We start from the raw sequence: 55,748 nt of genomic DNA on the forward strand, positions 1-55,748 counted from the left end.
CGAAGGCGCCATCGGTGCGTTGTGCGCGACCGCCACGAAAGGATTGCCGACGCTGGCCGACAAGGCCTACCAGGGCGCTGGGATCGGGATCCGCACTCCGTTCAAGAACCCGGCCGATGGCAACATCCTCGATGTCGACAACCGCTGCCACAACATGCTCCTCACCCGACTACGCTGCCTCGGCGAACGCGGCGCCGCCATACTCACCACCCGCTGGAAGACCCTGAACAAGATCACCCTCTGCCCCAGACGCATCGGCGCCATCACCAAAGCCGCACTCGTCCTCACACAGTTCGAACACGACGGACGCTACTGAGAAAACCTCAGAGTAGCGGTCCGCTGTCCGTGTGGGCACAACGGAGGCGCGTTGCGGATTCTTGTACGGATCGTGATTTCGGACATCGCGAGGATTGCAGATTGCACCGCAGAAGAATGTCGTGACGGCGCCGGCCGGCCTGGTGTATCGCGTGGCGAATCCTGTGCCGGAGGTTTCGTGACCAGCGACGACGCTCGATCGGACATCGGTCGCAGAAATGGAGAGGCCCCCGCGCCAGGGGGAGGAACGCGGGGGCCGGAGGGGATCTCCACAGGCGCTGACCGGGGGTGTGTCAGCACGTCGATTGTTACACGATCCGGCCGCGAGTGGCGAGGTTTGTGGATGAAAAAAGCTCACGGGTCGTCATTCGTAGCTTGTGGCCGGTTGCTGTTCCGCGTGGCGGTGCACGAATGATGTCGACATTTTTCCTGCCGCAGGACGGCGTCCCCGCGAGATCTTGCGTGGACGGGTCGAACGTGCGGAGATCGCGCGACGGACGTCGTTTCGGCACGTCCGTACCAGGCGCGGGTGCACTCGTTGCGTGATCGCGAGTTCACTCTGCGGGGGGCTGGGGTTGTGATCGCGGCGTGGCTAGCCTCGGCGCCGAGGTCGGTGTTCTCGATCACCCCTCGATCCGGCGGAGACCCGTGCGCGGGTGGCCGTCCGCGATCCGGCGCAGCCCCTTTGGAGGAGCAATGAGCGGATCTGTGGAAGTGCGGGAGTTTCTCCTTCGGCAGGAAGGAGGACAGTTTGCCGGTGCCGGCGGGTTGCCGGGCCAGCGCTCGGGGCATGCGGACGCGCCACGGGTTTCCGACGATCAGGTGCGCAGGGCGAGAATCGCCGTCGCCTCCGGTGCGCTCGATGCCCAGGACTGCGCCGAGTTGCTCGACATGCTCGGGTTGACCCCCGACGACGACGGCACCACGCCGGTCCAGCGTTAGCGGCCCCGGCGGGTCCGGTGGCTGGTTGTGTGTCCAGGTGCACACCCCCTGGTCGTGCACCTGGACAACACTTGGTCACGCTAATTGCAGGTGGTGGCGGGGGCAAACGGTTGCGACCGGGGCGACGGGCGCCGTTACCGGGTTGGCAGATCCTCGTAGAGCGCTGTTAACCCGACTGCGCCTGACGACCCACGAATGTCGCGGTCCGTGACGGTGTTGTTGCCCGAGGTGAGCGAACCGATCTCGTTGAAACTCACCCGACCGGGTGCCGGCGTCGCGAACTCGCGGAGCGTGGCGGCGTCGCTCCGGTCTTCCCTTCGAGGTCGCAGTGCCAGGCCGCGGTGACAGGCCGCGATGGCAGGCCGCAGTGACAGGTCTCGGCGCGGCTCGGCGGTGGCCTCCGCGGTGGACGTGGTCGTCGACATGGGCCCGTGTGAGACGAGGGCCCGGTGGCGCCGCCCGAGTGTCGGTGCCTCCGGCGGGGCGGCGAGTCGCAGGCCGAACGCCACCCGCGGATCTCACGGCGTTTCCGCAGGTCAGAACCAAAACGCCCCCCGGTGTTTCGGCGGTTCCCCGTGTGCCGTAAAGTAGTCATCGCTCCCGGGGAGACGACCTGGAGAGCGTGGTCGGGTCGGTTATCCGAAACCGGCCGGGCTCCCATCGTCCAGCGGCCTAGGACTCCGCCCTTTCAAGGCGGCAACGCGGGTTCGAATCCCGTTGGGAGTACGCAGTACACTGCAAGTGACGACAACAGAATACCGGCTCGGGTGGCCGACATCGGACTCGAAGCCGGAACACAGCAAGGCCCTGTGGCGCAGTTGGTCAGCGCGCCGCCCTGTCACGGCGGAGGTCGCGGGTTCAAGTCCCGTCAGGGTCGCTCCGAGGAAGCGGGTTCGTCGCACGACGAGCCCGCTTCTTTCGTCTCGGTGGAAGCGCTGCGTATCGACGGAGTGTGCCGGCGTGTCTTCGCGGCGGGGTGGTGGCTACTCGGCGGTGTCACCGGAGTGTCCTTCGTGGCTGCCCGCCCTCGCTGCACGCCGCGCCACGGTCCCTCGGTTCGGTCCCGCGCAACCGGACCCGCCGCGCGGCCCGTTGCGCGCATGCGCTAATGTGTACAGCCGACGGCCAGGTAGCTCAGTTGGTACGAGCGTCCGCCTGAAAAGCGGAAGGTCGCCGGTTCGACCCCGGCCCTGGCCACAACATTGATCAGCGAGAACGGCCCTTGCGAGACTCCTTGCGAGGGCCGTTCTCGCGTGGGGTGGACAGTTCGGACCCTGTGGCAGCCGGCTGAATCATCACGCACGGCGCGTGTGGCCATGGCTGATGCCGAACGGAGCGGTTTGGTGGGCCCGGACGGCGGTCGGCCGGTGGGCTCTGATCGCGCTCACGCACAGCAGCGCTGTATTTCTCTGCTCGGGTGGATGCCGAGCGTCCATGCGGCGCGTGACGCGAGTTGTCAACGGCAGTGATAAAGGTCTACGCGCGTTCTCTACGAAGAAACTCGGTTGCACCTAGCGCAACGGCCTCGATTGCATCGAGGTCATGCCGCGCCGACGAAGGAAGCCGATATTGTCGTGGACATCCTGAGCGTGTGCGGATAATGCACCTATTGCGCCGATCGCAGCGGCAGTCACTGCGCGCTCGGCAGTTGACAGTGCAGCGCAGTCTCGCCTACGTTCACACAACTGATTTGCATAAGGAGCAACACGGCTGCGCGTCACTGTCTTTGATTTCGACTGTGCCCGCCCCGAAGACGGCGCGGTGTCCCGAGACGGACGAGGAGAGGCTCATGATTTTCGGCCGCACCACACGTGGTGAACGGCAGCAGGATCCCGACTATCCGCTCGAAGTGATTCCGCAGTCAGCGCGGCGGTCGCCTGCAGGCTTGTTCGTGCTGCTCGTGAGCTTCTTCTTCTTTACGCCCACGATGCTCGCCGGTGGTCAGACGTCCGTGGGCTTCCGGTTCTCGGACTATCTCGGTCTCGCGCTGATCGCCGCCGCAGTCCTGGCGGTCTACGCGGCGCTGATGGGTGTGATCAGTTCTCGGTCGGGCTTGAGCACGGTACTGATCACGAAGGTCTGCTTGGGGCGCGCCGGTGGCAAGTGGTCGGCCCTGCTGCTCGGGGGGACGCAGGTGGGCTGGTTCGCCGTCACCCTCGCGACCCTCTCCGACCTGATCGGGCGCGCGCTGTCGCTGGAGTACACCTGGCCGTTGGTGCTCGTCTTCGGCGCCGTGACAGCGATGGCCGCTTACCGGGGGGCAAAAGGACTCGAGATGCTCGGGTGGGTAGCCATTCCACTCCTGCTCGCACTGTGCATCTGGGTGACCCAACGTGCCGTCGGTGACATCGGCGGCTGGGGAGAACTGATGGCGACCGAACCGATCACCGAGATCAGCGTCGGCTCGGCTCTCACCGTCCTCATCGGCACCTTCGTGAGCGGGTCCACACAGGTCGGTAACTGGTCACGGTTCTCCCGGACAGACAGGGGCGCCCTCGTCTCGATCTTCGTCGCGGTGATCGTCGCCCAGTACGCGATGTACTTCTTCGGAGGGCTCGGGTCGGCCGCCTACGGCGAGCCGGACTTCGTGCTCGCTCTCTACGAAATGGGTCTCGTCGTGGCAGGCGCGGGATTGTTGCTCGTGGCGCTGTGGACGACCAACGAGAACACCGCTTACGCCTTCGGTGTCGCCGGTTCCGAACTCTTCTCGGTGAACGACAAGCGACCGTTCGTCGCGGGCGGCGCGGCGTTGGGTGTGGTGTTTGCGCTCACCGGCATCTACGAATCGCTGTCGACGTTCCTGGTCCTGCTCGGCACCCTCGTTCCGCCGTTGGGCGGAGCGATCATGGGGCAGTTCTACCTTGTCTGGCGTGGACGGCTGCCGCGCCGGCATCTGACCCGCACCGGCGGCCTTACCGGCCTGCCTGCGGTGCGGGTCAGCTGTTTCGTCGCCTACTTGCTCGGTACCGCGACGGCGAGCGCGGGCTCGGTGTTCGACTTCGGCATACCTGCTGTGCAAGGCATCGTCGTCGCAGCTGTCTCCGCCCCACTGTGCCACTTGTTGTTGGCCCGGCGGTCCGGCCGGACTCCCGACGACGATGCCTCCGGGTCGTTCGCGGACGGCCCGACACCACGTACGACCGAGCAGAAGGCAGGAGATTGATATGCCCGGCGAGTTTACCTGGCCCACCGGAATGCGGGCGGCTGCGGCGTTCACCTTCGATCTGGACGCGGAGTCGTGCGCGCTGGCGGCCGACCGGTCGAACCACGATCGCATGTCGCTGATGTCTCACCAGTCCTACGGCCCGCAGGTCGCGGTGCCGCGCCTGTTGGAGATCCTGGCACGCCAAGACGTCACGGCGACATTCTTCGTGCCCGGGCTCAGCGCCGAGATGTACCCGGACACCGTGCGCCGGATCGTCGATGCCGGACACGAGGTCGCGCACCACGGCTATACCCACGAGCCCATGGGTTCGCTGACTCGCAGCCAAGAGGCGCGGGTGCTCGACCGTGGCCTCGAGGCGCTTGACGCGGTCGCCGGTGTGCGGCCGGTCGGCTATCGCGCACCGTGGTGGGAGTTGAACTGGCACACTCCCGAGCTGTTGCTGGAACGTGGTTTCCGCTACGACTCGAGCCTGCTCGACGGCGACCGTCCGTACGCCATGGGATGTCCCGATTCCGATGCGACGGGCTCCCTTGTGGAGATTCCGGTCGACTGGGCGCTGGACGACTGGGAACAGTACGCATTCTATCCGGGCTGGACGGGCAGTGGGGTCATCGAGTCGCCCGTCAAGGCGAAGGAGATGTGGTTTCTCGAAGCCCAGGCCATGCATCGCGAGAACGGCTGCTTCGTACTGACGAACCACCCGTTCCTCAGTGGCCGGCCGGGCCGTGCACAGCAGCTCGAAGAACTGATCGAACGGACGAAGGCGCTGCCCGGAATGTGGGTCACCACCCTGGAGAGGATCGCGGAACACACCGCGTCCCTCGGCCTCCCGACTTATCGGCATCGCCGGATGTCGGCGGAGCAGGTTCGCGATGTCTTCTCCCACGTCGACGAATGACCGCGCCCGCGCCCGAGTCGAGCAATCACCCGGTGGACCACGAGTATATCACGAAAGGAAATATCGATGAGCGCCGACCTCGAACGTCTCAAGATCATCCACAATGGATCGAAGGAGAAGCGGACTTTCTCCGATGCCGAGATGGAGCACAGGGTCGCGACACTGCGCAAGATCATGGCCGAGGACGGCGTCGACGTCGCGCTGCTGACGTCGTACCACAATGTCAAGTACTACTCCGACTTTCTCTACACCTCGTTCGGCCGCAACTACGCCTATGTCGTCACGGCCGACGACGCCTTCACGGTGTCGGCCAACATCGACGCGGGTATGCCGTGGCGCAGGACCTACGGTGACAACCTCGTCTACACCGACTGGCATCGCGACAACTATGTCCACGTGATCAGGGAGACGCTGCGCTCGCGGGGTGTCGCGGTCAAGCGGATCGGTGTCGAGGACGACACACTCCCGCTGCAGCTGCGTGACAAGTTCCAGGCCGCGTTCTCGGACGCCACTCTCACGGATATCTCACAGGCGACGATGAAACAGCGGATGGTGAAGTCGCCCGAGGAGATCGAGGTCATCAAGCACGGTGCACGCATCGCCGACCTCGGGGGTGAGGCAGTGAGGGGTGCCGTCGCCGCCGGGGTGACCGAGTACGAAGTCGCGCTGGCCGGGACCGAAGCCATGGTGCACGAGATCGCTCGCACGTTCCCGCACAGCGAGATCCGGGACACCTGGGTGTGGTTCCAGTCGGGCATCAACACCGACGGCGCCCACAACTGGCCGACCACGCGAACTCTCCGTGACGGGGACATCCTCAGCCTCAACTGCTTCCCGATGACCTCCGGCTACTACACGGCGTTGGAACGGACGCTTTTCCTGGGCGAACCCGACGCTCGATCCCTGGAGCTGTGGAACGTCAATGTGGAGGCCCACCGCCGTGGACTTGAGCTGATTCGCCCCGGCGTCAGCTGCGGCGAGATCGCGCGCACGCTGAACGAGCTCTACGTTTCCCACGACCTGCTCGCGAACCGCACGTTCGGCTACGGGCACTCGTTCGGCGTGCTCAGCCACTACTACGGCCGCGAGGCCGGTTTGGAGTTGCGCGAGGACATCGAAACGGTGCTGGAGCCGGGAATGGTCGTGTCGATGGAGCCGATGATCATGGTGCCGGAAGGGCAACCGGGCGCGGGTGGCTACCGTGAGCACGACATCCTGGTCGTGACCGAGAACGGTGCGGAGAACATCACGGGGTTCCCATTCGGACCCGAACACAACATCATCCGCGGATGACCGTAGCGCCTGCCCCGGGCTCTCTCGACCTGTGGCGCGGGGCAGGCCGGGTCCCTCCACGGCCCGTTCGAGTGGAAGAGATCATGGCACTATGAACGATTTCGCGGACGCGGGCGAGCGGGCCGGTTCCGACGGCCGGGGTATGTCGGTGCTGCTCAACGGCATCGCCGTGTTGGGAGCCTTCAGCAGCGAAGAGCCACAACTGGGTGTCACCGGGATCGCCACCAAGGTGGGGCTTCACAAGAGTACGGTGTCGCGAATCCTGGCGACCTTGGAACAAGCAGGTCTCGTCGAACGAGACGAGCTGTCCCGGCGATTCCGGCTCGGACTTGGTGTGCTCGCGCTTGCTGGGCCGCTGCTCGGCGATCTCGACGTCCGGCGCGCCGCCTACCCCGTGCTGGCGGACCTCAGCCTTCGCACCGGCGAGACAGCGGCGTTGATGGTGTGGAACGAGCCCGAAGCCGTTTGTGTGGAGGAGGTTTCCAGTCCACGACAGGTCAAGCACACCACTCCCCTCGGCACGCGGTACAACACGGCTGCCAGTTCGTCCGTCCAGGTCTTCTGTGCGGCCGTGGACGAGAACCGGGTGCGCGGCCTGCTGGCACAGGGCTCGCTGCGTTCCGCGGGTGCCGACGATTGGACCGTGGACCGCTATCTCACTCGACTGAGTGAAGTGCGTGAGCTCGGCTACGCCGTCAACTACGGCGAGACGTCCATGGAGGAAGTCGGGGTCTCGGCAGCGGTCCATGACCATCGTGGCAACCAGGCCGCAGCCGTGTTGCTCTCGGCGCCTCGGTTCCGTGTGTCCCGGGACCAGCTCGATGCCTATGGCGACACGGTGCGGGAGGCCGCTGCCACGATTACGGCTCGCTTGGGCGGCGCATGACGGGGATTCGGTCGGTGATCGATTCGACCCGGGCCGCTGTGTTTCCGGTCACCACTGTTGCGCGCGGGTGTCAGTACGCTCACCGGGGAGGACGAGCAGAGAGGGAGCCCGCCTGGTGAGCACCGACCACGCGCCCAGCACGCACGAGCGCAGCTACTACCAGCGCATCGACGACCGGCGGTACAAGCCGACCCCGCACACCGGCGGCGCGTGGAACCCGGACGAACAACACTTCAGTCCCCTCGGCGGCCTCATCACCCACGCCATCGAGCGTGACCGCGACGAACGCGGCAGCGCGCTCGCCATCTCCCGGCTCAGTTTCGACATCCTCGGCAAGCTGGCGCTCGACGAATGCGACATCCGCGTCGACGTGATCCGCCCCGGCCGGACGATCGAACTGGTCGAAGCCGTCGCCGACATCGGTGGCCGCACCGCGGTCCGCGCGCGGGCCTGGCTGCTGGCACCCGGAGACACGACGTCCGTCGCAGGCGGGGACGGCGCGCCGCTCACCCCGCCGGGCGAGCTGGAACCCTGGCGGATGTCCGAGCTGTGGTCCGGCGGCTACATCTCCTCGCTCGACGCTCGGCCGGTGTCGTCGCCGCAACCGGGCCGCGCCGCCGTCTGGATCTCGTCCGATTCGGACCTCGTCGCGGGTGAAGCGGCCGAACCGTGCGCCTCGTTCGTGACGCACGTCGACGCGGCCAACGGAATCGCCGTCCGCAGGCCGCCGAACGAGTGGATGTTCCCGAACGTCGACTTGACCATCCACCTCCACCGGACACCCGCGCCCGGGTGGACGGGCCTCGACACCACCGTCACCTTCGGCCCCGACGGCCGCGGCATCACGAGCACCGCGCTGCACGACACCCACGGTCATGTCGGCCACGCGCAGCAGATCCTCACCGTCCGGCCCCTGTGACACCGCGGCTCGCATCGCACGTGCAACCTCCGGACGCGTCCGGCCCGTCCTGACAGGGAGTCCGCGCACAACGGCGCGGGTCGACATCGCGAGGGGGCTGCGATGAGAACTGTCGGGAACGTTTCGAGAACCGTCGGCATGGCGACGGCCGTACTGCTCGGCGGCGCGCTGGTCACTCCGGCCGTGGCGATGGCAGGCCACGACCGCGACACTCCTGAACCGGCGGCTGCGGGCACGTCGGCGGCCGCGGATTCGGCGTCGGTACAGGCCGACATCGACGGCGACGGCGGTCCGGAGTTGATCACCGTGCGCGAACGGGGCGACCACCGGGTGGTGTCGGCCCGATTCGCCGACCATTCCTATGTGGAGTCCGCATTTCCCTCGGACACGGCGGGTCGGCTGCACCTCGACCCACGGGTGGCCGACCTCGGCAGGGACGGCACCCAGGAGCTCGTCGTCACGACCGCCACGGGTGCCAACACGCTGACCTTCGCCGCGTTCACGTACGTTCCCGGACAGGGCCTCGTACGCGTGACCGATGCCGGCGGCGAACCGTTCACCTTCCACGACGGCGGCGGCGCGACGGCCCTGGCCTCGTACGCCTGCCACGAACCCGGTGCAGGCGACGCGACCTTCACCACGGTCCGCGCGCAGCGCACCGACGAGGGACTCGACGGGGTGCGCACGCGCTACGCCGTCCACGGCGACACGGTCGTCCCGCGTGGACAGACCGTGTTCCACGACGTCGCCGACGACGCACCGGTCGTACAGGCCGACCCGGACAGCTGCTCCCCGACGTGACCGCGGCGTCCGGTCACGCCGGGTCAGCGCTCGCGCCTGCGCGAGAAGAACGTGGCGGCCAGCGGACCCGGTTCGTCGTCCGTGGTCGTCGCGACCGGTGGTGCCACCTGCTGCACGGTTGTCGTCTCCGGTGACGACGTGGTGGGCTGCTGCGTCGTCGGCGGTGGCGCGTCGGTGCTCGTGGGGCCGGGGGTGGTCGTCGGGCCGGGCGTGGGCTGGGGCGTGGTCGTCGGTTCCGGCTCAGGCGGTTCGACTTCGACGGTGATCCCGGCGCCGCCGACCTCGTTGCCGTCGGCGTCGAACACCGTGTACGTGGCGTGCGCCGCGCCGCTGAACGTATCCGAGGGCGTGAACGTCACCGTGCCGTCGTCGCCGACGGCCCACTCGCCGCCTGCCGGGTCTCCCGGCGTCACCTCGACGCGGCCGCCCTCGGGCACGTTGCCGTCGTTGTCGAGCACGGCGATGTCGATCGGGGTGCCGGAGGAGGTGATCGCCGCGTCGTCCACGGCCTTGAACTCCGGCGGAGGAGGCGTGTCGGCGACGACGTTCCAGTTCCAGCGCACCTGGCCGCTGGTGCCCTGCGCTTCGTTGCCGGTCTCGCACGGCATCTCGACGGTGAAAGTGAAGATCCCGGTCGCTTCGCCCGGCTGGAGGACGACATCCTCCCAGTCCTCGAGTCCCAGCACGAGGAACGGCGCGATCGTCCCCGTGGCCTCGGCGCCGGTGTAGGTGACGGCTGTGGGCACATCGGTGTCGTTGATGATCTGTCCCGTCAACGTGGCCCGGGCACAGGGCACCATGCCGCCGATGCCGAACGACGTCGTCCAGCCCGGCCCGCCCACGGCGCTGAGCGCCGGAGACAATGGCGCCGGAGACAAAGGGGCCGGTGACCAATGGGGCCGGCGACCGGTGGAGGCGGAATGAGCAATCTCGAGGCAGCGCCCGAGGAGCTGACGTGCACGTCGGCGCCGAACGACCGTGGGCGCGTGCTCGAACCGCGCAGCGTGCCGCTCGGCGGTCCGCGCGCGATGCCGGTACGTCGCACGCTGCCGCAGCGTGCGCAGTCGCTCATCGGCGCCTGGTGCTTCGTCGACCACTACGGTCCCGACGACGTGTCGGCCACCGGCGGCATGCGCGTCGCGGGCCACCCCCATACCGGGCTCCAGACGGTGTCCTGGCTGTTCCGCGGTGAGATCGAACATCGCGACACGACCGGCGTCCACGCCTGCGTCCGGCCCGGCGAGGTCAACCTGATGACCGCGGGAACCGGCATCGCGCACTCGGAGTTCTCCACCCCCGACACGAGTGTGCTGCACGGCGTGCAGCTGTGGCTGGCGCTGCCCGAGACGGCCCGGTCCACCGCGCCGGGTTTCGAGCACTACGCGCCGCCCACGGTCGACGTCGACGGCGCGCGCATCCTCGTCTTCCTCGGCTCGCTCGCCGGGCAGACCTCACCGGTGCACACGTTCACCCCGCTGCTCGGAGCCGAGATCACGCTGCCGGCAGGCCGGGAGCTGCGGCTGGACGTCGACCCGGCGTTCGAACACGGCGTGCTGGTCGACCACGGAACGGTCGGCACGGCCGGGGTGACCGCCGACGCGGGCAGGCTCGTCCACCAGCCCGTCGGTGCGGACACGGTGGTACTGCGCGCCGAGGCGGACGCACGCGTGCTGTTGCTCGGCGGCGAACCGCTGGGCGAGCAGATCGTCATGTGGTGGAACTTCGTCGGCCGTTCCCACGACGAGATCGCCGAGTACCGCCGCGAATGGGAACGGGAGCGCACGTCGCGCACGCCGGGCCGGTTCGGCGCCATGCCCGCCGAGTGGGCGGAGACCATTCCCGCACCCGAGCTGCCGAACGTGCGCCTGCGCCCGAGGGAGTAGTGCCGACCAGCCGGTCAGGGCCTGAGAGGCGGAGTGGTGAGAGGCCGAGTGGTCAGAGGCCGAACCGCGTGCGCTGCGCCTCCGGTACGAGGTCGAGGTAGTCCTCGTGCTTGGCGATGAAGTCCCGCACGAACGGACAGTGCGGCAGGACGTCCAGTCCCTGCCCGCGCGCGTCGTCCAGCGCGTACCGGATCAGCTCGCTCGCGAGGCCGCGGCCCCCGTACGCCTCGCCGATCTCGGTGTGCAGGAACGCGACGGTGTCGTCGCGTCGCCGGTACTCCGCCATCCCCGCACGTTCGCCGTCGACGTGGATCTCGTATCGCCGGTCGTCCGGGTTGTCGGTGACCTTCGTGCTCATCGCCGTCCTTCCGCCGCGTACCCCGAGCCGATGCCCGGGTTCCCGCCCCAGCCTGACACGACTCGGCCCGTACCCCGCGCGTGTTGCGGTTTCCGGGGGCCGTGTTGCGGCTTCGGGGGCGCGTGTTGCAGTTCCCAGGGGCCGTGGTGCGGACTCGGGGGACCTGGCCGCTGGACGTGGTCAGCCTTCGACGAACCGGGCCAGGACGGTCGCCTCGTAGCGCACGGCGTCGGCAGCCTCCCGTTGTCCGAGCTCGTCGTACTGTGCCGCGTTGGCCCGCCGTTCCGCGACGGCCTCCCGCACGATGGCCGCGACGTCGTCGGCCGTCAGCTCCCGCCGGGCGACGTCGGCTGCGCCGACCCCGGACACGGCCCCCGCGACGTTCTCCGATCCCGCATCAGGAGCGGCATGGGCCGGGACTGCCTCGGCGTTGTCGATCGCGCCGAGTGCGGAGCGCAACGCCGCCGTCGCGCCCTTGTCCTTGGCCTTCATGGCATCTTTCAGCGCCGTTCGCATGGCGGTCCGAAGTGCCGTCGTCTGTTCCGTCACCGGCGCAACGTAACAACGCCGCGCCCCGGCCCGCTTCCCGTTTTCGGTGCAACACGGCACCCCGAATCCGCAACACGAGCCCCGGGATCCGCAACACGGGGCCCCGGAACCGCAACACGGGGTCGTCGGGTCAGTCGCGCAGTTGGCGTCGCAGGAGTTTGCCGGTGACGGTCTTGGGCAGTTCGTCGCGGATCTCCACCCGCCGCGGGTATTTGTACGCCGCCATGCGCTCCTTGCAGAAGGCGACGAGCTCGTCGGGTTCGACGGAACGGCCGGGCCGCAGGCTGACGAACGCCTTCACCGTCTCGCCGCGGTACTCGTCCGGCACGCCCACGACCGCGGCCTCGCGCACGGCGTCGTGCTCGTACAGCACGTCCTCGACCTCGCGGGGCCACACCTTGTAGCCCCCGGCGTTGATCTGGTCCTTCTTCCTGTCGACGAGGTAGAACCAGCCGTCGGCGTCCATGTAGCCGACGTCGCCGGTGTGCAGCTCGCCGCCGGGGAGGGCGTTCGCCGTCTCCTCGGGTTTGTTCCAGTAGCCGGGCACGACCTGCGGGCCGGACGTCACGAGCTCGCCGACCTCGCCCGGAGGCAGGTCGCGCCCGTCGTCGCCGACGACGCGCACCACGGTGTCGAACACCGGCACGCCCACGGACAGCGCGCCCGACGTCGGGTCGACCGGCGCGTCGGCACCCCTGGGCACGCCGTGTGACGGCGACGTGGTCTCGGTGAGGCCGTAGACGTTGTTGATGTAGTGGCCGAACGTCTCCTGGAACGCCTTCACGGTGCTCGGCGGGATCGGGGCGCCGCCGGAGTAGACGTTCGTCAGGCCGGCCAGCGCGTCCTTCTCGGCGTTCGGCGCGTTCATCAACGCGATGAACACCGTGATCGAACCGGCGGCGAACGTGACCCGCTCGTCCCGGATCGTCTCGATCGTCACCTCCGGGTCGAACCGGTACAGCAGCACCAGCGGAGCCCCGGTGAGCAGGGACAACGCGACATGACCGATCAGGCCCGTGATGTGGAACAGCGGTGCGACACCCAGAACGACGTCGCCCGAGTCGATGCCGATCCAGGCGCGGAAGGTCTGCGCGTTGAACACCACGTTCCGGTGGGTGTTCATCGCGCCCTTGGGCGGCCCGGTCGTGCCGGAGGTGTAGGTCAGGAGGGCCACGTCGTCGGGCTGCAGTCGCACCGCAGGAGGCGCGCTACCCCGGAACCGCTCGAGCATCGTCGACATGTCGATGGTGCCGTCGCAGTCGACGCGTTCGATCCCGCCGAGCACGCGCTGGTCGCCGCGTGTCTGGTACTCGAGCTCCGACGTCGTGATCACGGTGCGCACCTCGGTGCGTGGCAGCACGGAGCTCGCCACGTCGCGGTACAGCCCTTCCAGGCACATCAGCACGCTCGCACCCGAGTCGGACAGGATGAGTTCGAGCTCCCGCTCGCGGTTCATCGGGTTGACCGACACCGCGATACCGCCCGCCTTCCATGTGCCGAGCTGGGCGATGACGAACTGCGGCACGTTCTGCGCGTAGATCGCGACCCGCTCGCCCGCCGTGAACCCCGTGTCGGCGAGGCCCGCGGCGAACGCGTCGGACAGCTCGTCCAGTTCCTGCGCGCTGATGCGGCCGTCGAAGTAGCGGATCGCGTCGCCGTCGGGATCGCGGGCGACCGTGGCCGCGAACATGTCCACCGTGTTGTCGAACTCGACCGTGAGCCCGCTCGGCAACCCCTCGGGGTAGAGCGCGAGCCACGGTTTCTCGTCGTAGACGCCCATGAGCTCAGCGGATGGCGATGGGGTTGACGGGCGAGCCGGTGCCCTGCACGACCTCGAGTGGGGCGGCGGCGTACAGGAAGCTCCACCGGCCGTCGCGGGCGCAGGCCTCACCGAGGACGTCGCGCATCGCAGGTGCTTCGGTCATCGGTCAGCTCCTTTGCCGCCGTCTGCCAATGCCGGCCGATGGTGCGGCCGCCCGTGATCAGGTGTCAAGGTTGGACAGTCGGCGCGGGCATCACCGCGTGACAGCGGTTTTCCGCCGTGTGAGGGAGAATCGGCGTACGCCCCGGATCCCACGGTGACCGCTCGTGCAGCGATTCGCAGGCGCGGTGGTGGCGATGCCGACCGTGCGTACCTGTCGACGCTGCGATCGGGTCGCGTTGCGCGAGGTGGTCGAGTTCGCGGGCCGCGTCAGCTCGTCAGTCGGGCCTCGAGTGCGGTGAGGTCGGCCTTCGACAGGCCGCCGTCGAGCAGGAAGTCGGGCATCCGCAGGTGCGAGACCGTGGCGGCTATCGACTCCTCGATCGTGGTGCCGTGGTCGGTGAGGAGTGCAGTGACGGCGGTGAGCTGGTCCCTCGCGCCCATCGCGTCGAAGCGGGGTTGCAGGCGCACGTAGCTCAGCAGGTGGTCGTCGCAGATCTCGTCGGTCGTGGCACCGGCGAACGTGAGCAGTACGAGCGCCACGAGCCCGGTCCTGTCCTTGCCGCCCGCGCAGTGGATCGCCACGCCACCGGGAGGGGCCGTCGCCACGGCACGGACCGCGGCGACGACGGCGTGGGCGTGCTCGTCGAGCATCGCGGTGTAGTGCAGCGGGGAGGCGAGTCCGTCGATGCGCTGCCAGCGGTCGTGGAACGGGGTGCCGACAGGTTCCACCGGCACGCGGACCGTCGTCATGCCGCCGGGTCGGGGCGTCGCGTCGGGTGTGCGCTCGCAGGGGTCGCGAAGATCCACGATCGTGCGAACGCCGTGTTTCCACGCGGCCGTCCACCCCGCACCGGTGAGCGTCGACGGTTCGTCCATGCGGACGACGGCACCCGGTGAGATACGGCCGAGCCCGCCCAGGTCGCGCACGTTGACACAGCCGTCCCAGGTGAGGTTCCTGTCGTAGGCAACGCCGTTGGTCATATGCGGGGGACGCGCGGCACCGGGTGGGGGTTGAGTGCGTGCGGGTCGAGTGGACGGCTCACGGCGTGGCCTGCAGCAACCGCGGTGACACGGCGAAGCTCCGGCGCTCGTACGCGGTGACGGCACGTTCGCTCGAATGCACCGTCACCCATTCGAGGTCCAGCTCCCGCGCGCGGGCCAGCACCGCCTCGATGAGCCGGTCGCCGTGGCCCGCCGACCGGTGCTCCGGCTCGACGTAGACACATTGCAGATCGCCCACCATCCGGTCGGTCGACCGCGGTGACGGGACCCGCGGTTGCAGCGCCAGCCACGCCATACCGATGACCTCGTCGGCCAGGACCACGACCAGCGGGTGATGCGTATCGGTGTGCGCTCGCGCCCACGAGACGAACGCGGCCGCGAACTCGTCCCTCGTCGTGGTCGGTTCGTCCCCGCGGTCGATCACCCAGCGCCAGCGCATACCTGCCAGGAGGGGCAGTTCGTCGTCCCGGGCGGTGCGGATGGTCGATTCGTTCATGGGCCGCATTCTGTCGGAAACCGGAATTGTCGGCCGCCGCACGTAGCGTCGCGGGAACAGCGACGGGTGGAGCCGAGGAGGGGCGGTCGTGACGGACGATGCACGGGCGGACGGTGACAAGACGGACGGTGCAGGGGGCGACGGTGCGGGGGTGCACGCCGGCGGACCCGGGCACGGAGGAACCGCACGCGGCGGACAGCCGGCCGGCCGGAACCTGCACGGCAAGGTGGCACTGGTGGCCGGCGCGACGCGCGGTGCAGGTCGGGGCATTGCCGCGGCGCTCGGTGAGGCGGGCGCGACGGTGATCTGCACCGGCCGCAGCTCCCGCGCGGGCAATGCGGCGTCGGACTACGACCGTTCCGAGACGATCGAGGAGACCGCGGAACTGGTCACCTCGCTGGGCGGCACGGGTGTACCCGCCGTGGTCGACCACCTCGAACACGACCGGGTGCGCGCGCTCGCCGACCGGGTCCGCGGCGAGTTCGGTCACCTCGACGTACTGGTCAACGACATCTGGGGCGGCGAGGAACTGGTGGGCGACCCGGCGCAGTGGGACACCCCGATCTGGCGCCTGGACCTCGACGCCGGGCTGCGCATGCTGCGACTCGCCGTCGAGACACACCTGGTGACGTCGCATTTCCTGCTGCCGCTGCTCGTCGAACGTCCGGGCAGCCTGCTCGTCGAGGTCACCGACGGCACCACGGAGATCAACGCCTCGTCCTACCGGATCTCGGTGTTCTACGACCTCGCGAAGGCGTCGGTGAACCGGCTCGCCTTCTCGCAGGGACACGAACTCGCGGAGTACGGGGCGACAGCCGTCGCGGTCACGCCGGGGTGGCTGCGCTCGGAGATGATGCTCGAGCACTTCGGCGTCACGGAGGACACCTGGCGCGACGCACTGAACCCCGAACGTGCCGACGGACCGGTCGCACCCGCGGACTTCGCCACCTCCGAGACGCCGAGGTTCGTCGGCCGCGGCATCGCCGCTCTGGCCGCCGACCCCGAGCGTGCCCGCTGGAACCAGAGATCCGTCACCGCGGGCGACCTGGCGCGCGAATACGGCGTCACCGACCTCGACGGCACGCAGCCCGACGCCTGGGCACGGTGGTGACATCGACAGGGACGCCGCGTCGCGGGCGAGGGCACTGCGGCCGCGGCCACCGCGGGTCACGGCGGCAGGAACCGCTTGGCCAGCCCCGGCGCGAGCCAGGGTTTGCGCCCGTAGGCGACGACCTTCCCGGTGAGCGCCGCGCGCGCCGGGTTGCCGCGCCCGTAGACCAGCAACAGCCAGGTCGACGGACGGGCGGAGATGCGTACGTCGGGGCGCCCGCTTTCGCCGATGGTCAGCGCGCCGTCGCGGAACGCGTAGATCTGCATGGGGCCGCCGCGGAGTCGCACGTGATACGTCGCCGTGTGGCCCGCCGCGGCGTCGTGGTCGATCCAGCCCGGCATGATCTGGTGCATGCCGGTCAGCACCATCGGCACGTGCTCGGGGTCGATCGGCCACGACCTGCCGAGGGCGGCGGCGATGTCGTGGCCGTGCACGATGAACTCGCCGATCAGTGTGCCGAGGGAACGGTCGACGCGGATCTCCTGGTCACCGTCGAACATCATCCGCGCGTCCGGGCCGAGCTCGTCGATCGTGGCGAGGAAGTCGTCGAGGTCGGCGCGCAACATGCCCGCGAGCGTGCCGAGGTCGTCGACGGGTAGCGAGGCGATCTGCTGGTCGTTGAACGCGGGCAGTTCGGCCGCGCGCGACGGCCACGTCCCCTGCCCGCGTGCCAGGTCGCGGTAGCGCCGCGGTTCCATCGCGACGTGGCCGAAGACGTCGGCGATCGTCCACGGCGGAGTCGCCGGCACCGGGACGGCCGGGTCGACGACCGACAGTGCGAGGTCGATGAACTGCCTTGCAACCGTTCGGGCCGCCTCGGCCGTGGGTTCCACGGTCGGTTCGAGCATGGCTGCGGGACTCCCGGTTTCCGGTGGACACGGCGTCGTGAACTGTCACGAACCGTATCGGACGTGCCGGGGGCGGACTAGGGTCGCCGATCACGCCGATCACGCCGACGACGAACGAGGAGACGATGCCGATGTCCGATATGGACACCGTCGACGAACAGGGCCGGACAGAGCCTCCGCTGGAGGGCGGGGAGGAGGACCAGCTGCTCGGCTTTCTCGACTATCAGCGGCAGACACTCGAGTGGAAGTGTTCGCGGCTGGGCGATGAAGCCCTGCGCGCGACGACGTCGGCCTCTGCGATGACCCTGGGTGGGCTGCTCAAGCACATGGCTTTCGTCGAGGATCACTGGTTCTCGCGCAGGCTGCACGGCCTGCCTGCCGAGCTGCCGTGGGATGCGGTCGACTGGGCCCGCGATCCGGACTGGGACTGGCGCAGCGCAGCGGACGACACTCCGGAGCAGTTGCTGGCTCTGTGGAAGGATGCCGTGGACGCCTCGCGCAGGCTCACCGCGGAGGCGCTCGCCGACGGCGGCTTCGAACGGCTCGCCGACGCCCCCTGGCCGGACGGGCGCGCGCCCAATCTGCGGTGGATCGTGCTGCACATGATCGAGGAGTACGCCCGCCACAACGGCCACGCCGACCTGCTGCGGGAGTCGATCGACGGCGAGACCGGCGAATGAGCCGCACGGGAGCGCTGCACCACCTCGAACTGTGGGTCGGGGACCTCGCCGCGGCCGAACGGGAGTGGGGCTGGCTGCTCGGCGAGCTCGGCTACGTGTGCGCCGACCGTTGGCGTGACGGCCAGAGCTGGCGCCATCCGACGTCCGGCTACGTCGTGCTGGAGGCGGGCCCGGACCGTTCCGGTGACCACGACCGGCTGCGCGCGGGCATGAACCATGTGGCGTTCTGGGCCGGGGCGCGTGCCGACGTCGACCGACTCGCCGCCGAGGCGCCCGCCCACGGTTGGCGGCTGCTGTTCGCCGACCGCCATCCCTACGCGGGCGGCCCCGACCACTACGGCGCGTTCCTCGAGAACGGCGAGGGCTTCGAGGTCGAACTCGTCGCGGAGGCGTGACCGCCCGCGAATGCGCAACACGCGCCCCTGAATGCGCAACACGAGCCCCCGGAACCGCAACACGGCCCCGCGAATGCGCAACACGCGCTTCCGGAAGTCGCAACACGACCCCCTGGAACCGCAACACGGGCCCCTGGATGCGCAACACGCGGGGAAAGGGAAAGGGGGCGCCGGCCCTTGCTGGGGGTCCAAGGGCCGGCGCCGGCGCGCCCTCTGGGGGAGGGGAGGGTGCGCACGTGGAAAGAGTGACCCCGCGGCCGTCCATGACGCACACCCACGAAACTCACCCGGATGAGTGATGGGTTCGGAGCGAGCCGCCGTACGTCCGCGGCCGACCACCGCCCGTCCCCTGAACACGACCGCCGTGTTGCGGTTTCGGGGGCGCGTGTTGTGGATCCCGGGGCCCGTGGCGGCGGGCTCGGCTCGGCCGAGGTGTGCACAGCGTGACCGTGGCGTCGCCGTGCGTCCTGCTCACAGCGCGCGAGCGGGCACAGAGGTACATGTCACAGGGTGTCACCGGATAGCGCGCGTACCGTCGACATCCGGCGAAACGACCTGGTCACCATGTCAAGTCGCAGCAGTTCGCGCTCGGCCGAGACGCCGTCGAGGGACTAGTGTTCCTGTGCGCGGCCACTATCCTGGCGGCCAGGTGCGCCGGGAAGTCTGGTCGGCAATGGTCTTGACCGCTGCCTTCCCTGGAGTGTGAATGTCGCAATCGTCTTCCCACGACTACGACACGTTCGGTCGCGGATCGTGGTCGGAGACCCGCCGGATCGGTAACATCCTGCGCAAGGAGACCGTCGGCGGTGCGCTGCTGATCATCGGCGCCGTGCTCGCGCTGATCTGGGCGAACTCGCCCTGGTCAGAGGCGTATCAGTCGATGGTGTCGTACAAGATCGGCCCGGAGACGCTGCACCTGGATCTGACGATCGCCCACTGGGCTTCCGACGGCCTGCTGGCGATCTTCTTCTTCGTCGTCGGCCTCGAGCTCAAACGCGAGTTCGTCGCCGGTGACCTGCGGGACATCCGCAAGGCGATCGTGCCGGTCGTCGCCGCGATCGGCGGTGTCATCGCTCCGGCCCTGATCTACGTCGCCTTCAACGTCGGCGGCGCGATGGAGGGCTGGGCCATCCCGACGGCCACGGACATCGCGTTCGCGGTGGCCATCCTCGCGGTCGCCGGGCCGTTCCTGCCCGCCGCGCTGCGCATGTTCCTGCTGACGCTCGCGGTCGTCGACGACCTCATCGCGATCATGATCATCGCGATCTTTTTCACCGACGACCTGGCGATCGTTCCGCTGCTGCTCGCGCTCGTCCCGCTGGGCATCTTCACGTTCCTGGTGCAGAAGCGGGTGCGCTCGTGGTACCTGCTGCTGCCACTCGCCATCGTGACCTGGGCGCTCGTCCACGCGTCCGGTGTGCACGCGACCATCGCGGGTGTCGCGCTCGGCATGGTCGTTCCGGTGATCCGCAGCGAGAAGGCGGGAGGCCCGGACGCCGGTCCCGGCCTCGCCGAGCACTTCGAGCACCGCTTCCGCCCGCTGTCGGCGGGTGTCGCCGTGCCGATCTTCGCCTTCATGGCGGCCGGTGTGCCGATCGGCGGGTTCTCGGGCCTGATCGAGTCCTGGCAGGAGCCGGTCTCGCTGGGCGTCATGGCCGGTCTCGTGCTCGGTAAGACCATCGGCATCGTCGGCGGTACGTGGCTCGCCACGAAGCTCACCGGGGGCCGCATGGCCGAAGGGCTCAACTGGATCGACGCCGTCGGACTCGCCCTGCTCGGCGGCATCGGCTTCACGGTGAGTCTGCTCATCGGCGAACTCGCCTTCGGCGCAGGTACGCCACAGGACGACCATGTCCGCATCGCGATCCTCTCCGGTTCGATCCTGGCCGCCCTGCTGGGCACGGCCATACTCCGGGCACGCAACCGCGTGTACAAGCGGATCCACGAGTTGGAGAACCGGGACGAGGACGCCGACGGCGTGCCTGACGTCTACCAGACCGGACGCGACGACTCGTCGAAGTGACCGCAGGCCTCGGCCCCGGGGGAACCCGCTTCCCCGGGGCCGAGGTGTGTCCGGGGCCGGTCGTCTCGCACCGGCCGCTCTCGCACCGGGTCGTTTCGCGCCGCGCAGTCTCGCACCGCCCGCGCCGCCCGCAGCGTTCGCCGCGGGCGGCCTCGGTCCGGCACACTCGCGGGGTGACGACCGACAGCGCGCGTTGGCAGCGGTACTGGGACGAACACGCCGGCGACTACGACCGGCAGATGACCGCCTGGGACCGGAGGCTCTTCGGCGATTCGCGCACCTGGGCGGTGTCGCGGGCGCGGGGCGACGTGCTCGAGGTGGCCGTCGGCACCGGCCTCAATCTGCCGCTGTACCCCGAGGGCACGCGGCTTACCGGCATCGACATCTCCTCGGGCATGCTTGACCGCGCCCGGGACCGGGCCGCGCAGCTCGGCCGTGACGTGACGCTCCGGCATGCGGGTGCCGAGCGGCTGCCGTCACCGGACGCGTCGTTCGACACGGTGGTCTGCACCTTCGGGCTGTGCGCCATCCCCGACCACGACGCCGCGCTCGGCGAGATGGCTCGGGTGCTCCGGCCCGGCGGACGGCTGATCCTCGTCGACCACGTCGCGGGCAGCTCCCGGGTCGTCCGGCTGCTGCAGCGGCTGCTGGAAACCGTCACCGTCCGCCAGGCCGGCGAACACTTCCTGCGCAGGCCGTTCGAACTGCTCGCGGGTCATGGCTTCGACGTCGTCGAGCGCGAGCGGTTCAAGGCCGGCCTCGTCGAACGGCTCGTCGCCACGGCCGGCCCCGTCACATCGCCCTGAGCACGGGCAGGAGCTGCTGCTCCTCGTGGTCGAGGTGGCGTTCGAGTTCGCCTGCGAGCCGTTCGACCTCGGCGCGTGCGGTGTCCCGGGACTCGTCGCGGACGGCGGCCTGAATCGCGGCGGTGAGGTCCGCGACCCTGTCGTGTTCGCTGCGCAACCGCGCGAGGGTGTCGGCCAGCTCCGGGTGCCTGGCCCCGATGGCCTCGAACAGTCCCATGTCCTCGCCGACGTGGTGGTTGTGCAGTCCCTGGCACAGCGTCAGACAGTTGATGCGCAGCTGCACCCCCAGCACCGGTCCCGACCCGGCCAGTTCCTTCCTGATCAGCGTGAGCTCCCGCCGGAAGCCGTCGTGGACGCCGACCAGCATGTCCGCGAGCGAACCACCGCCCGGTGGCCCGTCGGCGGCCGGTGCCAGCGCGACGACCGGCAGGGTTCGCGTGGTCCTGCGCTGGTAGTCGTCGAAGCCGGGCTCGGCCTCGACGAGGCGCGCGAACACGGTGTCACGCTCCTCGCCGTCGAGCACCTCGGCGTGGGCGTCGTAGGTGAACGCGCCGTCCTCGACGGTCACGCTCGGGTCGGCGCTGATGTTGTGGAACCAGTCCGGATGCCGGCCCGAGCCGGCTGCCGAGGCGACCACCAGCAGGCGCTCGCCGTCGGGGAAATAGCCCAGCGGAGTGGTGTGCCGCAGGCCGCTCTTCGAGCCGGTCGTGGTGAGCAGCAACAGTCTGGCGTCGGCGAACATGCCGCCGACACGGCCGTGGTTGCCGCGGAACTCGTCGATAATGGGTTGGTTGACATCGTTCATGTGCGCACTGCTTTCGGAATGAGGTGTGAGGATGCGAACCGTCGAAAAGCAGTGCGCCGTGGCGGGCCCCGCGCTGGTGAGCAGCTCCGGGGCCACCGCGCGATCACGCGATGGCCGGGAACCTCTCTCGTGCGTGGCCACGCATGGCCGACCCGGCAGTCACCGAGCCGACGTTAGCGGACGTGTTCCGAGGCGCGCAACGCTCGCGTCGGAGCGGCACAGGTCGTAGGCTCGGGGCGTGCAGAACGGCGACGGAATGCGAGGTCCGGTGTCCACTCAGGACTCAGACGGCCCACGCATGAGCGGACCGCGCGTCGCACTGTTTCCCACGTGCCTGACCGACACGGCGTTTCCCGAGACCGGCAAGGCCATGGTGCGCCTGCTCGAACGGCTCGGGTGTGACGTCGACTTCCCACTGGACCAGACGTGCTGCGGGCAGATGCACTTCAACACCGGCTACGCCGAGCTGGCCCGGCCGATGGCGCGCGCCTACGCCGACGTGTTCGACGGCTACGACTACGTGGTGGCACCGTCGGGTTCGTGCGCGGGCATGGTGCGGGAGATCCACCCGACGCTGTGCCCCACCTCGCCCGCCGTGGAGCGCACGTACGAGCTGAGCGAGTTCCTGGTGGACGTGCTCGGCGTCGTCGACGTGGGCGCGCACTTCCCGCACCGTGTCACGTACCACCCGACGTGCCACTCGCTGCGCATGCTCGGCGTCGGCGACAAGCCGCTGAGCCTGCTGCGCGCCGTCTCCGGGCTGGAGCTGGTCCCGCTGCCGCAGGCCGAGCAGTGTTGCGGTTTCGGTGGCACGTTCGCGCTCAAGAACGCCGAGACCTCCACCGCCATGCTCGCGGACAAGATGCGCTGTGTGCAGGACACCGGCGCGCAGGTCGTGACTGCGGGCGACAACTCGTGCCTGATGCAGATCGGCGGTGGGCTGTCCCGGCTGCAGGCGGGGGTGCGCCCGGTGCATCTGGCCGAGATTCTGGCGAGCACACAGGAGGAGCCGTGGGTCGCAACCCCGTGACATGGCTGGGAAGCCCGACCTTCCCCGACGCCGCCCGCCGTTCCCTGGGCGACACGCAACTGCGCGGCAACCTCCGCAAGGCCACCACGACCATCCGGGGCAAACGTGAGTCCGCTGTAGCCGAGCTGGACGACTGGGAGCAGCTCCGCAGGGCGGGTGAGGCCGTCAAGGACGACGTGCTGGCGAACCTCGACACCTACCTGGAACGCCTCGAGGCCGCCGTCAGCGAACGCGGCGGCGTCGTGCACTGGGCGCGGGACGCCGAGGAGGCCAACCGCATCGTGCTCGACCTCGTCCGGCAGGAGGACGCCGACGAGGTCGTCAAGGTCAAGTCGATGGCCACCGCGGAGATCGGGCTCAACGAGGCGCTCGCCGACGGCGGGGTCGACGCGATCGAGACCGACCTCGCCGAGGTGATCGTCCAGCTGGGCGAGGACAGGCCGTCCCACATCCTCGTCCCGGCGATCCATCGCAACCGCGCGGAGATCAAGGAGATCTTCGCGCAGATGCCCGACCCGCCGGACTCCGACGACCCCCGCGCGCTCGCCGAGGCCGCCCGCAAGTACCTGCGCCGCAAATTCCTGTCCGCCAAGGTCGCCATCTCCGGGGCGAACTTCGGCGTGGCCGACACGGGGTCGATCGTCGTGGTCGAGTCCGAGGGGAACGGCCGGATGTGCCTGACCCTCCCGGAAACGCTCATCACCGTGATGGGCGTCGAGAAGGTTCTGCCACGCTGGCAGGACCTCGAGGTGTTCCTCCAGCTGTTGCCGCGATCGTCCACGGCGGAACGGATGAACCCGTACACGTCGATCTGGTCCGGCGTGACCCCCGGCGACGGTCCGCAGAAGTTCCACCTGGTGCTGTTGGACAACGGCCGCACGTCGACGTTGGCCGACGAGGTCGGACGGCAGGCGCTGCGGTGCATCCGGTGTTCGGCGTGCCTGAACGTCTGCCCGGTGTACGAGCGCACAGGCGGCCAGGCGTACGGGTCGGTCTACCCGGGACCGATCGGGGCGATCCTCGCCCCACAGCTGGCCGGCGATCTGCACGACGAACAGGCCGCCTCCCTGCCGTACGCGTCGTCGCTGTGCGGAGCGTGCTACGAGGTCTGTCCTGTTCGGATCAATATTCCCGAGGTGCTGACACACCTGCGCGCGGAAGTGGTGGAGGCGAAGGGAAAGCGAACGCCCGAGGCGATGGCGATGTCGGCCGCCGCGTGGGTGTTCGGAAGCCGCAGGCGCTACGAGGCGGCGCAGAAGGCCGGGTCGCTCACGCGGTTGCTGGCGCGCGGTGGCAATCTGTCGTCGCTGCCGTGGCCCGGTTCGAAGTGGACGGACACCCGCGACGCGCCCGTGGTGCCGAAGGAATCGTTCCGCACCTGGTGGAGGCGTAATCGTGGGTAGTGCGCGCGACGAGATCCTCGGCCGCATCCGGGCCGTCGAGCGCCCCGAGTCGCCCCCGGCGCCCCGGGACTACGACAGGGTGCGGCACGCCGACGACCCCGTCGCCCTGCTGGCCGAACGTATCGCCGACTACCGGGCCACCGTGTACCGGGCTGCCGCGCGGGAACTGCCGTACCGGATCGCCGAACGCCTCGACGGCCGCGGAACGATCGCCGCGCCTGCGGACGTCCCCGGGGAATGGCGGGTTCCCGGGGTGTCGTGGCTGACCGACGATCCGCCGCTCGGAGTGTCCGATCTGGAGGAAGCCGACGGTGTGCTGAGCGGCTGCGCCGTCGCGATCGCCGAGACCGGCACCATCGTGCTCGACGCCGGCCGAGCACAGGGCAGGCGCGTGCTGACGCTCGTGCCCGACTACCACCTGTGTGTCGTGCACGCCGACCAGATCGTGGTGAGCGTCCCGGAGGCGATCGAACGGCTCGATCCCGCGGGCCCGTTGACGTTCATCAGCGGACCGTCCGCCACCAGCGACATCGAACTCGACCGCGTCGAAGGCGTCCACGGCCCGCGCACCCTGGAAGTCCTGCTGGCCGCCTGACCTCGCGCGTGCCCGGCACCCAGCCCCGCGTGTTGCACTCTCGGGAGACCGTGTTGCAGATCCCGGGGCTCGTGTTGCGGATTCCGGGTGCCGTGTTGCGCATCCGGGGCGTGGTCAGGCGGCGTGGCGGCGAGTGATCCGGAACACGGGGACGCCCGGAGCGGCAGCGAGCAGGTCGGCGTCCGACGACGTCGCGTCGATCCCGTCGAAGAACGCGCCGACCTCCCAGCCCCATCGTCCGAGGTAGGCGCGGAGGATCGGTGACTTCTGCTCGTCGCCGAGTTCGACCGCCTCGAACCACTCGACCCTGCGACCGACACGGAGCGTGCCCTCGCCCGCCGCCCGCAGATTCCGCGCCCACTGCGTGTGCCCGCGCGCGGCCACGAGGTGCCGCTCGCCGTCGATGACCAGCATGTTCACCGGCACGGATCGCCATTCCCCCGTCTTTCGGCCGCGTACCGACAGCACCCTGCTGCCCCACAGGCTGACGCCCATCCGCGTCAGCCGCGCCACGACGGCGTTGAACGCCACCGCGGATCGTGTCGGTTCCAGGTAGCGCACGTTCTCGGTCACGACTACTCCTCGAGATCGGTCGTCTGATTCGAGAGCACCGCTCTCGTTGCCCAGGGTGCGCTCGATGGCGACGAAAAGCAAGAGCGGTGCTCTCGTTGTGGTGCGGCATTCACGGCTATGGGACGATCACGTCATGCCCGCCCACCGCACCGCACGGGAACGTGCTCGCGCCGAGCTGACGACCGAGATCAAGGACGAGGCCCGCAGGCAGCTCGCCGACAAGGGCGCGAACGGCCTGTCGCTGCGGGCGGTCGCGCGGGAACTCGGCATGGTGTCGTCCGCGCTGTACCGCTACTTCCCGAGCCGCGACGAGTTGCTCACCGCACTCATCGTCGACGCCTACAACGCGCTCGGCGGCACGCTCGACAAGGCGTCGGCGGCCGGTGGGAGCCCGGCCGACCGGTGGCGCAGGGCTGCCACCGCCCTGCGCGCCTGGGCGCATGCCCACCCGCACGAGTACGCCCTGCTCTACGGCACGCCCGTACCCGGCTACCGTGCGCCGCAGGACACCGTCGCGCCAGGCGGTCGTGTGCCAGGCGCCTTCCTCCGGATCGCACGTGACGCGTGGCACGCGAGTGGGGGCGCCACGGACGACCGGCTGGACGACACGTTGCGCGGTCAGGCACGCACGATCGCCGAGGCGCTCGACCTGACAGACGTTCCCGACGCCGTCGTGCTCCGGGCCGTCGATGCGTGGACGCACCTGTTCGGCACCGTGGCACTGGAGCTCACCGGGCAGTTCGCCAACACCCTCGACCCGGCCGATGCCTACTTCGCGCGTGCCGTCGAGTTGCAGCTCCGTACGGCGGGCATCGGCTGACCCCGATCCGGGAAACACCGTCGAGCGCGGTGGTCGGCACCCGAATCCGCAACACGGGCACCCGAATCCGCAACACGGTCCCCTGAACCCGCAACGCGGCCACCCGAACCCGCAACGCGGCCACCCGAACCCGCAACACGGCCACCCGAATCCGCAACACGGTCCCCTGAAGCCGCAACACGGGCCAGGGGTGGGCGTCGGTCAGGAGCCGGGGGCGCCTAGTTGTTTGCTGATCTCGACGGCGGCCTCGGTGACGACGGGCACGAGTTCGTGGCGGATCTCGTCGACGCTCAGTTCGTCCGCGCGTACCGACATGCTCAGCGATGCCACCGTAGTGGCGCGGGCGTCACGAACCGGTGCCGAGAACGAGCGCACGCCCTCCTCGAATTCCTGGTCGACGAGGGCCCAGCCGTGGGCGCGCGTCGTGCTGAGTGCCGACATCAGTTCCTCGGCGGTGACCTTCGTGCTCGCCGTCAGCCGGGGGAACGGCGCACGGGCGAGGAATGCGTCCAGCTCGTGGTCGGGCAGGTCCGCGAGGAGTACGCGGCCCATCGACGTCGCGTACGCGGGCAGGCGCGTGCCCGTCGTGAGCGTGTGCCGCATGACCTGGCGTGACGGCACGCGGGTGACGAACACGGCGTCGTCGCCGTCGAGCACGGCCATCGAGCACGGGTGCCCGGTGACCTTCGTGACGTTCTCCATGTGCGCCTGGGCGACCTCGGTGAGTTTCAGCGACGAGAGGTAGGCGTCGCCGAGCGAGAGCACTCGCGGGGTGAGCGCGAACTCGCGGCCGTCGGTGCGGAGGTAGCCGAGGCGTTCGAGTGTCAGCACGACGCGGCGGACGGTCGGCCGTGACAGGCCCGTGGCCTGCGCAAGCTGCGCCAGGGTGAGGTGCGGCCCGTGATCGGTGAACGCATGGATGACCGCGAGTCCGCGTTCGAGCGACTGCACGTAGTCCTTGTCCTCCGGTGCTTTCACCACGGCCGACCTCCTTTCGTGGACGCATTGCGTATGAGTTGTTCGCTATCCGACTGCTCGGTACTGTGCGGTGGCCTGCCGGACGTGTCAAGTTCGGTTGCGCGGAGTCGTCCCGCCGGCGGATCGCGGCCGGCCCGAGCAGGAGGGAACCCGATGCTGTTCCACGTGGAGATGCAGGTGAATCTGCCGCCCGACATGGACCCCGAGAAGGCGGCCGAGATCAAGGCCGACGAGAAGGCCATGGCGCAGGAGCTGCAGCGCGCCGGCACGTGGCGGCACCTGTGGAGGGTCGTCGGCCAGTACTCGAACGTGTCGATCTTCGACGTCCCCTCCGGCGACGAGCTGCACGACATCCTGTCGAACCTGCCGCTGTTCCCGTACATGGACATCGAGGTCAAGGCGCTGACCCGGCACCCCTCGGCCATCTGACCGCCAAGCCGTGAACGGCACGGCCGAGCCGGAACGCGACGCGCATCCGGTCGGTACGTGAACGGCGCACGAGAACGGGCCCGGACCTCCGCTCGGAGATCCGGGCCCGCCTGCGTGTCCGGGTCAGGCCTTCTGCTGCATGGTGCTGCGAGCCGGGTTGGCCTGCTCGTGGGCCTTCGGGTCCTTCTCGTTCTGCTTCGAGCGCACGCCGTCCTCGATGCGCTTGCCGACCGTCGGGTCGATGTTCTTCCAGTACTCGAACGCGCGCTCCAGCACGGGTTCGGTGACGCCGTTCAGCAGGTGCCCGACGACGTTGTCGACGAGCCGGTCGCGGGCCGCGTCGTCCATGACCTCCCGCACGAGCGTGCCGGGCTGGGTCCAGTCGTCGTCCTCGGCGTGCGACACGTAGGCCGCGCGCGTGATCTCACCGTCGGCGTGCCACGTCGGCGGTGAATGCCGCTCGGAGTCGGCGGCGGCTCCGCCCTTCGAGTTCGGCGCGTACACGGGGTCGGTCACCTTGCGGTACGCCATGGTGCCGTCCTTCGAGTACGACTCGAGGGGTACGACCGGCGCGTTGACCGGGATCTGCTGGTAGTTGACGCCGATCCTCGCGCGGTGGGCGTCGGCGTAGGAGAACAGGCGTGCCAACAGCATCCGGTCCGGACTCGGCCCGATGCCGGGCACGAGGTTGTTCGGCTGGAACGCGGCCTGTTCGATCTCGGCGTGGTTGTCCGTCGGGTTGCGATCCAGCGTCATGCGGCCGACCTCGATCAGCGGGTAGTCGCCGTGCGGCCACACCTTCGTCAGGTCGAACGGGTTGAACCGGTACGTCTTCGCGTCCTCGTACGGCATGATCTGCACGTACAGTGTCCAACTCGGATGGTCGCCCGCCGCGATGTGCTCGAACAGGTCGCGCGTGTGGTAATCGGTGTCGGCGGCGGCCATCTGGTCGGCCTCGTGCTGGGTGAAGCACTCGATGCCCTGGTCGGTCTTGAAGTGGTACTTGACCCAGAACTCCTGGCCCTTGTCGTTGATCCACATGTACGTGTGGGACGTGTAGCCGTTCATGTGGCGCCAGGACCGCGGGATGCCGCGGTCGCCCATCAGCCAGGTGACCTGGTGCGCCGACTCCGGGGAGAGCGTCCAGAAGTCCCACTGCATGTCGTGGTCGCGCAGGTTGTTGTCGGCGCGGCGCTTCTGCGACCGGATGAAGTGCTGGAACTTCATCGGGTCCTTGACGAAGAAGACCGGCGTGTTGTTGCCGACCATGTCGTAGTTTCCCTGCGACGTGTAGAACTTCAGCGCGAAACCGCGGGGGTCGCGCCACGTGTCCGGGCTGCCGCGTTCGCCGGCGACCGTGGAGAAGCGCGCCATCATCTCGGTCTTGGCGCCGGGCTGGAAGACCGCGGCTTTCGTGTACTGGCTGACGTCATTGGTGACCTCGAAGCGCCCGAACGCGCCGCTGCCCTTGGCGTGCGGCTGCCGTTCCGGGATGCGTTCGCGGTTGAACTGCGCCATCTGCTCGATGAGATAGGCGTCCTGCAGCAGGATCGGCCCGCCCGCGCCGAGCGTGAGCGAGTGTTCGTCGCTTTCGACGGGGATGCCTGCGTCTGTGGTGGTGGCGGGGCGGTTGGTGGGTGCGGCCATGTTCCTCGGTTCCTCCTCGTCGCGTCGTCTGCGCTGCCGTGTCGGGTGCGCGGAGCTCCTCGGCCGGTCCGTGACGGTCGTGTCGCCGCCCGGTCAGCCGCCGTGGGGAACGGGAGCCTGCTCGGCCGCGGCGCGTTCGGCCTGGCGTCGCTGCCTGCACGCAGGACACAGGCCCCAGAACATGACCTCGGCCTGGGAGATGTCGTATCCGCGGTAATCACTCGGGGTGAGGCACGGCGTCGCGCCGACGGCGCAGTCGACGTCTTCCGTCCGCCCGCATGACTGGCAGACGAGGTGGTGATGGTTGTCGTGCACGCGGCGTTCGTATCGCGCCGCGTGGCCGGCGGGCTGGATCGAACGAACCAGGCCGGCTTCCTCGCAGGCGCGCAGGACGTCGTAGATCGCCTGGCGTGACACCGACGCCGGCTGGCCGCGCACACCCGCCCACACGGCATCCGCGGTCGAGTGCGGGTGGTGTTCGAGCCAGTTCAGTACACGTCGGCGCGGGCCGGTGACGCGCAATCCGACCGAGCGCAGGAGTTCGACGACGTCCGGCTGTGAACCTGCATCCATCACTGAGGGGTGTACCCGAACTGGATGCGGTCAAACCGGCCTTTTCGTGGGCCGGTGTGCGGAGTCTCGGAGTACCCCCAGGGGCACCCTGGTTGCACTCGACGCAGTCACGCGGCGGCGTGCTCCTGGCGCCGGGGCGCCACAAGCACGCCGCCGGGGTTCGGGAGTTACTCGCCGAGGAGTTGCGGTGCTGCCGAGCGGACGAGGTCCTCGAGTTCGGCCATGCCGGGGTTCACGAGCGAGTGCTCGCCGACGTACACGGTGGGCACGGTCTCGTTGCCGCCCGCGGCCACGCGTACGCGTTCGACCGCGCCCTGCTCCTCCCAGATGTTGATCTTGCGAACGGGAAGGTCGGTCGCGTCGAGCTGCGCCTCGAGCATCATGCAGAACGGGCAGCCGGGTCGCCAGTAGAACTCGATCTCGTCAATCGCCACGTCTCCGACGGTACGTCGCCCTCCGGGGAACGGGCCGGTGATGTGACACAGATTGACATGCAACCAAAAGGCTGCTTACCGTGAAAGTGCAGCCGGAAGGTTGCATGTCAGGAACGGGAGCGGATGGACGAGGTATTCAAGGCGCTGGCCGATCCCGGGCGGCGCCGGCTGCTGGACAGCCTCAACGCCCGTAACGGGCAGGCGTTGCGGGAGCTGTGCGCCGAGCTGGCCATGACGCGCCAGTCGGTGAGCAAACACCTCGCCGTGCTGGAGGAGGCGAATCTCGTGACCACGGTTCGCCGGGGCAGGGAGAAGCTGCACTACCTCAACGCCGAGCCCATCCATGCGATCTCGGATCGCTGGATCCACACCTACGACCGCAGGCGGGTCGCAGCGCTCGCCGATCTCAAACAGGCACTGGAGGCACCGATGGGCGAGCCCGCGTTCGTGTACACGACCTACATCAGGACCACGCCCGAGAAGCTGTGGCAGGCGCTGACCGATCCCGCCTTCACCCGCCGCTACTGGGGCGTGGAGTTCGAGACCGACTGGAAGCCCGGGTCGCCGATGGTGTGGCTGGAAGGCGGGAACCGGATCGAGGACCCGGAACAGCGCGTCGTCGAGGCCGAGCCGTACCGGCGGCTGTCGTACACGTGGCACACACCGACCGCGGAGTGGGCCGCCTCCGCGGGAATCGACGGCGACGGCCTCGCCGAGCTGGCCGCCGAGTCGCGGTCGACCGTGACGTTCGAGATCGAACCGCAGGGTGACCCCGACGGCCGCGGCGAGAAGGTGCGGCTCACCGTCACGCACGACGGGTTCCCCGACGGCAGCACCATGCGCCGCATGGTGTCGCAGGGGTGGCCGGCGCTCCTGGCCGACCTCAAGACCGTGCTCGAGACCGGGGCGGCGGTTCCCACGACGTGACCCCTCGGGCCGGGCGATCGCGGGTCGCGTGCCTGCGGGCCTTCGCCGACGCGCGCGAGTGCGGCACGCTGAACGTATGGACGACGCGGCGGCGCGGAACGATGCGGACACGGAAGCCGACACGCAGGCCGACGCCGCGCTGTACGACGTCGCCGCCGAGCTGTACGCCCTCGACCGCGACGAGTTCACGCAGGCCCGCAACGAGCGGGCACGGTCCGTCGGCGACCGTGATCTGGCGGCGCGGATCCGGAAACTCCGCAAACCCACGGTCGCGGCCGCGCGGGTGAACCGGTTCGCGCGGGAGCATCCGGACCGGGTGCGACGGCTCCGCACGCTCGGCGACGAACTGCGTTCCGCGCACGCCGAACTGGACGGTGATCGCATTCGCGAGTTGTCCCAGCGGCGGCGGGAACTCGTCGGTGAGGCGGCCGAGCTCGAGGCGTCCGACAGCGGGGACGGCGTGTCGCGCGAGGTGCACGACACCTTCGACGCCGCCGTGACGGACGCCGGCGCGGGCGAGGCCGTCGAGCGCGGCTGTCTCGTGTCGCCCCTGCGACCCGGGGACGTGTTCGAGGGCGGCGGGTTCGAGGGCGGCATGGCCGGCGCGGGGACCGCCTCACCCGGCACGCAGGGTGAGCGCTCCCGAGGTGAGGGGACCGTCGGCGAGGAGCGGAGTCGTGGGAAGCGGTCGACCGGGCGGCGGGAACCCGCAGAGGCGGCCCGGACCGGTGATGCGGACCGGCGCGCGCAGGCCGGTCGGCAGGATCGGGAACGCCGCGACAAGAAGCAGCAACGTCGTGCGCGGAACCGCCACGACCGGCTCCGCGACCAGGAACGGCAGGACGGCCGGGAAGACGCGCGGGAGACGGAGCAGCGGGAACGGGAACGGCTGGAGCACGAGCGGCTGGACCAGGAGCGGCAGGAACGGGAACGTCGGGAGGAGGAACGCCGGGAACGGGAACGGCGGGAGGAGGAACGCCGGGAACGGGAACGGCGGGAGGAGCGCCTTCGCGAGCAACGCGAGCGGCGGAGGCAACGCAACGCGGAGCTGTCCGAAGCCCGGGAGGCGCTCGGGGACGCCGTGACGGAGCTCCGGGAGGCCGAGGCCGCCGAGGCGGAGGCGCGCCGTCGCACCAGCGCCGCGCGCAAGGCGTTCGACGCCGCCGACCGCCGGGTCCACGAGGCCGAGATCGCCCTCGCCGACGTGACCGATACGCAGCCGGACCAGACGTGACCGGTGGCGACGCCGAGCCGTACGGGCAGCGCTGCAACCGGATCGGAGTTCGGGTGCGTCCAGTGGTCATGTGGCGGATGTGGATACCCGGGCTGCTGGCCGTCGTCGCGGTCGGTGGGTGTGATTCGAGCGCGCAGACCTGCACGGCGATCGGCTCCCCGCCCGGCATCGGCGTTGTCGGCCCCGAGGCGTCCACGCCGACCGCGCCCGATCCGGCGTCCGGCGACATGAGGCTCGAGGCGTGCTGGGACGGAACCTGCCGGGAGTACGAGGTGAGCCGCCGCTGGTCGGCGTCCGATCCCCGGCGAGGGTTCGCCGAGATCCGCGAACTGCCGACGGAACCGGTCCGCGTCACGCTCCTCGCCGGCGGGCGGCGGCTCGGACCCGTGACGGTCGTCCCGGAGCCGGTCACGCCCAACGGGGACGACTGCCCGGCGCTCGGTCCCGCCGCGTCGGTCACGGTCGACCGGCACGGCACCGTGCGGCCGGGGTGACGGCGCTGTGTGGCCGGGGTGAGGGCAGTGTGCGGCGTGGCCGGTCCGACCCCGACATCGGACCGGCCACGCCGCCGGTGACACCCGCCCCGCTCTGCCACCGGCCCCGGCCCGCTCCGCGACGTCGGCGCCTGCGACACGGACCCGCTCCGCCGCGCCGACACGGCGCGACACGGGCCGACCCCGACGGGCCGGGAGCCTCAGCCGATGTCGCGCCTGCGCAGCGAGGTCATCCCCACGGCGACGAGGGCCGCGGCCGTCGCCGTCAGCCACAGCAGCGGGGTCGCGGAGAACTCGGCGTGCGGCAGTTGCGGCACGTGCGCGAAGGGGGAGACGTTCAGTACCGCCTGGGGCAGTTCGAGGATCGGGCCGAACATGGAGATCAGCACGAACGCCGCGGCCAGCGCCCACGCCGCCGCCGTCGCGCGCGGCACGAGCCCGAACAGCAGGACCGCGCCGCCGCCCACGACCCACATCGCCGGCAGCTGGGCGAGCGTCGCGCCGAACACGCGCGGCCACTCCCCGGTGACATCGCCGGAACTCAGCCCGTAGCCGAGGCCGAGCAGTGCGCCGCACACGGCGAGCACCGCCGCCGTACCGGCCAGCACGAACAGCAGGTGCCCGCCGAGCCAGCGCAGCCGTCCGACACCCGTGGTGAGCAACGGTTCGACGCGCAGGGCCGTCTCCTCGTAGCGCATGCGCAGGGTCGCCTGCACCGCGTACATCGAACCGATCATGGCGACCATGCCGGTGATCGAGCTCAGGAACGCGTCCTCGATGCCGCGGGCACCGCCCATCTGCTGCAGCATCCGCTTCATCTCGGCGCTGTCGCCGACGAGGTCGCCGACGCCGGAGGCGAGCGTGCCGAACAGCATGCCCATGACGCCGAAGCCGACGATCCAGCCGAGCAACGCGCCTCGGTGCAGTCGCCACGACAGCGCCAGCGACGTCCGCAGGCCCGACGTCGCGGTCGCGCGTCCCGGCCTGCCCGGGATGAGGCTCATACCGACGTCCCGTTGCGGCAGCAGCGCGTACGCCGCCGCGCACAGCACGAGCGCCGCCGCGGCGGGCAGTGCCAGCACCCACCAGTCGTTCTCGGCGAACGCCCGCACCCGGTGCACCCAGCCCACCGGCGACAGCCACGACAGCCACTCGGCGTCCGAGGTGTCACCCGCAGCGCGCAACAGGAACAGCACGCCGAACGTCGAACCGGCGAGCGTGTTGGCCGTGCGCGAGTACTCCGCGAGCTGGGCGGTCACGGCCGCGACGCCGGTGAACACCAGCCCGCACAGTGCCACGGCCGCGCCGAACGCCACCGAACCCGTGGCGTCCGCACCGACCCCGGTGATCATCGCGGCGAGCAGCACGCCCGTCGCCACGCTGAACAGGCCTGCCGTGGTCACGCCCGCGGTCAGCGGCGCGTAACGGCCGACGACCGCCGACGACAGCAGTTCCTGCCGTCCGGTGTCCTCCTCCTGGCGGGTGTGCCGGGTGACGGTGAACGCCGCGATCAGCGACGTCAGTAGCGCCGCGATCGTGCCGAACCGCCAGGCCGTGAACCCGCCCGCGGTCTCCAGGTCGTAGGCGGGGCCGAACATGATGGCGAACGACGGATTGGCCGCCACACTCGCCGTCAGCCCCGCGCGTTCGGCCGGGTTCGGGTACAGCGCCTCGAACGCGCTCGCACCCGACGCCGCGAGGAACGCGACCACCAGCGCCCACACGGGCAGCACGATCCGATCGCGCCGCAGTGCCAGGCGGATCAGCTGCCCCGTGCCCGCGAGCGCACCCGCCGCAGGTGACGGCTTCTCGTGCGTGGCGGGGACGTGGGTGACGTTCGCGGTCATGGCGCCGTCCTCGTCTTCTCCTCGCGCCCTGCCGTTTCCGCACGCGCCGCCTGCTCCGCACGTTCCGCCTCGGCGCCGGGCAGTTCGTCGGTGTAGTGCCGCAGGAACAGCTCCTCGAGGGTCGGCGGCGTGCTCGTCAGGCTGCGTACGCCGATGTCGGTGAGCCGCCGCAGCGCCTCGTCCAGCGAGTCGGTGTCCACGTCGAAGTGCACGGTGTTGCCGTCCACGCGCAGGTCGTGGACGTGCGGCAGGGACGCCAGGCCGTTCGGGTGGCCGGCGAGCTCGGCGGAGATGGACGTGCGCGTGAGGTGCCGCAGGTCGTCCAGTGTGCCGGTCTCGACGGTGCGGCCCGCGCGGATGATGCTCACGCGGTCGCACAGCGCCTCCACCTCCGCGAGGATGTGGCTGGACAGCAGCACCGTCCTGCCCTCGCCGCGCACCTCCCGGATCGTCTCCTGGAACGCGGCCTCCATCAGCGGGTCGAGGCCCGACGTCGGTTCGTCCAGGATCAGCAGTTCGACGTCCGAGGCCAGCGCGGCCACGAGCGCGACCTTCTGCCGGTTGCCCTTCGAGTAGGTGCGGCCCTTCTTCGTCGGGTCCAGTTCGAACCGCTCGATCAGCTCGCCGCGCCTGCGCTTGTCCAGACCGCCGCGCAACCTGCCGAGCAGGTCGATGACCTCGCCGCCCGAGAGATTGGGCCACAGGTTCACGTCACCGGGCACGTAGGCGAGCCTGCGGTGCAGCGTGGCCGCCTGCCGCCACGGGTCGCCGTGGAGCAGGTGCACGTCGCCGCTGTCGGCGTGCAGTAGGCCGAGCAGGACCCGGATGGTGGTCGATTTCCCGGAGCCGTTGGGGCCCAGGAAGCCGTGCACCTCGCCGGTCTCGACGTGCAGATCGAGCCCGTCGAGGGCCGTGGTGCGGCCGAACGTCTTGCGCAGTCCGGCGACGCCGATCGCCTCGTGGGTGGTCGCGCCGCTCGATGGGGAGCTCACGGCGTTGTGTGTCATGCGCTCGAAGGTACACTTGTTTCACAAAGTTTTGAATCCTGAAAAATTCATGATCGATGTGAACACTGGAACGCGCGCCGTGGTTCCTGATCGACGTGGTTCCCCGATCGCCGTGGTTCACCGAACGACATAGTTCACCGAACGACATGGTTCCCTGATCGACGTGAGGGAGGATGTGCCCGTGGTCGACGAGTCAACCGGACAGCAGGACGCCCACGCCCGTGACGACAGCACCCGCGACGAGGTGACCGAATCAGGAGGGGCGGGAACCCGTGACGACGAGACGCAGCCGGGCGGTCGGGACTCGGGTGTTCGCGACGCGGGCGGTCACGACTCGGGTGTTCGTGACGAGGAGGCCGTGGCGAAGTACGTCGAGAGTCTCGGGCTGACGCTCAACAACATCGGCCTCCCGCGCATGCCCGCGCGCGTGTTCGCCGCACTGACGACGTCCGACAGCGGGGAGATGACGGCGGCCGAGGTCGCGGAGGCGCTGTCGGTCAGCCCCGCCGCGGTCTCGGGCGCCGTCAAGTACCTCGAGCAGACCGGGCTCATCGCCAAGGAGCGGGCACCGGGTGCGCGCCGCGACCACTACCGCGTGTTCGACGACTTCTGGTTCGCCTCGATGCTCAAGCGGGAGCGCATGCTCGAGATGTGGCGTGACGCGACGCGCGAGGGCATGCAGGCCGTCGGGCCCGACACCCCGGCGGGCGTGCGCCTGTCCCACATGGCCGACTTCCTCGACTACCTCGTGGTCGAGATCCCGAAGCTGTTCGCGCGCTGGGAGTCCATGAACGCCGACCGGTGAGCCCGGTAGGGCCGTCACCGTCACGGGTCGCCGGGGCCGCGGCGGGCGGTGGTGGCTGCGCGGTGGTCGGTGGTGGGCGCACCGCGTCGAGTCGTGCGGTCGTCCGCGAAATCGCCTCCCCTGAGACGGAACCACGCGGCGGTGCGGACGGTCGGAGGCAGTGTTCCCCACAAGTGGACACGGCTGGCCGACTGTCAGGTGACACGCATTGGGGGTGTCGGCCATCCGGCCGCGGGAATCGGTTCGGACCGGTGGGGCTGCTGGTCCGGACCACCGAGCGCGCGAGGCGGGTGCGGTTCGCAGGGAGGGGCGGGCCGTACCGCTTCGCGCGTGCCGGCGACGTTCCGTACCGGGGCCGCCGTGGGAACGGATGCTGCTCGCGCCCCGTGACCGCCGTGTTGATCATCTCGCACCGGTGGGCGCTACTCGGCAGCGGCCGTGCTGGGTCAAGATGGTGGGGTGAGCCCGCCCCGTGCCGACCTGCCCGCGCCGCGCTGGCTCGCACACCTGTTGCGGACCAACCCGGCACCGGTTCCGTGGAGCGGGGCCGCGCGTGCGGCCGTGGCGTTCTCGGTGCCGATCGCCGTGGGCTACCTGCTCGGCGCGCCCTGGACCGGTGCGCTGGTCTCGGCCGGTGTCCTGCCGGTGGTCACCGGCGACGTGGCCGGCCCGTACCGGTACCGCGCGACCCGGCTCGGCGGCACCGTGCTGGCCGCGATCGCCGGGTTCGGGATCGGACTCGTCACGGGTGCCGACCCGTGGCTGTCGCACCCGACGGTCGTCGCCGTCGCGGCCGTGTCGGCGCTGATCAGCGCGGGCGGCAACAACGCGTCGTTCGCCGCGCTGCAGTTGTTCGTCTTCGTCACGCTCGGCACCGGCCAGGCCGCGGTGGGCACGGACATCCGGGTCGCGATGCTGTGCATCGTCACCGGTGGGCTCTGGGGGCTGCTCGTCGCGCTGTCCGGCTGGCCGGTGCACGGGACGTCGCCGGAGCGCAAAGCGGTCGCGCAGGTCTACATCGAGCTCGCGGCGATGCACTCCGCACCCGACGACGCGACGGCCCTCACCTCGCGCGCCCAGCTGACGACCGCGATGAACACCGCCTACGACCGGCTGCTCACCGCGCGGTCGTGGCTGTCCGGCCGCGACGCGACCTACCGCAGGCTGCTGAACCTGCTGTCGGCGACGACCCCGGCCGTCGAGGCGTCCGTCGCCATGGTCAACGCGGGAGAGCGCGCGCCACGTGACGTCATCGCGCACTTCACCGACCTCGCGGCGGCCGTGCTGGCCGACATGCCGCTGCCCGAACCGCCTGCACGGTCCGCGGCGGGTGACGACCTCGAGCCCGCCGATTCACCGGCCGCGGCGCTGTACCACGCGCTGACGAGGATCAGCACCGAGCAGGAACGCCGACGCCGCGACCGGGTGCCGTGGCGGACGAAACTGGGCGAATGGCTGGACTCGCTCACGTCCGGCCCGCTCACGTGGTTCGCCGCGGCCAGGCTGACGCTGTGTGTGGCGCTGGCCGAGCTGGCGCGGCTGATCGTGCCGCTCGACAACTCGTACTGGATCACGCTCACCGTCGGGCTCGTGCTCAAGCCCGACTTCGGGTCGGTGTTCGGCCGGGCGGTGCTGCGCGGCGTGGGCACGGTCGTCGGCGTGGGCATCGGGGCCGCGATCCTCGGCTTCGGTGCCGACTCGCACGGCGTCGTGCTCGTCCTGCTCGTCGCGCTCATGGGCGCGGGCGTGGCCATCGGCAAGGTCCGCAATTTCGGCATCCTCAGCGCGTTCGTGACACCGCTGATCATCCTGCAGATGGACCTCACCATCGGCGGCGACTGGGGCGTCGTGGTCGCCCGGCTCGCCGACACCGTCGCGGGTTGCGTGATCGTGCTCGTCTTCGGCTACCTGCTGTGGCCGGGCAGCATGCGCCCTCGCGTGGGAGGTCGGCTCGCGGACGTCGCCGACACCGTCGCCCGGTACGTCGAGGCCGGCCTCGGGCCGCCGGGCGAGGACCGGATGGAGCGCTCCCGCTGCAGGAGGCGCGCCTACCGCGGGCTGTCCGATCTGCGGACGGCGTTCCAGCAGCTCGTGGTCGAACCGTCGCAGGCGGGCAGGCAGGCCGCGGCGTGGTGGCCCGCGATCGTGGCGTTGGAGCAACTCACCGATGCGGTCACGGCCGTCGTCGTGACGATCTCGCACGGCGCCGAGCGGCCCGCCGAGTCCGATGTCCGCCTGGTGACGGCGGCGCTCGGCGAGCTGGCGTCGGCCGTCCGGCAGGCGCGGGACCCCGGCGACGTCGAGCTGCCCGAGACGGACCAGCTCACGGGCGTCACCGACCAGCTCGCCGCGGCCTTCGACGCCGTGCGCGGGCCGGATCCGTCACGGCCCCGGTTCCGGTTCCGGCGTCGGTGACCGGTGGTGCGCCGGTGGCGGTGACCGGTGGTGTGCGCCGGTGGCGGTGACCGGTGGTGTGCGCCGGTGGCGGTGACCGGCGCCGACCGGCGGCGCCTCCACGGTCGGTGGACGGCTGAACTGAGCGTGGGGCGACTCCGGTCGGGTGATTCCCCGGGGTGGCCCGCTTCGCTGCGGTTTCGTCGGCGTTCGGGGCGGATCACCGGGTTTTCGGTGGTTTTCCCCGGTGAGGGGCGCCGAGTCGGCGGTGCTGCCGCGGTGACACGCTCGGGTCTTTTCGCGCGACACCCCCGGCAGCGTTTGCGTTCGGGGCGTCGATGCTGGTGGATTGGGCACATGGGCATCAACTTCGGCGGGATGAAGAAGAAGGCTCAGGACGCCCTGAGCAAGAACAGTGACAAGGTCGAACAGGGCCTGGACAAGGCGAGCGGCTTCGCCAAGTCCAAGTTCGGCGACAAGGCCGACAAGATCGACAACGCGACCCAGAAGGCCAAGGACGCGCTGCACAAGCAGACCGGTGGCGAGGGCGACCAGGGCGGCGGACAGGGCGGCCAGCAGCCGGGTCCGTCCGGTCCGTCCGGGCAGTGAGCTCGCGGCCGGCGGGTCCGAGGGTGACAGCGGTCCTGCCGGCCCGGTGAACGCTGCGACGCCGAGACGGGCTGTGTCGGCCGGGGCTGCCGTGTCGGCTGTGACTGTGGCTGTGGTGTCGGCTCGGTGAACGCCGCCTGCCGTAGGCGGCCGGGTGGACCACTCGGGTCAGGCGACCTCGCCGGTGAGCACGTCGCCGTCGAGTGCCGTGAACCAGCCGCCGCGTTCACCCAGTGAGAGCAGCCCTTCGAGGGCGTCGGGGGCACGCAGGTCCAGTGTGATCGGCGTGCGCGGTGCCCCTTGCTGTCGTTCGAGGGTCGCGTGGGCCTCGTGACCCGCGTCGATCATGGCGGCGAGCCCGCCGGTCGAGGCCAGCGATCCGCGTGCGGCGCCGAGCAGGCCCAGCGCCTCGTCGAGTACGGGCAGCAGTGCGCCGCGGTTGCCCTCGGTCATGGCGCGCACCAGTTCCGGGCGGGTGCCTGCGACCCGGGTGCCGTCCCGCAACGATCCCGCAGCGAGGGCGGCCGCCAGCGGACCGCCCGACCCGGCGACGTTCGCCAGCACCGCGGCGAGCAGGTGCGGCAGATGTGACGTCCTGGCGACCGTGCCGTCGTGGGCGAGCGCGGGCAGCGCGACGACGCGTGCACCGGCGTCGAACGCCAGCGCCGCGGCCTCCCGCCACGCCGTGAGGTCCGTGCCGGGCTCGTCGTCGCCCACGGCCTCCTCCGCGCACACGACCCAGGTCGCACCGTCGAACAGCGTCGCCGTCGCGGCCTTCCAGCCGGACTCGGCCGTTCCCGCCATCGGGTGCCCGCCCGCGTAGCGCGTCCGCGGGGCGAGGCGGGCGACGGCGTCGCGTACCGGGGCCTTGACGCTCGTGACGTCGGTGAGCAGGCAGTTCGGTGCGTGGGAGGCGACCGCGCGGAGCACGTCGTCGACCGCGGTGAGTGGCACGGCGAGTACGACGAGGGCGTCGTCGGCGGCGGCGCGGTCCAGGGCGCTCGCGAGGTCGGCGGTGGCGTCGTATCCGTCGGCGACGGCGGCGTCGACGTCCGACCGGGAGTCGGAGACGCCCCAGCAGGTGCGGCCCGCGGCCACGGAGGCCCGCAGCACCGACCCGCCGATGAGTCCCAGTCCGATCACACACACGTCACGCACGGTGCAGATCCTGGCACACATCCGTCACCCCACGCCCACCCCGAGGCCACCAAAGGCACAAACCGCCACTCACCGCAGCCCGCCACTCACCGCAGCGCCGACAGGGCGTAGGCGGCGTGCATCGCGACGCCGTGGGCCATGGCGTCCTCGTGGTGGCGGACCCGGTTCGAGTGGTTGGCGGGCGCCTCGGCGGGGTCGACGTCGGGTGGGCAGCCGCCGAGCAGCGCGAACGCACCGGGGACGCGCTGCAGCACGTACGAGAAGTCCTCGCCGCCCATGATCGGCTCCGGCAGCGGGGCCGCGTTGTCCGGCCCGAGGACGGTCGACGCGAGGTCGAGCACGCGGGCGGCCTCGTCGGGGTCGTTGGCGGTCACGGGGTATCCCGGCGTGAGGTCGACCTGCACCCGGCAGCCGTACGCGGCGGCGATGCCCTCGCACACCTTCTCCACCTCGGCACGCATCGTGGCCCGCGCGCCGTCGGACAGGGTGCGCATCGTGCCCTCGACGAACGCGGTCTCCGGGATGATGTTCGTGGTCGTGCCCGCCTCGAGGTGCGTCACCGACAGCACGGCCGGTTCCGTCGCCGCGAACCGCCTGCTCGACATCGTGTGCAGCGCGCCGACCAGTGCCGCTGCCGCCGGGATCGGGTCGATCGCCGCCTCCGGCACCGAGCCGTGCCCGCCCTTGCCGAGGACGCGCACGTGGAAGTCGTCGACCGCCGCCATCAGCGGGCCGGGCCTGGTGCGGACCGTGCCGCTCGGCAGCGTCGGGTAGATGTGCACACCGAACGCCCGCTCGACGCGCTGCCCCGCCGCGTCCAGCACGCCTTCGTGGATCATGTGCCGCGCGCCGTGCTGACCCTCCTCGCCGGGTTGGAACATGAACACGACCGAACCCGCGAGCTCGTCGACGTGCCGGGACAGCAGGCGCGCCGCGGAGACGAGCATCGCCACGTGGGTGTCGTGCCCGCACGCGTGCATGACGCCGTCGACCTCCGACGGGAAGTCGAGACCGGACTCCTCCTGCAGCGGCAGCGCGTCCATGTCGCCGCGCAACAACACCGAGGGGCCGGGCTTGCCGCCTCGCAGCACGGCCGTCACCGACGTCGACGTCTTCCCCGTGGTGATCTCCAGCGGCAGGCCGTCGAGCGCGTCGAGGATCTGCTGCTGGGTGTTCGGCAGTTGGAGGCCGATCTCGGGGCGGGCGTGGAGGCGCCTGCGCAGCGCGACGGTGTCCGGTTGCAGCTGCCGCGCCTCGTCGAGCAGCCGGGGCAACACCAGGTCGGGAAGGGTGGGGAGCTGTTCGGGTCCGGTCATGCGTTCGATCCTGGCACGAGCCGTCCGAACCCTGTGACCGTCGGTGGGAACCATCGCGAAACGGACGGGAAACAGAACGGGCCGCTTTCGAGCCGTCACCGAAGGTCACGCGGGTATACGGTAGGGCCCATGCCGGTGGAGGAGCCGATCACGGGATTCGCGGTGGCCGTCGTGCGCGAGGACGGCCGGTGGCAGTGCAGTGCGCTGGACCAGGCCGCACTCGCCGAACTCGACGCTGCCATCACCGAACTGCGCAAACTGCGTTCGACGGGCGCGGTGTTCGCGATGCTGGCGGTGGACGACGAGTTCTTCGTGATCGTCCGCCCCACGCCGAGCGGCGCCCAGTTGATGATGTCGGACGCCGCGGCGGCGCTGGACTACGACATCGCCGCCGACGTACTGGACCTGCTGCGTGCCGAACCGCCCGACGAGGACGACGACACGATCTGGCCCGAGGGAGACCTCGAGGTCCTGTCCGATCTGGGCATGCCTGCGCCCGAGCTCGAGGTCATCGCGGGCGAGACGGAGCTGTACCCGGACGAGCAACTGGGCATGATCGCGCAGCGCTGCGGGTTCGGCGACGAGTTCAACAAGGTCCTCGACGAGCTGTGAACCCGTCGCACGCCGACGAGTCCGCGGTCCGCGAGGCGCTGCGGTTCGCGAGACACGGCTCCGGCATCGACGGTGGCCGCGGCGGTGCCGCGGCGGACGCGGACGTGCCGATCGGGGCGGCCGTGTTCGACGCGGGCGGCACGCTGCTCGCGGGCGCCCGCAACGCGCGCGAGGCATCGGGCGACCCGACGGCGCACGCCGAGGTGCTGGCACTGCGCGCCGCGGCGGCCGAACACGGCGACGGCTGGCGGCTCACGGGCTGCACCCTGGCCGTCACGGTCGAACCGTGCACGATGTGCGCGGGCGCGCTCGTGCTCGCCCGCGTCGACCGCGTCGTGTTCGGTGCCTGGGAACCGCGGACGGGCGCGGTCGGCTCGTTGTGGGACGTCGTGCGCGATCGCAGGTTGAACCACCGCCCCGAAGTGCTCGGCGGGGTGCTCGAAACGGAGTGCGCGGCCCTGCTCGACGAGTTCTTCGCAGCGCATCGGGGCGACGCCGGTTGAGCCGGTCGGGAGACCCACCCCCGTGTCATCGGCGATCAGCGGTCCCGTAACCTATTTAGCGGTAGCGTGTCCGAGCGGCCTAAGGAGCGCGACTCGAAATCGCGTGAGGTGAGAGCCTCCGTGGGTTCGAATCCCACCGCTACCGCTCTGGTGAACGGGGCAGGTACTCATGGCGAGTGCCTGCCCCGTTTCACATTCACCGGATCCCACCGCCACCGGATCCCGCCGCGGCTGCACGACGTCGTCACGATCGCCGCGGTTGCTCACGGTCGACAACGGCTTCTCAAGATCGATACTGCGGAGTGGCATCCCGGCCCTCGCATCCGAGCCGAGCGCCGAGGAGACGTCGATGTCCGGTCAGCCCGCGGGCGGGTCCGCCGAGGCCCGGTCCACCGATCCCGTCGACGTCGTCCGCGCGTTCCTGGCGGCCCTGGACCGTCTCGACGTCGACGCCGCGCTCGGCTACGCGGCGAGCGACATCGTGTACCAGAACGTGCCGCTGCCGCCTGCGCGTGGCAAGTCGGCGTTCGAGAAGCAGATGCGGTTCCTGGCGCGCTACGGCAGCGGGTTCGAGGCGCGGGTGCACCACATCGCCGCGGACGGCCCGGTCGTGCTCACCGAACGCACCGACGTGCTCGCGGCAGGTCGTTGGCGGGCCGAGTTCTGGGTGTGCGGCACGTTCGAGGTCTCCGGCGGTGAGATCGTGCTGTGGCGGGACTATTTCGACTGGACCACCGTGCTCGCCGCGAGTGCGCGCGGCGGGGTCAGAGCGCTGGCGCAGGTGGTCCGGTCCACGGCGGGCCGGGCGGCTCGCCGCTGATCACCGCGGGCGTTCGTGCGGATGAACAACCGACGAACGGCTCCCTCCGGCTTGGGCATTTTCCTTTCGGCGATAACCCGAATGGGTAAAGATGCGTGCCGTGACCGCATTCTCCAGACGCGCGACGCGGGTCGTCTCGGCACTCTCCGCGACAGCGGTGGCCGGTTCACTCGCGCTCGCGACCCCAGCCAGCGCACAGACCACAGAACGCGAGCAGGCCCCGGAGGCGGCCGCCGACACCCGCATCCACGACGTCCAGGGCACCGGGCGAATCTCCCCGATGGACGGCGAGACCGTCACCGTGCCCGGCATCGTCACCGCCAAGCGCCAGTTCGGCAGCGTCCGCGGCTTCTGGGTGCAGGACCCGCAGCCCGACGACGACCCGCGTACGAGCGAGGCGCTGTTCGTCTACAACGGCGACGAGACCCCGGACGTGACCGTCGGTGACGAGGTGTCGGTCACCGGCGAGGTGAGCGAGTACCGGCCGCAGGGACAGGACTCGGCGTTCCAGACCTCGACGCAGCTGGGCGACGCCGAGTGGACCGTCGCCTCGTCGGGCAACGAACTGCCCGAGGCCGTCGAGCTGACCCCGGACGCCGTGCCGGACTCGCTCGCGCCCGAGGAGGGCAATCTCGAGGAGTTCGAGCTCCGGCCCGACAAGTACGCGCTGGACTTCTGGGAGGCCCACGAGGGCGAGCGCGTGTCGGTGGCCGACGCGCCGCTGGTCAGCCGCAGCACGGATTACAACGAGCTGTACGTGACCACCAAGCCCGAGCGCAGCCGCACTCCGCGGGGCGGGGTCGTCTACGGCGACTACGACGCGCCCAACACCGGGCTGCTGAAGATCGAGTCGCTGCTCCCGTTCTCCGAGCACCCGTTCCCGACGGCGGACGTCGGCGACACGCTCACCGCCGCCACCGCGGGTCCGCTCGAGTACGACCAGTACGGCGGTTACACGCTGCAGGCCACCGAACTGGGCGAGGTCGAGAGCGGCGGCCTCGAACGCGAGACGACGCGCACGCAGAACCCGAGCGAGCTCTCGGTCTCGACGTACAACGTCGAGAACCTGTCCGCCGTCGACAAGCAGGCGAAGTTCGACGACCTCGCCGGGGGAGTCGTGAAGCACCTGCGGTCGCCGGACGTCGTGACGTTGGAGGAGATCCAGGACAACAACGGCGCCGACGGCAACGGCGACGGGGTCGTGGCGGCCGACAAGACGCTCGACAGGTTCGTCGAGGCGATCGAGGCCGCGGGCGGTCCGGCCTACGAGTACCGCCAGATCGACCCGCAGGACCGCACCGACGGCGGCCAGCCGGGCGGCAACATCCGTGTGGGTTTCCTCTTCGACCCCGAGCGGGTGGCGTTCGTGGACCGTGAGGGCGGTGACGCGACGACAGCCGTCGAGGTCGAGAAGACGCGGCGCGGCACGGCGAAGCTGTCGGTGTCGCCGGGCAGGATCGACCCGCAGCACCAGGCGTGGGACGACAGCCGCAAGCCGCTCGTCGGCGAGTTCGAGTTCCGTGGGCGGACGGTGTTTGTCGTGGCGAACCACTTCGCGTCGAAGGGCGGTGACGAGCCGACCCACGGCCGGTACCAGCCGCCGACGCGGTCGTCCGAGGAGCAGCGCCACAAGCAGGCCGAGGTCGTGCGGGGCTTCGTCGACGAGCTGCAGCGAGTGCAGCCGAACGCCAACGTGGTCGTCGCCGGGGATCTGAACGACTTCCAGTTCTCCGAGACGCTGGCGACGCTGACCGGCGGCGGGTTGACGTCGCTGATCGACACGCTGCCCGCGAACGAGCAGTACAGCTACGTCTACGAGGGCAACTCGCAGGTGCTCGACCACATCCTCGTGTCCGGCGCGCTGCGCCGCGTCGACTACGACGTGGTGCGCATCAACGCCGAGTTCGCCGAGCAGGCCAGCGACCACGACCCGCAGATCGTGCGCTTCAAGCCGTCAGCCGGGCACGCGCTCGACTTCTGGGACTGGTTCTGGTGGCCCTTCGATAGGTAGGCGTTCGTCGGCGCTCCCTGCGCCGAAAGGCGTGCGACACGGCCGGCCGTCCTCGTGGCCGTGTTGCGGATCCCGGGGCCCGTGTTGCGGATCTCGGGGCTCGTGTTGCGGATTCCGGGGACCACTCAGATCCATCCCTCTTGCCACGCGTGGTGCGCGGCCGCGTGCCGGGTCGGGAGGTCCAGCTTCGTCATGGCCGACGAGAGATAGTTGCGCACCGTGCCGGGAGCGAGGTGTACGTGGTCGGCGATCGCCTGCACCGAGTCGCCGCCGCGCGCGGCTCGCAGCACGTCGAGTTCACGAGCGGACAGCGGGCAGCTGTCCTCCGTCAGCGCGGAAGCCGCGATCTCGGGGTCGACGTAGCGGTGCCCGGCGGCCACCCCGCGCAGGATCTCGGCGAGCCGGGCCGCGGGCGTGGTCTTGGGGACGAAGCCACTCACCCCGCTCGCGAGCGCGCGGCGCAGCACCCCGGGGCGCGCGTGCCGGGTGACGAGCACGATCTGCAGGCCGAGCTCACGGCGAATCTCCTCGGCAGCGACCAGTCCGTCGGCCGGGGGCATCTCCAGATCGAGTACGGCGATGTCGGGGCGGTGTTCGCGGGCCTGGGCGACCGCGTCGCTGCCGGTGGCCGCCTCGGCAACCACCTGCAGGTCGTCCTCGAGATCGAGCAGTGCGGCGAGGGCGCTGCGGACGAGCACCTCGTCGTCGGCCAGCAGCAGGCGAACCATGCTCACCCGCCTTCGGTGGTCGGTAGTCGCGCCGTCACGATGAACCACTCCCCGTCGCGGCGCCACTCCAGGGTGCCGCCGAGGGCGTCGAACCGGCCGGCGAGGCCGGTCAGACCGGTGCCCGTTGCTGAGTCCGCCGCTGAGTCCGCCGTCGAGTCCGTCGCGGCGGAGCCGTCGTTGCGGATGCGCAACACCGCCCAGCCTGCGTCGACGTTCAGTGCGAGGCGGGCGTGTGCGGCGTGACTGTGCCGCAGGACATTGGTGGTGGCCTCGCGGGTGACGAGGGCCAGTAGCTTGCGCTGCGCTTCCGGGATGGCGGCGACGGCGTGCTCGGTGCGTCCGTCGAGGCGCCCGTCGATTCCCGCGGCGGTGAGTACTCCGGTGGCGTTGGCCAGCTCGGCGTCGAGTGAGGCGTGCCGGTATCCCTGCACCACCGCGCGAGTGTCCCGCAGGGCCGTGCGGGCGTGTTCCTGCACCTCGCGCATCTGCTCGCCCGCCGCGGCGGGGTTGACCTCGGCCAGCCGCTGGCCGAGTTCGCTCTTCAGCGCGATGACCTGCAGGTGGTGTCCCTGGACGTCGTGCAGCTCGGCGGCGAAGCGCAGCCGCTCGTCGGCGACCGCGAGCTCGCCCTCCAGCCGGCGGGCGTGCTCAAGGCGTTCGACCGCGTCACAGGTCCACAGTCCGTAGACCAGGAACCCGCCGATCGCGGCGATCAGCAGAGCACTCGCCGCGATTCCCACGAGGTCCGGCGGTCCGTCGGTCGCGGTCTGTGCCGCTGCGGCTGCTCCCGCGGTGACCAGCACCGCACCGGCCACGACCGTGGTGCGGTGGCGCCGGGCGACGGTGACGGCGAGGCCGCCGGTGACCAGGCCGGGCACGATCGCCCATTCCGCGTCGTCGCTGAGCCACTGTGCCGCGAGCGTCACGGCGAGTCCACCGGTCACCGCGAGTCCGATCAGCGCCACCGGAAGAGCGTCGTCGCCGTCGGCCGAGCCGTCCGCGGTGGGAAACCGCCGCTGCAGCAGACGTCCTGCGCCCAGTGAACCGGCCGCCGCCGCCACGGCAGTGCCGACGGTCAACGGTCCCCACGGCTCGGTGGCGAGGATCGCGACGACCACGAAGGCGCCTGCCGCGTAGACCAGCCCGACCAGTGCCCACCAGTTGTGCCGGCGCAACCGGTCTGCTCCTGCGGCTCTCGGGCCGGCCGAGGAGCCGTCCGTGGCAGGGCCCGGCCCGGCGGGCTCCGCCGACGTGGCCCGTACGGGTGCGCGGTCCATGACGGTCATCGTCCCGCAGCCGGGCCGCTCCCACCAATGACATCCGTCATCGGCGGGCGTGCGGAGTGCACCGGAACGGCTGCGGTTTCGGCACTGTCGGCTCGCGCCGCGCGAGCCGCAGGCTGGTTCGCATGGACACCACCGAGGACCCTGCAGTCCACGTACGCGGACTGCGCTGCACCTACGGCACACACGAGGCGGTGCGCGGCGTCGACCTGGACGCACCCCGCGGGGAGTTGCTCGCGGTGCTGGGCACCAACGGGGCGGGCAAGACGACGACACTCGAGGCGATGCAGGGCCGCCGCAGGCCCGCAGGCGGCCGCGTGCGGATCCTCGGCCTCGACCCGGCTGGGCAGCGCCGCGCACTGGCCGCGCGGATCGGCGTCATGTTGCAGGACAGTGCGCTGCCCGCCGAGCTGACGCCCGCCGAGTTCCTCACTCTCTGGAGCCGCTTGAAACGGGACCGGCCCACTCCCGGGTCGATGCGCGAGCAGCTCACCGCCGTCGGTCTCGCGCACCGCCGGAACGTGCGCATCGGGCGGCTGTCGGGCGGGGAGCGCCGCCGGCTCGACCTCGCTGTCGCGCTGACCGGCTCCCCCGAGCTCCTGTTCCTCGACGAGCCCACTTCCGGCTTGGACCCCGAGTCACGTGCCGCGACCTGGGAGCTGATCCGGGGCCTCCTCCGGACCGGTTCCACCATCGTGCTCACCACGCATCACCTGGAAGAGGCCGAGGCGCTGGCGGATCGGCTGCTGATCCTCCACGAGGGCACCGTGGCCGTCGCGGGCACCTTGTCCGAGATCGTCACCGCGCGCCGCGCCACGATCCGTTACGAGCTCGTCGGGACCGGGCCCGCCGTTCCGGAGTCCGAACTCGTCGGCAGGGCCTCGGTCACGCCGGAGCGAGGGGTGCGGCTCGTCGAGATCCGCACCCCGGACCTCACCCGGGACCTCGGCACGTTGTTGCGCTGGGCCGAGACGCAGCGGTCCCAGCTTCATCGGCTGCACAGCAGCGAAGCCACGCTCGCCGAGATCTTCCACGAAATCAGCACCACGCACGTTTCGGAGGAGGCCACGACATCATGAACGCGACCTTTGCGCTCGCCCGCGCCGAGCTGACCCTGCTCCTGCGAAACCGCACCGCGGCGACGAACGCCCTGCTGCTGCCGCTGGCCCTCGGAGCGCTGTTCATCGTCAGGCCTCCGCCGACCGGGCTCACCGGAACCGCCGCGTCGATGCTGCTGCTCGCCCTGGTCTGCCTCACCGTCGCGAGCACCGCGACGACCACGCTGGTCGCCCGGCGCCAGCAGCACCTCCTGCAGCGGTGGCGCACCGCTCCGGTCGCGCCACCGGCGGTGCTGGTGTCCACACTCAGCCCCGTCGGCGTGCTGTTCGCGGGCCAAGCGGCGGCGCTGCTCACCGTCCTGGCCTACGCCACGAGCTCGATACCGGCCCACCCCGTGCTCCTGGTATTGGCCGTCGTACTCGCCGGGGCGCTGGGCTGCGCAGTGGCGTTCGTGACGGCCGCGTTCACCCGTACCGTCGAGGCCACCAACTTCACCCTGCTGCCCGTCCTCGTGGCCCTGGCAGGAGGGGGCGTGTGGGCCACCGCAGCCGCCGGAGAGGTCACCTGGGCGATGCGGGCGACCGGCGGCGGCGCCGTGGCCGAACTCGTCCATCTCGGCTGGGGCGGGAGCGAGACCCGGGCCCTGACGGCTGCCGCACCCAGTGTGCTCGTCCTCCTCGCCCTGATCGTCGGAACCACACTGCTGGCGCGCCGCTACTTCCGCTGGGAGCCGCGCAACTAGGGTTCGACGGGTACACGGTCCGGCGGGTGGGCGGTTCGGCGGGTGAGCGCTCGGCGGCAACCGTGCCGTGTTGCGGATCCCGGGGCCCGTGTTGCGTTCTCCGGGACCCGTGTTGCGGGTTCCGGGGATCGTGTTGCGCTTTCCGGACGCCGTGTCGTGGTTTCCGGGGCGCGTGTTCTGCATTCAGCACGTCGTGTCCTGCGCTCAGGACGCTGCGTTGCTCCCGCCCGTCGCCCGGCCACCACCCTCACGGACGCGCGACTGTGGTTGATGGGGCCGTATTGCGGTCAACGGACGTGGTTCGATCAGCTGGACGGGGAGTGCCGGACGGGGGAGTATTGCCGGACGATCGGGCGTGCGTTGACGTCCTTACGCCTGGTTCCGGTGCCGCTCTGCCGGGCCGATCCGGTAGCGGGTGTGGAGCATCGCGGGGCTGTCGAGGGTGCGGATCAGGTCGAGCTCGACGTGTTCGGCGGGCAGGTCGCCGAAGAGTCGGCGGCCCTGCCCGAGCAACACGGGCATGATCTGCAACGACATCTCGTCGAGCTCCCCGGCGTCGAGCAACGCGCGGGCGGCGGACGCGCGTTGCAGCAGGATATCCCGGTCGCCTGCGGCTTGCCTGGCCCGCGCCGCCGCTTCGTGGACGTCGGTGACGTAGTGGGAGTGCCCGGGTGCGGGCTGCTCGGGCGCGGACCGGGTGAGCACGAAAATGGGGACGCCGTCGTGGTGGTCGCCGTTCCACCGGTCTGCGTGATCGAAGGTGCGCCTGCCGGTAAGGACCGCGCCGGTGGCGTGCACTTCGGCCAGGATGCGGCTGCCGGCCTCGTCGGTGGAACGAGCGGTGCTCGGATCGCCGTCGTCGAGTGAGAGCGTGTCGTGGAGCCATCCGCCGCCTCGCCGTCATCGGCGGAGCGTTCTCCACGGATGGTGCTCGGGCCACCGGCGGCGTTTCAAGATGAACCGGTCGAATCACACCTTGAAATGATACTCGCGCAGAGCCGCCTTTCCCGTGTTTTCCCGGACCCAGTGCAGCTCCCACGCATCGCTGTCCACATTGAACTCTCGGTCGAAGCCGATCCATTTTCCGCGCGCACTTTTCCGCATGGGATCGAGCACCAAATGAAGCGCGCCGTGGTACACGGAGCCGCGGTAGTATCCGGTCGGTGACGTCCTTTCCGACCAGGTTCCGGTAGTAACAGATCCGTTGACGTTCAGGTCGAGTCGCAGTCGCGAGCCGTTATTGGCGGGAACACTCTCGCCCGACAGACGATCACCGATGTGGCGCAGCGTCACGTAGTGCTCGCCGTCGAATGTCTGTGCTCTGCGGGTGCTGGTATAGCGGTATCGGCTGTACCAGATTCCTGACAGGTCCCCATCGACCATCGCCGTGGACGGCAGTTCCGCAGCTTCGGCTTCGCCCGACAATGCCGGGGTTGCAAAGGCCAGCGACAGGGCTGCGCTGACTTTGAGCAGCAGTGAACGGCGGTCGACACCGTCACCGTCGCCGTTGCTCTGGGCCCAGGTGGTGGCCATGGTCGCAAGTTCGTGGACGTCGACCTGGTCGAGGTGGGTGACGAAGTCGCGCATGGTGGCGTCGGTGCCGTCGGCGTTGCCGAGAGTCGCCAGTTGCTCGCCGTGGCGATGAGCGTCGTCGGTGGCGCGGAAGTCGGCGACGTCGCTGACGAGATCGGCCAGCCGGCACGCATACAGTTCCGCGAGCCTGCCCAATACCTCGAGCGAGGGCGCATGTCCGGTCTCGGCGGGCCACTGCTCCCAGTACGAGAAGTTCTTGAACGTCTTCGGGTCGGCGGGCCAGCGCTCGTTCCAGGCATCGGCGGCTTCACGCTGGCTCCAGCCGTGCGCCAGGCGAAACGCCGCCCGCATGTTGACGTGGTACCGCTCGGCGAACACGCAGGCGATCTCTGCCCACGTCTTCGACCGGGCACGCAGATCGGCCGTCAGCTGCCGCTGTTCTTGACGCATGCTGCGGACCGCCGCCGGCATCGCTGTCCCCTTCCGCCGTGGATGGCTGGACCCTACGTCTTGTGCAGTGTGCCGCATTTTCTCCCGGTTCGACAGGGAATGTGTGTTCCGCAAGATCACTGTCGATCAGGGTGGAATGTCCGCCTGAACTGGGGTTTCGTGCTCATGGGCACTTGCTGAACGGACAGGAAAGAAGCGAACGATGACCTCACCACCGGAGCGGTTGTTCATCACGTGGTTCACCAGTGCGGCGGACGGCTGTGACCATGCGGTCGGCGACGACGAATCCGGACGCGCCTTCCGAACGGCGACCGACCCGATGGCGGTGTGCGGCGCGCGAGTTGCCCCGGTGCCGCTGGTCAGTCCGCCGGGGCCTCGCTGTATGCGTTGCCGGTCTCGCTTGGGTGTTCCCACCGATTCGCGGCGTCGCCCTTTCCGGTCGTCGTCGATCCGTGGTTCCGGCAAGACGTCGCGGCTCCGGAGACTGTTCCGCCACGAACCCGTCGCACCGCCCGAGCCACGGCGTCCTTGAGCGAACGGGGCGTGCTCGCTACGCACTCGAATGCGGCGCGTTATCGCTTCGATCGAACGGTACGACAATGTACGAAAGGCTCACCATGCCACCGCTGACGGCTCAGCCGCCCGACCCTCGAATCCGCGATGACGCCGAGGCGATCGTGGCCGCCAAAGCGCACCGGTTCTCCTACAGCGGAGCATCACCCGGAGAGCAGGAGCTGTTCTTCACCCGCTTCCACGGTCACTATGTCGACATCATGACGCTGGCAACGGACCGGCTCCTCGTCTCCGGCGCGCTACGTCTCGAACGGGACGGATTCCCATGGCCGGACGGTGAATGGCCGGACCCGGTACGTGTCGCCGATGGCTCCATCGTCGACGTGGTGTACGAGGTCCTGACCTGGCCCGTCGGGACCGCGTGAACACGCGTGAGCAGCCGGCCGCCGCCAACGGCGCGGTTTCGCGTCGAGGACGGCGTCGAACACGAAAGTCTGTCCGACCTCAGCGGGCGCGCCAGCCGAGTTTCAGTACTGCCTGGGTGAGTTCGTGGTAGGCGGGTCGGATGTCGTCGGCGTAGCGGGACGCCTGTTCGCCGCGTGCGGTCGTCACCGGCTCCGGGTCGGCGCCCACGTCGAGCCACGACAGGCGCGCCACGTTGTCGCGCGCCATCGACCACCACCGGCGCGCGCGGTCGGCTATCGCCTCCTCGGCTTCGGCCGCGACCGTCACGTTCTCCTCGGCGGCCTGGATCTCGGCGTACAGCTGCTGTTCCCGCGCCTGCTCCCACGCGCGCAGTTGCTCGGCCGCCGTGCGCGCCAGTCCGATGGTCTCCTTGTACCGCGCCGCCGCCGACGTCCCGCCGCCGGCCGCCGCTGCACCGCCGGGCGCCGCTGCGCCGCCGGGCGTCGCCGACGTCCCGCCGCGAACGGCACCGGCGTCCCCCGCCGCACCTGCCGCCGTGCCGTGTTCGTCAGTCATCGGTGTCCTCCTCGCGCCGGAACGGGACGACGATCTCCGGGGCCGACAGCGTCGTCCGGTCGAAGAACAGTGCGCGGTCCGGCCGGGGCGACCAGTGCACGACCTGCCCCGCCGCGAGGGTCGACAGTTCGTTGCCCTGCACGTCCAGCGCCGCCCACGCACCGATGTCGTCGGTGCCGCCGAAGCCGAGCGTGTCCTTGAGCCGTGCCACGCTGCGCCACCAGCCGAGTACGTGCACGCCGCGCGCCGGTCCGTGTTTGAGCACCGCCCGCAGGTGGTCGAGACCGCTGGACTTGCCGGGCTCCTTCGCCTCCAATGTCGGTAGCGCCGCGTCGACGCCGTAGGCCACCAGGATGCGCCGTGCCGTCGACTCCTGCCCGGCCCACGTCGCCGCGAGGTCGGTGAGCGTGTCCGTGGTGACGACCTCGGCCTTGTGTCCGCAGGCCGACAACTCCTCGGACAGCGCCGTCACCGCGGGCGTGCACTGCTCGACCAGGCACGCCAGCGCGAATTCGACGTCGCCCGGCCCGCACTGCCGCGCCACGGAACGCACCGCGGAATCCAGGACGGACACCGCGTCCCGTTGCCCCGTGCCGAGTACGGCGAGATTCCGTCCCGGTGCGGCCGACAGTTCGACGGCGTGTGCCGTGTCGGCGACGTCGATGGACTGCCCGACGATCGCCTGTGGACGGTCCGAATGCGACAGTGCAATGTAGGCCGACGACTCGGTGAGCACGGGGGCGTGGGCGCCGTCGAACAGCCGCGGCACGCTCGTCGATCCGTAGCGTTGCCACAGCTGCCGTTGAAGTGCGGGGAAAACGCCGCCGGAACTCGCGTCGGGGACGTGGGCGAGGCTGTTGCCGTGCCCGATTCCGGACTCATGGTTGACGACGGCGTGCCAGCGCGGTGCGGCCACCGCCGCCTGGTTGGCCTCCGCGAGAACCCGGCGGGCCTTCGGCATCGCGATCCGCAGCGTGCACTGCTCGAACACGGCGGGTTTGCCCCAGAACGCCTCGATGCCCGCGATGTCCTGACTCGCCAGGATCAGGTGGATGCCCTGCGAGCGCCCCCGGCGTGCGACGTCCTCGAGCAGCGACGTCGCCAGTGCCGTCACCGAATCGCGCTCGCCGAACAGGTACTGGAACTCGTCGACGACGGCCACGATGCGGGGCCAGTGCCCGCCGGGATCCTGCTGCCGCAGCTCCGAGAGGGTCGTGACCTCGTGCTGCTTGGCGGCGGCCGAACGGCGGCGCAGCTCGTCGGTGAGGAACCGCAGCAGCGCCAGGCCGAACTCGCGGTCGGTGTTGACGTTCACGCCGACCAGCCGCGCGTGCGGCAGCCAGCTCTCCTCCTTGCGGCCGGGCGCGAGCCCCGCGAACGACACGCCCTCCTTGAAGTCGAGCAGGTACAGCGACAGCTCGTCCGGCGAGTACCGCGCGCACAACGAGCCCAGCAGGGCGTACAGGAAGTTCGTCTTGCCGGAGCCGCTCGGCCCGCCGATCAGCGCGTGCGGCGTGGCGTCACCGATGACGACGTCGACGGGCTCGCCCTCGTGGAATCCCACCGGCGCGCGGAGCTCGACGGCCGAGGACTCGGTGCCGAACTCCGTGGGCAGCAGGTCCTCGAACGTGCGCGGGCCGCCTTGCTTGGCGACGAGCGCCTCGGCGAGCCTGCCTGCGGCGGCCGTCGCCTGGCTCGCGGGCAGCGGCGGGTCGAGGCGGACGGTCAGGTCGGGTCCCGTCATGCTGGTCACGGCGGTGCGCTCGGCCGTCACGTGGATGCTCTCGACCGCGCCGTCGAGCATGGTCGGCACGTCCACGAGGATCAGCGACATGCCTGCTTCGAGCGCGCCGCTGGCGACGCGTTTGATGTCGCGGATCTGCTCCGGTTGCAGGTCCTCGCCGTTGCCGTAGAGCACGCCGATCCGCCACGGTTCGAGACGTTTGCCCGTCGCGGCGCGCATCGCCCGCAACGACGGATGCCCCGCCTGCATCGTGTAGCCGTGGATGCGCCGGACGTGCCCTGCGAAGTCGTCGAGCAGGTCGGCCAGGCGTGTCGGGTCGTGCACCGTGACGGCGCTGGTGCGGGTGAGCGCGTAGAAGTTCGGCAGCACCCCCGTGAGTTGGCCGATGTCCCACAG

The 55,748-nt window shown here is 70.2% G+C and carries 56 protein-coding genes and 4 tRNA genes (1 of these 60 running past the window's edge); 36 read left to right on the plus strand and 24 right to left on the minus strand.

The features are described from left to right. The 11 genes from LY13_RS01960 to LY13_RS02010 all read left to right on the plus strand — a co-directional run. The coding region (locus tag LY13_RS01960; protein WP_253826397.1) for a transposase family protein at positions 1-316 on the plus strand (316 nt) is incomplete at its 5' end. Positions 317-1,011: 695 nt separating this feature from the next. Further along, complete coding sequence (locus LY13_RS01965; RefSeq protein WP_253826398.1) at positions 1,012-1,257, plus strand: hypothetical protein; 246 nt, start codon at positions 1,012-1,014, stop codon at positions 1,255-1,257. A gap of 653 nt (positions 1,258-1,910) precedes the next feature. Continuing rightward, positions 1,911-1,983 (plus strand) — tRNA-Glu (locus tag LY13_RS01970). Positions 1,984-2,060: 77 nt separating this feature from the next. Beyond that, a tRNA-Asp gene (locus LY13_RS01975) sits at positions 2,061-2,134 on the plus strand. Between the two features lie 246 nt (positions 2,135-2,380). Then, positions 2,381-2,454 (plus strand) — tRNA-Phe (locus LY13_RS01980). Positions 2,455-2,911: 457 nt separating this feature from the next. Next, positions 2,912-4,420 carry a cytosine permease gene (locus LY13_RS01985; protein ID WP_253826399.1) on the plus strand — a complete coding sequence of 503 codons (1,509 nt, stop codon included), beginning with the start codon at positions 2,912-2,914 and terminating at the stop codon, positions 4,418-4,420. A gap of 1 nt (position 4,421) precedes the next feature. Further along, the gene (locus tag LY13_RS01990; protein WP_253826400.1) at positions 4,422-5,321 is read left to right on the plus strand and encodes a polysaccharide deacetylase family protein; all 900 of its coding nucleotides are present in this window, start codon (positions 4,422-4,424) and stop codon (positions 5,319-5,321) included. Between the two features lie 66 nt (positions 5,322-5,387). Then, a complete protein-coding gene (locus LY13_RS01995) occupies positions 5,388-6,614 on the plus strand; it encodes a M24 family metallopeptidase (protein ID WP_253826401.1) in 1,227 nt (408 codons plus the stop codon). A gap of 91 nt (positions 6,615-6,705) precedes the next feature. Beyond that, complete coding sequence (locus LY13_RS02000) at positions 6,706-7,500, plus strand: IclR family transcriptional regulator (RefSeq protein ID WP_253826403.1); 795 nt, start codon at positions 6,706-6,708, stop codon at positions 7,498-7,500. Positions 7,501-7,615: 115 nt separating this feature from the next. Then, positions 7,616-8,419, plus strand: coding sequence for a thioesterase family protein (locus tag LY13_RS02005; protein ID WP_253826404.1), 804 nt, complete (start codon positions 7,616-7,618; stop codon positions 8,417-8,419). Between the two features lie 138 nt (positions 8,420-8,557). Next, positions 8,558-9,220 carry a hypothetical protein gene (locus LY13_RS02010; RefSeq protein WP_253826405.1) on the plus strand — a complete coding sequence of 221 codons (663 nt, stop codon included), beginning with the start codon at positions 8,558-8,560 and terminating at the stop codon, positions 9,218-9,220. A gap of 23 nt (positions 9,221-9,243) precedes the next feature. Here LY13_RS02010 and LY13_RS02015 read toward each other — a convergent pair whose 3' ends face one another. Next, complete coding sequence (locus tag LY13_RS02015) at positions 9,244-10,062, minus strand: Ig-like domain-containing protein (protein WP_253826406.1); 819 nt, start codon at positions 10,060-10,062, stop codon at positions 9,244-9,246. A 78-nt stretch (positions 10,063-10,140) separates the two neighbouring features. On the opposite strand from LY13_RS02015, the gene LY13_RS02020 reads away from it, so the two are divergent. Next, on the plus strand, positions 10,141-11,103 hold the full coding sequence (locus tag LY13_RS02020) for a pirin family protein (protein WP_253826407.1): 963 nt from the start codon (positions 10,141-10,143) through the stop codon (positions 11,101-11,103). A 52-nt stretch (positions 11,104-11,155) separates the two neighbouring features. Here LY13_RS02020 and LY13_RS02025 read toward each other — a convergent pair whose 3' ends face one another. From LY13_RS02025 to LY13_RS02050, 6 genes are all read right to left on the minus strand, one after another. After that, positions 11,156-11,461 carry a GNAT family N-acetyltransferase gene (locus LY13_RS02025; protein WP_253826408.1) on the minus strand — a complete coding sequence of 102 codons (306 nt, stop codon included), beginning with the start codon at positions 11,459-11,461 and terminating at the stop codon, positions 11,156-11,158. A 180-nt stretch (positions 11,462-11,641) separates the two neighbouring features. Then, positions 11,642-12,010 carry a GatB/YqeY domain-containing protein gene (locus LY13_RS02030; protein ID WP_253826410.1) on the minus strand — a complete coding sequence of 123 codons (369 nt, stop codon included), beginning with the start codon at positions 12,008-12,010 and terminating at the stop codon, positions 11,642-11,644. A gap of 130 nt (positions 12,011-12,140) precedes the next feature. Continuing rightward, positions 12,141-13,790, minus strand: coding sequence for a class I adenylate-forming enzyme family protein (locus LY13_RS02035; protein ID WP_253826411.1), 1,650 nt, complete (start codon positions 13,788-13,790; stop codon positions 12,141-12,143). Between the two features lie 4 nt (positions 13,791-13,794). Further along, positions 13,795-13,935, minus strand: coding sequence for a hypothetical protein (locus LY13_RS02040; RefSeq protein WP_253826412.1), 141 nt, complete (start codon positions 13,933-13,935; stop codon positions 13,795-13,797). Between the two features lie 266 nt (positions 13,936-14,201). Next, the gene (locus tag LY13_RS02045; RefSeq protein WP_253826414.1) at positions 14,202-14,915 is read right to left on the minus strand and encodes a tyrosine-protein phosphatase; all 714 of its coding nucleotides are present in this window, start codon (positions 14,913-14,915) and stop codon (positions 14,202-14,204) included. A gap of 58 nt (positions 14,916-14,973) precedes the next feature. Beyond that, positions 14,974-15,432: a GNAT family N-acetyltransferase gene (locus tag LY13_RS02050; RefSeq protein WP_253826415.1), complete on the minus strand. Its 459-nt coding sequence runs from the start codon at positions 15,430-15,432 to the stop codon at positions 14,974-14,976. Positions 15,433-15,646: 214 nt separating this feature from the next. Here LY13_RS02050 and LY13_RS02055 point away from each other — a divergent pair, with 214 nt between their 5' ends. After that, on the plus strand, positions 15,647-16,543 hold the full coding sequence (locus LY13_RS02055) for an SDR family oxidoreductase (protein ID WP_253826766.1): 897 nt from the start codon (positions 15,647-15,649) through the stop codon (positions 16,541-16,543). Between the two features lie 56 nt (positions 16,544-16,599). Here the strand turns inward: LY13_RS02055 and LY13_RS02060 are convergent, their stop codons facing one another. Beyond that, positions 16,600-17,391 (minus strand): maleylpyruvate isomerase family mycothiol-dependent enzyme, encoded by a 792-nt coding sequence (locus LY13_RS02060; protein WP_253826416.1) that lies wholly within the window; start codon positions 17,389-17,391, stop codon positions 16,600-16,602. Positions 17,392-17,522: 131 nt separating this feature from the next. Between LY13_RS02060 and LY13_RS02065 the strand changes: the two genes are divergently transcribed. From LY13_RS02065 to LY13_RS02080, 4 genes are all read left to right on the plus strand, one after another. Continuing rightward, a complete protein-coding gene (locus LY13_RS02065) occupies positions 17,523-18,071 on the plus strand; it encodes a DinB family protein (RefSeq protein ID WP_253826418.1) in 549 nt (182 codons plus the stop codon). Next, positions 18,068-18,466 (plus strand): VOC family protein, encoded by a 399-nt coding sequence (locus tag LY13_RS02070; RefSeq protein WP_253826420.1) that lies wholly within the window; start codon positions 18,068-18,070, stop codon positions 18,464-18,466. Before LY13_RS02065 ends, LY13_RS02070 begins: the two co-directional genes overlap by 4 nt. A gap of 706 nt (positions 18,467-19,172) precedes the next feature. Further along, positions 19,173-20,489: a Na+/H+ antiporter NhaA gene (gene nhaA, locus LY13_RS02075; protein WP_253826421.1), complete on the plus strand. Its 1,317-nt coding sequence runs from the start codon at positions 19,173-19,175 to the stop codon at positions 20,487-20,489. Between the two features lie 173 nt (positions 20,490-20,662). Then, positions 20,663-21,295, plus strand: a complete 633-nt coding sequence (locus tag LY13_RS02080; protein WP_253826423.1) for a class I SAM-dependent methyltransferase — start codon at positions 20,663-20,665, stop codon at positions 21,293-21,295. On the opposite strand, the gene LY13_RS02085 is transcribed toward LY13_RS02080, so the two are convergent. Next, entirely contained in the window at positions 21,282-22,100 is an 819-nt protein-coding gene (locus tag LY13_RS02085) for a nitroreductase/quinone reductase family protein (RefSeq protein WP_253826425.1), read from the minus strand. The genes LY13_RS02080 and LY13_RS02085 overlap by 14 nt on opposite strands. A gap of 298 nt (positions 22,101-22,398) precedes the next feature. Here LY13_RS02085 and LY13_RS02090 point away from each other — a divergent pair, with 298 nt between their 5' ends. From LY13_RS02090 to LY13_RS02100, 3 genes are read left to right on the plus strand one after another with little or no spacing between them, the layout of a single operon-like run. Beyond that, the gene (locus tag LY13_RS02090) at positions 22,399-23,130 is read left to right on the plus strand and encodes a (Fe-S)-binding protein (protein WP_253826427.1); all 732 of its coding nucleotides are present in this window, start codon (positions 22,399-22,401) and stop codon (positions 23,128-23,130) included. Next, positions 23,112-24,533 carry a LutB/LldF family L-lactate oxidation iron-sulfur protein gene (locus tag LY13_RS02095; protein ID WP_253826428.1) on the plus strand — a complete coding sequence of 474 codons (1,422 nt, stop codon included), beginning with the start codon at positions 23,112-23,114 and terminating at the stop codon, positions 24,531-24,533. The genes LY13_RS02090 and LY13_RS02095 overlap by 19 nt, the downstream gene beginning before the upstream one ends. Beyond that, on the plus strand, positions 24,526-25,128 hold the full coding sequence (locus LY13_RS02100) for a LutC/YkgG family protein (protein ID WP_253826429.1): 603 nt from the start codon (positions 24,526-24,528) through the stop codon (positions 25,126-25,128). Before LY13_RS02095 ends, LY13_RS02100 begins: the two co-directional genes overlap by 8 nt. 114 nt (positions 25,129-25,242) lie before the next feature. On the opposite strand, the gene LY13_RS02105 is transcribed toward LY13_RS02100, so the two are convergent. Next, positions 25,243-25,701 carry a nitroreductase family deazaflavin-dependent oxidoreductase gene (locus LY13_RS02105; protein WP_253826430.1) on the minus strand — a complete coding sequence of 153 codons (459 nt, stop codon included), beginning with the start codon at positions 25,699-25,701 and terminating at the stop codon, positions 25,243-25,245. 133 nt (positions 25,702-25,834) lie between these two features. Here LY13_RS02105 and LY13_RS02110 point away from each other — a divergent pair, with 133 nt between their 5' ends. After that, on the plus strand, positions 25,835-26,521 hold the full coding sequence (locus LY13_RS02110; protein WP_253826767.1) for a TetR/AcrR family transcriptional regulator: 687 nt from the start codon (positions 25,835-25,837) through the stop codon (positions 26,519-26,521). A gap of 201 nt (positions 26,522-26,722) precedes the next feature. On the opposite strand, the gene LY13_RS02115 is transcribed toward LY13_RS02110, so the two are convergent. Next, positions 26,723-27,502, minus strand: a complete 780-nt coding sequence (locus LY13_RS02115) for an IclR family transcriptional regulator domain-containing protein (RefSeq protein WP_253826431.1) — start codon at positions 27,500-27,502, stop codon at positions 26,723-26,725. A 150-nt stretch (positions 27,503-27,652) separates the two neighbouring features. Here LY13_RS02115 and catC point away from each other — a divergent pair, with 150 nt between their 5' ends. Next, positions 27,653-27,928: a muconolactone Delta-isomerase gene (gene catC / locus LY13_RS02120; protein WP_253826432.1), complete on the plus strand. Its 276-nt coding sequence runs from the start codon at positions 27,653-27,655 to the stop codon at positions 27,926-27,928. 123 nt (positions 27,929-28,051) lie between these two features. Here catC and LY13_RS02125 read toward each other — a convergent pair whose 3' ends face one another. The 3 genes from LY13_RS02125 to LY13_RS02135 form a co-directional block, all read right to left on the minus strand. Then, a complete protein-coding gene (locus LY13_RS02125) occupies positions 28,052-29,575 on the minus strand; it encodes a catalase (protein ID WP_253826433.1) in 1,524 nt (507 codons plus the stop codon). 93 nt (positions 29,576-29,668) lie between these two features. Further along, positions 29,669-30,148 carry a Fur family transcriptional regulator gene (locus tag LY13_RS02130; protein ID WP_253826434.1) on the minus strand — a complete coding sequence of 160 codons (480 nt, stop codon included), beginning with the start codon at positions 30,146-30,148 and terminating at the stop codon, positions 29,669-29,671. Between the two features lie 167 nt (positions 30,149-30,315). Then, entirely contained in the window at positions 30,316-30,582 is a 267-nt protein-coding gene (locus LY13_RS02135) for a glutaredoxin domain-containing protein (RefSeq protein ID WP_253826435.1), read from the minus strand. A 123-nt stretch (positions 30,583-30,705) separates the two neighbouring features. Here LY13_RS02135 and LY13_RS02140 point away from each other — a divergent pair, with 123 nt between their 5' ends. The 3 genes from LY13_RS02140 to LY13_RS02150 all read left to right on the plus strand — a co-directional run bounded on the left by LY13_RS02140 (position 30,706) and on the right by LY13_RS02150 (position 33,237). Further along, complete coding sequence (locus LY13_RS02140) at positions 30,706-31,509, plus strand: ArsR/SmtB family transcription factor (RefSeq protein WP_253826436.1); 804 nt, start codon at positions 30,706-30,708, stop codon at positions 31,507-31,509. Positions 31,510-31,585: 76 nt separating this feature from the next. After that, entirely contained in the window at positions 31,586-32,743 is a 1,158-nt protein-coding gene (locus LY13_RS02145; RefSeq protein WP_253826437.1) for a hypothetical protein, read from the plus strand. 53 nt (positions 32,744-32,796) lie between these two features. Continuing rightward, positions 32,797-33,237, plus strand: coding sequence for a hypothetical protein (locus LY13_RS02150; protein ID WP_253826438.1), 441 nt, complete (start codon positions 32,797-32,799; stop codon positions 33,235-33,237). 200 nt (positions 33,238-33,437) lie between these two features. On the opposite strand, the gene LY13_RS02155 is transcribed toward LY13_RS02150, so the two are convergent. Together LY13_RS02155 and LY13_RS02160 are read right to left on the minus strand one after the other, a co-directional pair. Then, positions 33,438-35,084, minus strand: a complete 1,647-nt coding sequence (locus tag LY13_RS02155; protein ID WP_253826439.1) for an ABC transporter permease — start codon at positions 35,082-35,084, stop codon at positions 33,438-33,440. Then, on the minus strand, positions 35,081-36,091 hold the full coding sequence (locus tag LY13_RS02160; RefSeq protein ID WP_253826440.1) for an ABC transporter ATP-binding protein: 1,011 nt from the start codon (positions 36,089-36,091) through the stop codon (positions 35,081-35,083). The genes LY13_RS02155 and LY13_RS02160 overlap by 4 nt, the downstream gene beginning before the upstream one ends. Positions 36,092-36,449: 358 nt before the next feature. On the opposite strand from LY13_RS02160, the gene LY13_RS02165 reads away from it, so the two are divergent. The 3 genes from LY13_RS02165 (at position 36,450) to LY13_RS02175 (ending at position 39,899) form a co-directional block, all read left to right on the plus strand. Next, on the plus strand, positions 36,450-36,896 hold the full coding sequence (locus LY13_RS02165) for a GbsR/MarR family transcriptional regulator (protein ID WP_253826768.1): 447 nt from the start codon (positions 36,450-36,452) through the stop codon (positions 36,894-36,896). A gap of 459 nt (positions 36,897-37,355) precedes the next feature. Beyond that, entirely contained in the window at positions 37,356-39,311 is a 1,956-nt protein-coding gene (locus LY13_RS02170; RefSeq protein ID WP_253826441.1) for an FUSC family protein, read from the plus strand. A gap of 336 nt (positions 39,312-39,647) precedes the next feature. Continuing rightward, a complete protein-coding gene (locus tag LY13_RS02175; RefSeq protein WP_253826442.1) occupies positions 39,648-39,899 on the plus strand; it encodes an antitoxin in 252 nt (83 codons plus the stop codon). A 168-nt stretch (positions 39,900-40,067) separates the two neighbouring features. Here the strand turns inward: LY13_RS02175 and LY13_RS02180 are convergent, their stop codons facing one another. After that, the gene (locus LY13_RS02180; RefSeq protein WP_301298337.1) at positions 40,068-41,078 is read right to left on the minus strand and encodes a prephenate dehydrogenase; all 1,011 of its coding nucleotides are present in this window, start codon (positions 41,076-41,078) and stop codon (positions 40,068-40,070) included. A 65-nt stretch (positions 41,079-41,143) separates the two neighbouring features. Further along, a complete protein-coding gene (locus LY13_RS02185) occupies positions 41,144-42,373 on the minus strand; it encodes a M20 metallopeptidase family protein (RefSeq protein ID WP_253826443.1) in 1,230 nt (409 codons plus the stop codon). Between the two features lie 129 nt (positions 42,374-42,502). Here LY13_RS02185 and LY13_RS02190 point away from each other — a divergent pair, with 129 nt between their 5' ends. From LY13_RS02190 to LY13_RS02210, 5 genes are all read left to right on the plus strand, one after another. Beyond that, entirely contained in the window at positions 42,503-42,985 is a 483-nt protein-coding gene (locus LY13_RS02190; RefSeq protein WP_253826444.1) for a tRNA adenosine deaminase-associated protein, read from the plus strand. Next, positions 42,982-43,488 (plus strand): nucleoside deaminase, encoded by a 507-nt coding sequence (locus LY13_RS02195; RefSeq protein WP_372493720.1) that lies wholly within the window; start codon positions 42,982-42,984, stop codon positions 43,486-43,488. Before LY13_RS02190 ends, LY13_RS02195 begins: the two co-directional genes overlap by 4 nt. A gap of 60 nt (positions 43,489-43,548) precedes the next feature. Further along, positions 43,549-43,633: transfer RNA gene (locus tag LY13_RS02200), tRNA-Ser, on the plus strand. A 204-nt stretch (positions 43,634-43,837) separates the two neighbouring features. Further along, a complete protein-coding gene (locus LY13_RS02205) occupies positions 43,838-44,308 on the plus strand; it encodes a limonene-1,2-epoxide hydrolase family protein (RefSeq protein ID WP_253826445.1) in 471 nt (156 codons plus the stop codon). Between the two features lie 100 nt (positions 44,309-44,408). Continuing rightward, on the plus strand, positions 44,409-46,319 hold the full coding sequence (locus tag LY13_RS02210; protein WP_253826446.1) for a DUF8508 domain-containing protein: 1,911 nt from the start codon (positions 44,409-44,411) through the stop codon (positions 46,317-46,319). Positions 46,320-46,444: 125 nt separating this feature from the next. Here the strand turns inward: LY13_RS02210 and LY13_RS02215 are convergent, their stop codons facing one another. Beyond that, positions 46,445-47,047, minus strand: a complete 603-nt coding sequence (locus LY13_RS02215; RefSeq protein WP_253826771.1) for a response regulator transcription factor — start codon at positions 47,045-47,047, stop codon at positions 46,445-46,447. Between the two features lie 2 nt (positions 47,048-47,049). Then, on the minus strand, positions 47,050-48,324 hold the full coding sequence (locus tag LY13_RS02220) for a sensor histidine kinase (RefSeq protein WP_253826447.1): 1,275 nt from the start codon (positions 48,322-48,324) through the stop codon (positions 47,050-47,052). Positions 48,325-48,455: 131 nt separating this feature from the next. Here LY13_RS02220 and LY13_RS02225 point away from each other — a divergent pair, with 131 nt between their 5' ends. Further along, on the plus strand, positions 48,456-49,409 hold the full coding sequence (locus tag LY13_RS02225; protein ID WP_253826448.1) for an ABC transporter ATP-binding protein: 954 nt from the start codon (positions 48,456-48,458) through the stop codon (positions 49,407-49,409). Beyond that, positions 49,406-50,131: a hypothetical protein gene (locus LY13_RS02230; protein ID WP_253826449.1), complete on the plus strand. Its 726-nt coding sequence runs from the start codon at positions 49,406-49,408 to the stop codon at positions 50,129-50,131. Before LY13_RS02225 ends, LY13_RS02230 begins: the two co-directional genes overlap by 4 nt. A 369-nt stretch (positions 50,132-50,500) precedes the next feature. On the opposite strand, the gene LY13_RS02235 is transcribed toward LY13_RS02230, so the two are convergent. Together LY13_RS02235 and LY13_RS02240 are read right to left on the minus strand one after the other, a co-directional pair. Next, positions 50,501-50,929 (minus strand): dihydrofolate reductase family protein, encoded by a 429-nt coding sequence (locus tag LY13_RS02235; protein WP_253826450.1) that lies wholly within the window; start codon positions 50,927-50,929, stop codon positions 50,501-50,503. Between the two features lie 171 nt (positions 50,930-51,100). Further along, positions 51,101-52,135: a helix-turn-helix domain-containing protein gene (locus LY13_RS02240; protein ID WP_253826451.1), complete on the minus strand. Its 1,035-nt coding sequence runs from the start codon at positions 52,133-52,135 to the stop codon at positions 51,101-51,103. A 578-nt stretch (positions 52,136-52,713) separates the two neighbouring features. Here LY13_RS02240 and LY13_RS02245 point away from each other — a divergent pair. Next, entirely contained in the window at positions 52,714-53,052 is a 339-nt protein-coding gene (locus LY13_RS02245) for a hypothetical protein (RefSeq protein WP_253826452.1), read from the plus strand. Between the two features lie 79 nt (positions 53,053-53,131). On the opposite strand, the gene LY13_RS02250 is transcribed toward LY13_RS02245, so the two are convergent. Together LY13_RS02250 and LY13_RS02255 are read right to left on the minus strand one after the other, a co-directional pair. After that, positions 53,132-53,608, minus strand: coding sequence for a hypothetical protein (locus tag LY13_RS02250; RefSeq protein WP_308216250.1), 477 nt, complete (start codon positions 53,606-53,608; stop codon positions 53,132-53,134). Then, on the minus strand, positions 53,601-55,748 hold the 3' portion of the coding sequence (locus LY13_RS02255) for an FtsK/SpoIIIE domain-containing protein (RefSeq protein WP_253826453.1). The gene runs 585 nt beyond the window's last position; only the last 2,148 of its 2,733 coding nucleotides appear in the window; the start codon falls outside the window, past its right edge — the gene reads right to left on this strand; the stop codon is at positions 53,601-53,603. Before LY13_RS02255 ends, LY13_RS02250 begins: the two co-directional genes overlap by 8 nt.

The sequence above is a fragment of the Prauserella aidingensis genome, assembly GCF_024171865.1.
GTDB lineage: Bacteria > Actinomycetota > Actinomycetes > Mycobacteriales > Pseudonocardiaceae > Prauserella > Prauserella aidingensis.

Excerpts from the sequence above, each read along its gene's own strand:
- LY13_RS02125 (WP_253826433.1), bottom strand. The coding sequence starts at position 29,575 with ATGGCCGCACCCACCAACCGCCCCGCCACCACCACAGACGCAGGCATC.
- LY13_RS02205 (WP_253826445.1), top strand. The coding sequence starts at position 43,838 with ATGTCCGGTCAGCCCGCGGGCGGGTCCGCCGAGGCCCGGTCCACCGAT.
- LY13_RS02035 (WP_253826411.1), bottom strand. The coding sequence starts at position 13,790 with ATGGGCGTCTACGACGAGAAACCGTGGCTCGCGCTCTACCCCGAGGGG.
- LY13_RS02110 (WP_253826767.1), top strand. The coding sequence starts at position 25,835 with ATGCCCGCCCACCGCACCGCACGGGAACGTGCTCGCGCCGAGCTGACG.
- LY13_RS02225 (WP_253826448.1), top strand. The coding sequence starts at position 48,456 with ATGGACACCACCGAGGACCCTGCAGTCCACGTACGCGGACTGCGCTGC.
- LY13_RS02085 (WP_253826425.1), bottom strand. The coding sequence starts at position 22,100 with ATGAACGATGTCAACCAACCCATTATCGACGAGTTCCGCGGCAACCAC.
- LY13_RS02220 (WP_253826447.1), bottom strand. The coding sequence starts at position 48,324 with ATGGACCGCGCACCCGTACGGGCCACGTCGGCGGAGCCCGCCGGGCCG.
- LY13_RS02070 (WP_253826420.1), top strand. The coding sequence starts at position 18,068 with ATGAGCCGCACGGGAGCGCTGCACCACCTCGAACTGTGGGTCGGGGAC.
- LY13_RS02140 (WP_253826436.1), top strand. The coding sequence starts at position 30,706 with ATGGACGAGGTATTCAAGGCGCTGGCCGATCCCGGGCGGCGCCGGCTG.
- LY13_RS01995 (WP_253826401.1), top strand. The coding sequence starts at position 5,388 with ATGAGCGCCGACCTCGAACGTCTCAAGATCATCCACAATGGATCGAAG.
- nhaA (WP_253826421.1), top strand. The coding sequence starts at position 19,173 with ATGTCGCAATCGTCTTCCCACGACTACGACACGTTCGGTCGCGGATCG.
- LY13_RS02215 (WP_253826771.1), bottom strand. The coding sequence starts at position 47,047 with ATGGTTCGCCTGCTGCTGGCCGACGACGAGGTGCTCGTCCGCAGCGCC.
- LY13_RS02060 (WP_253826416.1), bottom strand. The coding sequence starts at position 17,391 with ATGCTCGAACCGACCGTGGAACCCACGGCCGAGGCGGCCCGAACGGTT.
- LY13_RS02045 (WP_253826414.1), bottom strand. The coding sequence starts at position 14,915 with ATGACCAACGGCGTTGCCTACGACAGGAACCTCACCTGGGACGGCTGT.
- LY13_RS02160 (WP_253826440.1), bottom strand. The coding sequence starts at position 36,091 with ATGACACACAACGCCGTGAGCTCCCCATCGAGCGGCGCGACCACCCAC.
- LY13_RS02230 (WP_253826449.1), top strand. The coding sequence starts at position 49,406 with ATGAACGCGACCTTTGCGCTCGCCCGCGCCGAGCTGACCCTGCTCCTG.
- LY13_RS02155 (WP_253826439.1), bottom strand. The coding sequence starts at position 35,084 with ATGACCGCGAACGTCACCCACGTCCCCGCCACGCACGAGAAGCCGTCA.
- LY13_RS02185 (WP_253826443.1), bottom strand. The coding sequence starts at position 42,373 with ATGACCGGACCCGAACAGCTCCCCACCCTTCCCGACCTGGTGTTGCCC.
- LY13_RS02175 (WP_253826442.1), top strand. The coding sequence starts at position 39,648 with ATGGGCATCAACTTCGGCGGGATGAAGAAGAAGGCTCAGGACGCCCTG.
- catC (WP_253826432.1), top strand. The coding sequence starts at position 27,653 with ATGCTGTTCCACGTGGAGATGCAGGTGAATCTGCCGCCCGACATGGAC.
- LY13_RS02145 (WP_253826437.1), top strand. The coding sequence starts at position 31,586 with ATGGACGACGCGGCGGCGCGGAACGATGCGGACACGGAAGCCGACACG.
- LY13_RS02190 (WP_253826444.1), top strand. The coding sequence starts at position 42,503 with ATGCCGGTGGAGGAGCCGATCACGGGATTCGCGGTGGCCGTCGTGCGC.
- LY13_RS02000 (WP_253826403.1), top strand. The coding sequence starts at position 6,706 with ATGAACGATTTCGCGGACGCGGGCGAGCGGGCCGGTTCCGACGGCCGG.
- LY13_RS02180 (WP_301298337.1), bottom strand. The coding sequence starts at position 41,078 with ATGTGTGCCAGGATCTGCACCGTGCGTGACGTGTGTGTGATCGGACTG.
- LY13_RS01990 (WP_253826400.1), top strand. The coding sequence starts at position 4,422 with ATGCCCGGCGAGTTTACCTGGCCCACCGGAATGCGGGCGGCTGCGGCG.
- LY13_RS02050 (WP_253826415.1), bottom strand. The coding sequence starts at position 15,432 with ATGAACGAATCGACCATCCGCACCGCCCGGGACGACGAACTGCCCCTC.
- LY13_RS02025 (WP_253826408.1), bottom strand. The coding sequence starts at position 11,461 with ATGAGCACGAAGGTCACCGACAACCCGGACGACCGGCGATACGAGATC.
- LY13_RS01965 (WP_253826398.1), top strand. The coding sequence starts at position 1,012 with ATGAGCGGATCTGTGGAAGTGCGGGAGTTTCTCCTTCGGCAGGAAGGA.
- LY13_RS02130 (WP_253826434.1), bottom strand. The coding sequence starts at position 30,148 with ATGGATGCAGGTTCACAGCCGGACGTCGTCGAACTCCTGCGCTCGGTC.
- LY13_RS02245 (WP_253826452.1), top strand. The coding sequence starts at position 52,714 with ATGTACGAAAGGCTCACCATGCCACCGCTGACGGCTCAGCCGCCCGAC.
- LY13_RS02250 (WP_308216250.1), bottom strand. The coding sequence starts at position 53,608 with ATGACTGACGAACACGGCACGGCGGCAGGTGCGGCGGGGGACGCCGGT.
- LY13_RS02040 (WP_253826412.1), bottom strand. The coding sequence starts at position 13,935 with ATGACCGAAGCACCTGCGATGCGCGACGTCCTCGGTGAGGCCTGCGCC.
- LY13_RS02090 (WP_253826427.1), top strand. The coding sequence starts at position 22,399 with ATGAGCGGACCGCGCGTCGCACTGTTTCCCACGTGCCTGACCGACACG.
- LY13_RS02020 (WP_253826407.1), top strand. The coding sequence starts at position 10,141 with ATGAGCAATCTCGAGGCAGCGCCCGAGGAGCTGACGTGCACGTCGGCG.
- LY13_RS02010 (WP_253826405.1), top strand. The coding sequence starts at position 8,558 with ATGGCGACGGCCGTACTGCTCGGCGGCGCGCTGGTCACTCCGGCCGTG.
- LY13_RS02240 (WP_253826451.1), bottom strand. The coding sequence starts at position 52,135 with ATGCCGGCGGCGGTCCGCAGCATGCGTCAAGAACAGCGGCAGCTGACG.
- LY13_RS02065 (WP_253826418.1), top strand. The coding sequence starts at position 17,523 with ATGTCCGATATGGACACCGTCGACGAACAGGGCCGGACAGAGCCTCCG.